Consider the following 49,415-nt stretch of genomic DNA (forward strand, 5'->3'; position numbering starts at 1 on the left):
CGTCGCGTTGCGGGTGAAGATCACTTCTTCCGTACGGGGCGCGTTGATGAACTGCGCCACCTTGGTGCGACCGCCCTCATAGGCTTCGGTCGCGGCATTGGCGAGGTAATGCAGGCCGCGATGCACGTTGGCGTATTCGCTCGTGTAGGCCTGCGTCATGCGATCGAGCACGGCGCTCGGCTTCTGCGCCGAGGCGGCGTTGTCCAGATAGACCAGCTTCTTGCCGTAGACCTGCATGGCGAGCGCCGGAAAATCCTGGCGCACGCGCGCGACGTCATAGGCACCGTTCTTGACTGCCGGATGCGTGCTCATGACCGCCGCTCCAGCCAGCGCTCGGCGATGCCGATCACGTGCTCGCGCAAACCGTCATCGGCGATCTGCTCGATCGCCTCGCCCACGAAAGCCTGGATCAGCAGCGCCTGGGCCTGCTTCTCCGGCAGGCCGCGGGCCTTCAGATAGAACAACAGGCTGTCGTCGAGCGCGCCGGCGGTCGCGCCGTGGCCGCAGGAGACGTCGTCGGCAAAAATCTCGAGCTCGGGCTTGTTGTCGGCCTCGGCCTCATCCGAGAGCAGCAGCGCGCGCGTCATCATCTTGCCGTCGGTCTTCTGCGCATCGGGACGGACGATGATGCGGCCCTGGAACACCGAATGGGCGCGGTCGTCGATCACGGCGCGGAAGATCTCGCGGCTGACGCAGTTCGGCACGGCGTGGTCGACCACCAGCGTGGTGTCGCCGTGCTCGGTCTTCTGCAACAGGTTGACGCCGTTGGCCGAGAGTTCGCTGCCCTCGCCCGCCAGCGTGATGAAGCCCTGGAGGCGGCTGACCGCGGCGCCGGTCGTCATGTTGAAGAAGTTGAGCTTCACGTTGGCGCCGACGGTGACGAAGTGCGACGAGACATTCAGCGCGTCAGGCGCATCATCCATCAGGCGGATATGGGCCACGTCGGAATCGTCGCCGACCGTCACCAACACAGCGTCATGGACCTGGTAAGTCTTGGCGCCAGCCGCGACAAAACTCTCGATGATGGTGGCGCGCACGCCCTTCCCGACCGCGACCTGCGAACGGGTGAAGGCCGACGCCGACGCGGCCGTCGCAATGTGGATGATCTGGACCGGCGCGGACAGCTGCGCGCCGTCGGCAATCGACAGCACCACGCCATCGGTCGCCATCGCCGCGTTCAGCGCGATCACGGCATCGGTGGACGCGGTCTTCAGCAGACCGGCATCCTTCTCCAGCGTTTCCCGCAACGTGCTGAAGCCCGCCTCGGCTGCCAGCGCCTTCACGTCGGAGAGATCGGCCGCGAACACGCCGTCGACCAGCACCAGCTTGCGGGCGCCCGCGATCGCATGCACCTTCACAGCGTCCGCGGCGCGCTTCAGCGCGGCCGCGTCGGGCGCGACCGCAAGCGGCAGCACCTCGCCGACCAGCGCGCGCAGGTCGGTGTATTTCCATTCCTCGATCCGGCGGTGCGGAAGGCCGAGACGCTCATAGGTCTCGAACGCCTCGCGTCGCACGGCGGTGACCGCGGTCGAACCCGGCAGCCGGCCCTCGGCGCTGGTGAAGAGATCGCTCACCGCGCGGCCCTTTCCGGTCTTTGCCACAGCAACGTTCATCGCAAAATTCCTTACGCGGCGTCCTCGAACTGGGCATATCCGGAGGCTTCCAGCTCCAGCGCCAATTCCTTGCCGCCGCTCTTCACGACACGGCCCTTCGACATCACGTGCACGACGTCGGGCACGATGTAGTTCAGCAGCCGCTGATAATGGGTGATGACGACCATCGCGCGCCCCGGCGAACGCAGCGCGTTGACGCCGTCGGCAGCAATGCGCAGCGCGTCGATGTCGAGGCCGGAATCCATCTCGTCGAGGATGCACAGGCTCGGCTCGAACAGCGCCATCTGCAGCACCTCGTTGCGCTTCTTCTCGCCGCCGGAGAAGCCGACATTGACGCCGCGCTTGAGCATGTCCTGCGGGATGTTCAGCGACTTCGAGACCTCACGAACCTTCTTCAGGAAGTCCGGCGTCGAATATTCGCTCTCGCCGCGTGCCTTGCGCTGGGCGTTCAGCGCGGTGCGCAGGAAGTTCATGGTGGCGACGCCGGGGATCTCGACCGGATACTGGAACGCCAGGAACACGCCCTTGGCGGCGCGCTCGTCAGGCGACATCTCCAGGAGATCCTCGCCCCTGAACAGGATCTGGCCGTCGGTGACCTCGTAACCGGGCTTGCCGGCGATCACGTGGGAGAGCGTCGATTTGCCGGAACCGTTCGGCCCCATGATCGCGTGCACCTCGCCCTCGTTCACGGTCAGCGTCAGCCCGTGGAGGATCTCACGCTCCTCGACACGAACCTTGAGGTCTTTCACTTCAAGCAAAGCCATTATGGTGTCCAGTCTATTCAAATGATGCATGGAGCGCTTAAGCGCACCGCGAGGGTCGGTATTAACCGACCGACCCTTCAAGCGAGATCGAGATCAGCTTCTGCGCTTCCACCGCGAATTCCATCGGCAGCTGCTGCAGCACGTCCTTGACGAAGCCGTTGACGACGAGGCCGACCGCCTCCTCCTGCGAAAGGCCGCGCTGGATGCAGTAGAACAGCACGTCCTCGGAGATTTTCGAGGTCGTCGCTTCGTGCTCGAACGTCGCCGAGGAGTTCTTGGCCTCGATGTACGGCACGGTGTGCGCGCCGCATTTATCGCCGATCAACAAGGAGTCACAGGCGGTGAAGTTGCGCGCGCCGGTCGCTTTCCGGTGCGCGGTGACGAGGCCGCGATAGGTGTTCTGCGACTTTCCGGCGGCGATGCCCTTGGAGATGATGCGGCTCGACGTGTTCTTGCCGAGATGGATCATCTTGGTGCCCGAATCGACCTGCTGGAAGCCGTTCGAGATCGCGATCGAGTAGAACTCGCCGCTCGAATTGTCGCCGCGGAGAATGCAGCTCGGATACTTCCAGGTGATCGCCGAACCCGTTTCGACCTGGGTCCAAGAGATCTTCGAACGGTCGCCGCGGCAGTCACCACGCTTGGTGACGAAATTGTAGATGCCGCCCTTGCCTTCCGAATTGCCGGGGTACCAGTTCTGCACCGTCGAATATTTGATCTCGGCATCGTCATGCGCGACGAGCTCGACCACGGCGGCGTGCAGCTGATTCTCGTCGCGCTGCGGCGCGGTGCAGCCTTCGAGATAGGAGACGTAGGAGCCCTTGTCGGCGATGATCAGCGTGCGCTCGAACTGGCCGGTGTTGCGCTCGTTGATGCGGAAATAGGTCGACAGCTCCATCGGGCAACGCACACCCGGCGGCACGTAGACGAACGAGCCGTCAGAGAACACCGCCGAGTTCAGCGTCGCGTAGAAATTGTCCGAGGTCGGAACCACCGAGCCCAGATATTTCTGCACCAGCTCGGGATGCTCGCGGATCGCCTCCGAGATCGGCATGAAGATCACGCCGGCCTTCTTCAGCTCCGCCTTGAACGTGGTCGCAACCGAGACCGAATCGAAGACAGCATCGACCGCGATCTTGCGGCGGGCGGGATCTTCCTCGCCGGGCTTGGGTTCCACGCCCTCGAGCATGGCAACTTCCCGCAAGGGGATGCCGAGCTTCTCGTAGGTCTTCAGGATCTCCGGATCGATCTCGTCCAGTGAGGTGACCGTCTTCTTCGGCTTCGGTGCCGCGTAGTAGTAGAGGTCCTGGAAATCGATCTTGGGATAATCGACGCGCGCCCAGGTCGGCTCGGTCATGGTCAGCCAGCGCCGATAGGCCTCAAGCCGCCACTGGAGCATCCAGGCGGGTTCGTTCTTCTTTTGCGAGATGAATTTTACGATCTCTTCCGACAGCCCCTTGGGGGCCTTCTCGGAGTCGATCAGGGTCTCAAACCCATAACGATACTGGTCGACGTCGATGCGCTTCACGCGCTCGACCGTCTCTTGTACGGCTGGCATTCCATCCTCCGCTCGCGGTTTCAAGGACCGCGGTGGATCAAACTCGAACGATTATTACGGTGTCTATTACGATGTTTTTTGGCGGAAAGCACGCGCTTAGAACCGTTCAAGCCGTGTTTCATCGCTTAGCTCTTAAGTAGGGTATTACCGAGCTTTCGCCAAGCCTCTAACGCCCTATTGATGTCATCCGGTTCCGTGGACCAGCCCAGACTGAGACGCACCGCTCCCTGGGCCACGGCGGGATCGTATCCCATGGCGGACAGCACATGGGACGGCTGGACCTTGCCCGAGGAACAGGCCGAACCCGAGGAGACTGCGATGCCTTCGAGGTCAAAGCCGATCACGGCGGTCTCAGCCTTGAGGCCGGGCGCGGTGAAAAGGACGGTATTAGGCAACCTCTTGACCTCATCCGAGAAGATCGTTGCGCCGGCGATTCCCCGGATGCCATTTTCCAAGCGATTTCTGAGGGTTGCCACCTGCTCCGCATCTTCCGAAAGAGTCTGAAGCGCGGCTTTCACCGCTGCGCCAAAGCCGGCAATCCCCGCAACATTCTCGGTTCCGGCGCGCCGGTTCAACTCCTGGCCGCCTCCCCGCAACAACGGCTCCAATCCCGTCAGTCCCTCCGCCACGACCAGGGCGCCGACGCCCTTGGGGCCGCCGACCTTATGTGCGGAAAAAGTCGCAAGATCCGCGCCCATAGCGTTGATCTCGAATGGGATTTTGCCAAGCGCCTGGATTGCATCGACGTGCAGGAAACCGCCGGCCTCATGGACGATCCGGGCGACCTCCGCGACCGGCTGGAGCGCGCCGGTTTCGTTGTTCGCCGCCATGACGGAAACCAGTGCCGGAGCGCCGTCGCGGAGCAGGCTCCTGAGATGGTCGAGGTCAACCACACCGGAACGCGTCACCGGGATCAGGCCGATCTTGTCCGCCGCGAACCGGCCACCGGCCAGCACCGAAGCGTGCTCCACGGCCGAGACCAGCAGCCGCTCGACCGGGCCGCCGGATGACCGCCGCAGGCCAGGCGACAGCGCCAGCGCGTTGGCTTCCGTGCCAGCGGAGGTGAAGACGACGTTCCGCGGCAGCGCCCCTACCGCCACCGCCAGCGTGGCGCGGGCCTCTTCGATCAGCCGTCGCGCCTCCCGCCCCTCGGCATGGACCGATGACGGGTTGCCGACCAGATCCCAGGCGGCGAGCATTGCGCGTCGCGCTTCCGCACGCAGCGGCGTGGTCGCATTCCAGTCGAGATAAACGCGGTTCCGCATGTAGTATTATCTTACCTTGTCTGGGAAACCTAACCCGTTGGGCCCATCCAGCCCGACATGGCGCCCCGACACGCGCTTGGCAACGGGCGATTCCATGCCCGCGGCAGCTGATGACGCGACCATGACACGCTAACATCTTGAGCCCATTGAGTGATGTTCAAGATGCTTGCTTTTTGACCCTCAGCCTATGTTAGAACCCGCACCGTCAAGTCACCGCACGCCTTCAGCGCATCACCGCAAGGCGCGCCTTCTCACCCTTCATTCGCGCTTCCGTCGGTACCTGCCGATGAGGCCACAATCGGTTGATTGCCGAGGATCGTCTCTCCAGCACATCAATCAAGAGATCATCGATGCCTGAAGTTATTTTCACTGGCCCTGCCGGCCGTCTCGAAGGCCGCTATCACCCGGCCAAGCAGAAGAACGCGCCGATCGCGATGATCCTGCATCCGCATCCGCAGTTTCACGGCACGATGAATCATCAGATCGTGTACCAGTGCTACTATGCGTTCGCGCATCGCGGCTTCTCGGTGCTGCGCTTCAATTTCCGCGGCGTCGGCCGCAGCCAGGGCTCGTTCGACCATGGTACCGGCGAATTGTCGGATGCCGCCGCAGCCCTCGACTGGGCGCAGACCATCAATCCCGAAGCGCGCGCCTGCTGGGTCGCCGGCTTCTCCTTCGGCGCCTGGATCGGCATGCAGCTCCTGATGCGCCGCCCCGAGGTCGAGGGCTTCATCTCGATCGCGCCGCCGGCCAATCTCTACGACTTCTCGTTCCTTGCGCCCTGCCCGTCCTCGGGCCTGATCGTGCATGGCGAGAAGGACGCGGTGGTGCCGCCGAAGGACGTCAACACCCTGGTCGAGAAGTTAAAGACGCAGAAGGGCATCGTGATCGACCAGCAGGTCATCCCCGGCGCCAACCATTTCTTCGACGCCAAGCTCGAGCCGCTGATGGAGACCATCACGGCCTATCTGGACATGCGCCTCGCCAACGTGCGCTAAGCGAGCTTTAGCGCGGCGATCCCCATCAAGACGAGCGCGATGCCCGCAAGCTTCATCGCGCTCAACGTCTCGCCGAACAACACGACGCCCATCACGAAAGTGCCGGCAGCCCCAATGCCGGTCCACACCGAATAGGCGACGCCGACCTCGAGCACCTTCAAGGCCCGCCCGAGCAGGACAACGAAGGCCGCGAGCAGCACCACCGAAACGACGCTCCAGCCTAAGCGCGTGTAGCCCTCCGCATATTTCATCGAGATCGCCCAGCCGACGTCGAGCGCGCCGGCGATCACCAGCATCAGCCAGGCCAGGGATTGCGACATCGGCATCGTCTCAGGCGGCGAGCTTGAGCAGATGCGCGTCGTGCCGCACCAGGAAGGCGCGCAGCAATTGAGAATAGTCCGCGCCGACCGCGGTTCGTACGCTCGGACGCTTCGCAAGCTGCGCGCGCCACGCCCGCACCTTCGGAAGATCGGTGAAGATGCCGTGCTCGGTCAGCTCGTCGAACAGATCGAAATAGCGAAAGATCGGCGCGAACACCGCATCGGCCAGGCTGAACGCATCGCCAGCGAAATAAGGTCCCGCGCCGAGCGCCCCTTCGACACGCGCGAATTTCGCGGCGAGCGCCTGGCGCTTGGTTTCGAAGGTCGCCGGATCCGTCGTCGTCTCCAGTCCCCAGAGATCGCCGAGGATCGCCGAGCCGAACTCCATCCAGGCGCGATGCTCGGCACGCTTCAGCGCATCCGCCGGATGCAGCTTCGCGCCGCCCTGTGTCTCCTCGATGTATTCACAGATCACGTTGCTCTCGAACAGCGCGACCTCGCCGCTATCGGTCGTCACCACCAGCACCGGCACCTTGCCGAGCGGCGAGAGCTTTAGAAACCAGTCGGGCTTGTTGGCGAGATCGATGTCGATCCGCTCGAACGGCACGCCCTTTTCCTTCAACGCGATCACGGCGCGCTGCACGTAGGGGCAAAGCTTGTGACTGATGAGTTTCAGTGACGCGGTCATGGCCAAGATCCCGGCGTTTCGATGCAGCTGCACCCAACATAGATGCATTTGCATGCAACTGTCAAGATCAATGCAATTGCATTAATTTAGGGCCGGCCGATCACCCTGCCCGTCATCGGCATCGGCGCGCGTCGGGCAAAACACCCAAAACCCGTCAATCCCCGTCCGCAAAAATATTCCATTTTCCCGAATTTCGGATTTATGGCATACACACGCCATCCCGGCCCTGCCAGAGGGGCGCTTCGCGATCGTCACGAGATGCGGGCCGGGGTGCGGTGGACGCGGTAGCGCCGGCGCGATGTGCGTGAGGACAGGGCGGGCGACCGTGAGTCCCGGCACAACGCGCATACGACACGGCGCGGTCACAGCGGTTTGGTCGATGCTCTGGGGCGGGCACACGCAAGCCCCGGATGTTGAGGCCAAGCCGTCCGCGGACGGAGAAGTCGTGTGGTCCCGACGCCCGGGGTTCTGGCGTCAAGGCTTGCGGTGATGCGGCGGCCCGACCGGGCACGTGCATCAGCCATCCGCAAGGCGACGGGGGCAATAGTGCAACGCTCCCCGAGGAGAGCACGAAGGACACCGTTAAAACCATCCGCGCAGGGAAGGCCGGGCGACCGGCACACCTGTGGTCCAGCCCGTGTGCGTTCTAATCGCCCACGGACCTGCGGGTGCCGCCGGCGCCCGGCCTTCCCTGCGTCCTCTGGTCCGATTGAGGGCGCCGAACGACGGCAAGGCTCGGGCGAAACCTGCCGCGAGAGTACGAAGGCGTGTCTGCAATCTTGAAAGCCGATTGGAAGGGCGAGGCAGTGCCCCAATTCGGGAAGCCGCCCTCAGGGCCGCGCGATCACCCCGCCCGTCATCGGCATCGGCACGCCCGTGGTGGCCGGATAGGACAGCGGCAGGCCCTTCAGCCCACGCGCGGCGAGGAAGCCGAAGGCCTGGGCTTCGATGGCGTCGGAGGCCCAGCCGAGCGTCTCGGCGGCCTCGACGGTCGCCGATCCCACCCGCTCCCGCAGCATCCGCAGCATGGTGAGATTGCGGGCGCCGCCGCCGCAGACGATCCAGCTCCGCGGCCGACGCGGCAGCAACGGGATGATGCGGGCGATCGCCGCCGCGGTGAAGGCGGTCAGCGTCGCCGCGCCATCGGCCGGGGCGACATCGCCGAGCTTGAGCGCGGCAAAATCGTTGCGGTCGAGCGATTTCGGCGGAGGCAATGCAAAGAATGGCAGCTCGAGCGCGCGCGCGATCCAGGCCTCATCGACCTTCCCGAGCGCTGCGAACTTTCCTTCCGCATCGAACGCCTGGTTCATGGTGCGGTACATGAAATCGTCCAGCAGCGCGTTGCCGGGGCCGGTGTCGCAGGCGATCAGCGTGTCGTTGCCGTCGATATAGGTGATGTTGGAGACGCCGCCGATATTGACCACGACGATCGGCCCCTCGCGATCCAGCGAGTTGGCGAGCGCGCGGTGGTAGACGGGTACGAAGGGCGCCCCCTGCCCGCCAGCCTCGACGTCGGCGGCGCGGAAATCATGCATCACGGGGATATGGATCGCTCTCGCCAGCGCCGGCGCGTCGCCGATCTGCACCGTCAGCCGTTTCTCGGGGCGGTGCAGCACGGTCTGGCCGTGGAAGCCGACGATGTCGATGTCCTCGGGCTTCATGCGGTTCTGGGCAAAGAAGGCGGCAACCGCCTCGGCATGGGCCCGTGTCACCGCGCGCTCGGCCTCGGCCAGGATGCCTGGCCGGGCGTCACGTTGCAGCAGGTGCACAGCCTCGGAGAGCGCCTGGCGCAGCAGATTGCGCTCCGCAGGGCTATAGGCCCGGTAGCCGGACGGCCCGAATGCCTTCACCTGTTTTCCATCGGTTTCGATCAGCGCGACATCCACCCCGTCCAGCGAGGTGCCGCTCATCAAACCGAGTGCCGTCAACATCATGGATCAGCGTCCTCAAGAGACCCCCTCCGGCATGCCGATCTTGTGCCAGAGGGACACATCTTATAATGCCACAGGCCAAAGTGGCGGGCAGCAATCGAGTTCCCACGGAAGACCCTTAAATTGCGCCCAAAACAGTAAACCAAGAATTGTCAGGCACGCCGACAGATGACTGCATTTAAATCGGATTTCCTCAACACCCTGCAGGAACGTGGATTCATTCACCAGTGCTCCGATTTCGAGGGGCTGGACGCGCTCGCCGCCAAGGGCGAGGCGACCGCCTATGTCGGCTACGATTGCACCGCCCGCTCGCTGCATATCGGCAATTACCTCACCATGATGATGCTGCACTGGCTCCAAGAGTCCGGCAACAAGCCGATCACGCTGATGGGCGGCGGCACCACCATGGTGGGCGATCCCTCCGGCAAGGACGAGACGCGCGCGATGCGCACCGTCGCCGAGATCGAGGCCAACAAGGAATCGATCCGCGGCGTGTTCGCCAAGGTATTGCGCTATGGCGAGGGCAAGAGCGACGCCATCATGCTCGACAATGCGGAGTGGCTGACCAAGCTGAACTGGATCGAGATGCTGCGCGACGTCGGGCGGCACTTCTCGGTCAACCGCATGCTGACCATGGACTCCGTGCGGCTGCGCCTCGAGCGCGAGCAGGAGATGAGCTTCATCGAGTTCAACTACATGGTCTGCCAGGCCTACGACTTCGTCGAGCTCGCCAAGCGCACCGGCTGCAAATTGCAGATGGGCGGCTCGGACCAGTGGGGCAACATCATCATGGGCGTCGATCTCGGCCGCCGCATGGGCACCCATCAGCTGTTCGCACTGACGACGCCGCTGCTGACGACGGCATCGGGCGCCAAGATGGGCAAGACGGCGCAAGGCGCGGTCTGGCTCAACGCCGACGCGTTCTCGCCTTATGATTTCTGGCAGTACTGGCGCAACACCGAGGATGCCGACGTCGGCAAATTCCTGAAGCTGTTCACGACGCTGCCGATGGCTGAGATCAGGAAGCTCGAGGCGCTCGGCGGCTCGGAGATCAACGAGGCCAAGAAGGTGCTCGCCACTGAAGCGACCGCGCTGCTGCACGGCCGCGAGGCCGCGAACGAGGCGGCGGAGACCGCGCGCCGCACCTTCGAGGAAGGCGCGCTGGCCGAAACCCTGCCGACGGTGCAAATTCCGCAGGGTGAGATCGACGCCGGCCTCGGCGTGCTCAACGCCTTCGTCAAGGCGGGCCTCGTTGCATCCAACGGCGAAGCCCGGCGCCAGATCAAGGGCGGCGGCCTTCGCGTCAACGACGAGCCGGTCACTGACGAAAAGATGGCACTGTCGGCAAACAATCTGACGCCCGAGGGCGTGATCAAGCTGTCCTTCGGCAAGAAGAAGCACGTCCTCCTTAAGCCTGCATAGGCGTATGAGTTTTTCGCTGCTTGTCAGGGCGCACGGATGCGCGCTCCCTGACGGGCAATGGATCAGAACACGCCCAGGGAGAACGTCGCGAGCGATCAGCGGGACGCTGTTCGCATCGCGCTCGTCGTGCTCGCTCTGTGCTTCACGCTGGCCGTGCTCGGCCGCGGGCTCGGCGACAGCTTTACGGTGTTCCTGAAACCGATTTCGGAAAGTTTTGGCTGGGACCGCGCGCAGATCGTCTCGGTCTATTCACTGACCTGGCTCGCGAGCGGTCTCACCGCGCCCTTCGTCGGACGCCTGTTCGACCATTCCGGACCACGCATCGTCTATGCGCTCGGGCTGCTGCTGCTGGGCGCGGCGTTCCTGGTCGCAGCCCACGCGCAACATCTCTGGCAGTTCCAACTCTCGATCGGCCTCTGCGTCGGCATCGGCGTTGCCTTCATCGGCATCGTGCCGAACTCGATCCTGCTCGGCCGCTGGTTCGGCCCTCGTCTGCCGACGGCAATGTCGGTGGTGTATTCAGCGATGGGCGGCGGCGTGCTGGCGCTGCTGCCGGCTTCGCAGCTCCTGATCGATCACATCGGCTGGCGCGACACCTACCAGCTATTCGGTTTTACGGCACTGGGCCTGTTGCTCCCGCTGATGCTGCTGCCGTGGCGGCTGTTCGCCGCGGGCTCGCCGCATGTCGTGAAGAGGACCGACCCTGATTTCGTCGACAATGGCTGGACCCTGCTCCGTGCCATGCGCCATCACGCCTTCTGGGCGCTGTTCTGGACCTTTTTCTTCACTGCCGTCGGCATGTACTCAATCGCCGCACAGATCGTGGCCTATCTGATCGACGCCGGCTTTCCGCCGCTGCAGGCTGCGACCGCCTGGGGTTTCTCCGGCGTCGTGCTTGTGTTCGGCATGCTCGGCGTCTCCGCGCTCGACGGCCTGATCGGGCGCCGGCCGTCGGTGCTGCTGAGCTACGCGATCTCGATCCTCGGCATCGTCCTGCTCTGGCTGTTGCAGTATTCTCCGAACATCCTGCTGCTCACCGGTTTCGTCGTTTGCTTCGGCAGCATGATGGGCTCGCGCGGCCCGCTGATCAGCGCCACGGCGATGAGGATTTTCCAGGGCAAGCGGGTCGGGACCATCTACGGCACCATCTCGATCGGCAGTGGCCTCGGTTCGGCGTTCGGCTCCTGGAGCGGCGGCCTGATCCATGACGCGACCCACGGGTACAACGCGCTGCTTGCTTTCGCACTTGCGAGCGTGGTGCTCGGGATGATCCCGTTCCTGATCGTGCCCGCCTTGCGGCGGTAGGTGTCCTGGAGGTAACTTGCGCGCATCCGCGTCACCGGGAAATTACGGATGGGCGCGACGCGGAATACGCGCGAAAGCTGCGGTCGTACGCGGCTGAAATCCTGGCCTGCGGTGTTTTGTCCGACATGACGAAAATGTCAGGACGAATCGAGTGCGCACGGCTTGCAGGGCGAAACCGAATGCGGTCCAAGTCGCAGCATTGGATGGAGGGCACAAACCAATGAACTTTCCGTATCTCACTCGCTTTCAACCGGTTCTCTTGAGCCTGTTTCGCTTCGTCACCGGATTGCTGCTGTTCCAGTACGGCATCGCAAAGATCTTCAAGTTTCCGGTGCTCCCCTACTTCGCCAACATCCCGCCGCTGATCTGGACGGCAGGTGCGCTCGAACTCGTGCTCGGCGCGCTTCTGATGCTCGGCCTGTTCACCCGCCTCACCGCTTTCATTCTCTCGGGCGAAATGGCCTTCGCTTACTTCATGGGCCACATGCTCAAAGGCGAAACGCCGGTGCTCTTGCCGCTGCTCAATGGCGGCACCGCAGCAATCCTGTTCTGCTTCGCCTGCCTCTACCTCGCGGCCGCCGGCGGCGGTTCGGTCAGCGTAGATGCGCTGATGGGCAAGGAGAGTGACGCGGCGGGCGATGCCTACGCACGGCGCTGAGGCGCTCGCAAATTAATCTGAACGCAAGACGGCACCGGCGGATCTGCCGGTGCCGACTCAGTGCGCGCCCAGCACGTTCCAGATCAGGACGAGGGCGGCCACGAGCAGCACGGCCATGACGATGCGGTGAACGAATCGGTTCATTGCCGCTCCGGCCGGGCTCGGTCACCACCACATTCCGACATCATCTGTCTCGGCGACCTGACGCGCCACGCACTGGCGAAGCGCGTTTCCGCCTGCATGCGTGCGCATCCGGCTGCGGACGCTGCGCGCGCGGCAGCACGTCGCACGCGTCCATTCATGATTGGTAAGAACTTCATGCTACCGACGCGAGCAATAACAACCATTTTTTTCGAGGCTGCGATGAAGCTGATGAGTCATCTCAAGATCCGGACCAAGCTCGCCAGCATGGTCTGTCTTTCAGCTCTCACAGTCACAGCCATCATCGGCGTATCGTCCGTCCTCAGCAAGAGCCGCATGATGGAGGACCGCGTCCAGCAGATGCGGACTGCGGTAGAGCTGCTCTACAACTACGCGCAATCTCTTCAGGAAGAGGTTACCGCCGGCAAGCTGACGTCGGCCGACGCCAAAGCCCAGTTCCACCAGCGTGGCCGCCGCATGAACTTCAACGGCAACCAGGGCTACCCCGTCGTCTACAACCCCGACACCTCCATCCTGGTGAACGGCGCCAATCAGCAGCTGGAAGGCAAGATCACCGGAGCCAAAGACTCCAACGGCGTCCTGATCGCCGACGCCATCATCAAGGCTGGCGGCGAGACCGCGCAGGGCGGAGTGACCTCCTATCTCTACCCCCGCCCCGGCCAGACCGAGCCCGTGCGCAAGACCGTCTTCGCGCGCAAATTCGCGCCCTGGAACGCGACCATCAGCTACGGCCTCTATGTCGACGACATCGACGCCGACGTGCGCGCCCTGACGCTGGAGCTCGGCGCGATCGGCGTCGGCCTGATGCTGCTGATGGCGACGCTGTCCTGGCTGATCGCTCGCGACGTGCTCGGCGCGCTCGACCGCCAGAAGAACCGCATGCAGGAGATTTCGGAAGGCGCCATCGATAACCCGGTCGAGGAGACCGACCGCGGCGACGAGATCGGCCGCATGGCCGAGACACTCGAAGTGCTCAGGCAGACCGCGCTGACGGCGCGGAACCTGGAAGCCGAGCAGGTCGCCGCCAAGACCCGCAGCGAGCAGGAGAAGCGCGACGCCCTGATCGCCCTCGCCGATCGCTTCGATGCCTCCGTCGGTCAGCTCGTCGGCCTGATGGCCTCCGGCTCCGGCGAGCTCGAGACCACCGCGAAATCGATGTCATCCACGGCTGAGGGCACCAACCGCCGCGCCGCCGTGGTCGGCACGGCCGCCACCGAGGCCAGCCAGCGCGTCCAGACCGTCGCGGCCGCCGCCGAAGAGCTCTCCTCCTCCATCACCGAGATCAGCCGCCAGGTCGCCCAGTCCGCAGAAGTCACGGGACGCGCCGTGGACAGCGCGCGCCGCACCGACACCATCGTGCGCGCGCTCTCGGACGGTGCCCAGCAGATCGAGCATGTCGCCGAGTTGATCTCCAGCATTGCCGCCCAGACCAATCTGCTCGCACTCAACGCCACCATCGAGGCCGCGCGCGCCGGTGAAGCCGGCCGCGGCTTTGCCGTGGTCGCCTCCGAGGTGAAGTCGCTGGCGAGCCAGACCGCCGAAGCCACCCGCGAGATCGGCGACAAGATCGCGCAGATCCAGGGCGCGACCAAGGAGGCCGTGGACGCCATCGGCGGCATCACCGCCACCATCGAGGAGGTCAGCCGCATCGCCACCTCGATCGGTGCCGCCATCGAGGAGCAAGGCGCCGCCACCGCCGAGATCGCCCGCAGCGTCTCGCAGACCGCGGAAGCCACCAAGGAAGTCACCACCAATATCGGCGGCGTCTCTACCGCCGCGAACGAGACCGGCAACGCCGCCGGCATGGTGCTCGCCGCCGCCTCGAACCTCTCCAAGCAGGCCGAGCAGCTCTCCGGCGAAGTCGGGACATTCCTCGCAGGCGTGCGCGCGGCTTAGGCGGCCGACAACACTCCAAGCGATCTCCGTCATGCCCGGGCTTGTCCCGCCTGCGCGGCCGAAGCCGCTTCGGCGAGGCGAAGGCCCGGGCATCCACATTCCTGGTGCCGTGTGGTGAGGCGTGGATGGCCGGGACAGCCCGGCCATGACGCCGGAGACAGCCGCCCCTACTGCCGCCGCGTCAGGCTGCAGCCGCTCGAGAGCTGGCGCGTCGATCCGGTCGAACCGTCGTTTGACTGCGAGGGGAATTCTTCGAACGGCGAGTTCTGCTTGCCGGTGTTGAACTCGAAGATCTTGCGGAACAGGCCCGGGGCCATAGCCGAGATCGGATTGACGCGCATCACGGGCGCAGCCGGCGTGCCGACGACCTCATAAGTCACGCCGATCAACCCTTCATTGTTGCCGCCGCCGAGGAAGATGCCGAACAACGGGATCTGGCCGAAGATGTTGTTGACGCCATACATCGGCACGAAGGTGCCGCTCATGCAGACCTGGTTGCCGGGATAGTCGATCGAGCCCTCGATGGTGGCGCCGATCATGGGACCCTTGACTACGCCGTCACGGACCGTGAGCGCGCCGTTCTGCCGTGTGAACTCGGCGCGGAGCGCGCTGAACGAGACGCCGTTCCCGGTGCCGTTGGGCGCGCCGGCGGCAACGCGCTCGAGCTGCGCCTCGCCCTTCACCGTGAAGTCGCGGACGTTGATGAGGCCCTCGCGCGAGGTGTTCGGCTCGGATGTCGGCGGCTCCATCGCCACCACCATCTGGCCGCCGACCGCCTTGGTATAGGTATCGGTGAAGCGCAGCAGCGCGCCGGCATCGTTGGTCTGGAGGTAGATCACCTCGCGGTTGCCCTGTGCACGCCCGCCGCGCAGATCAGCCGCCACCGGCGTGTCTTTGCCGACCTTGCCGCTCAATGTGAAGGCCTTGATGGCACCATTGCGTTTCGACATCTTGGCATCGACGCTGCGCATGGCCTCGCCGTTGAAACCCGCGACGGCGCCGAGCTTCACGTCGATGTCGAAATCGACGTTCTTCATCTTGTTCTTGTCGTCCTTGGAATTGCCGGAGATCGCCGACTTCAGGAAGCCACGACCGTCGAACACGTCGCCGCGCATCGTGCCCTTGATGACGCCATCCTGGCTGCGCTCCACCTTCAGCGACGCCTTGTCGCCATCGGACGGCGAATAGACCGGGAAGTTCGCGCTCATGAGATCGCCGTTCGCGTCGACCTCGAGCGAGCCCTTGATCGAGGCGCCACCACCTTCGATGACGATGTCTTCCAGACGCGTCGATTGCGCGGTCGGCACGACCTTGAAGCTGGCCTTGCCCGACTTGCCCGGCAGCTTGACCCAGCCGGGCAGGATGTTGTCGAGCTTCACCGAGGTCAGGTCGGCCTCGACGCCGAGCTTCGTCGTCTGGTCGGGGCCGCCGGCGATCTTGCCCGACAGCTTGATCGGCAACGATCCACTGACGGCGGGGCTGAGATCGAATCCCAGGCGCGCCCGGCTCGCATCGTCCAGCGTCGCCTGCAACCTGACATCCGCGTCGCCCTCGGCGGGCTTGCGATAGTCGAGCGAGGCCGCCTGCCCGTTGATCTTGACGTCGCCCTTGACCTGATAGCCCGTGTTGCTCGCGACGATCTTGAGAGTGTTGGCCTCCAGCTTCTGGTTCATCACCAGCTTGTCGGCGGCAAAACCGTTGAGGTCGGCGGTGACGGCGTAGGTCGTGTCCGCCTTGGTCAGCTCGCCCTTGACCGGGAGGCCGAGCTGGATATTCGCCGTGAAAGTCCCCTTGCTGGTGTTGGGATCGACGACCGTCGACGACAGATCGCTCAGGCGATCATTCGAGAGCATCTCGGCGGCCGCCGGCACAGGCCCCTCGACGCGGAACCTGGTCCGCGACGGCGACGGCTTGGGCGCCATATCAGGCACCTCGAAGACGAAATCGGAAATCGTGACCTTGCGGCCGGCTGGCGTATCGGCAATGCCCTGCCCGATGGTCACGGTCGCGGTGCGGCCGGTCACGCGCGCCTTCAGATCGGCATCGTGCACAACAGGCATGCCGTCCACGGGACGGACCGCGACGCCGCTCGCCACGATGTTGACCGAGAGGCCGTCGTCAGGAATGGGCGGCCCCTTGCGCGGAAGGTTTCTCGTGGGCGAATTGACGCCGATCTCGATGCGCTGGAGCGTTCCGCGCTCGATCCGCTCGATCACCCATTCGCGCAACTCGGGAACGACCAGCGTCGGCCACATCCGCTTGAGCGCGGAGGCCGACATCGGCGTTCCCGCAAAGCCCAGCGTCAGCCGCGGCTCGCCGGAATAGTCGATCGCACCCGTGCCGGCGACGCCGATCTCGCCATTGCTGATGTCGGCCTGCGTCAGCAAGAGGCGCTTGTGGTCGGTGTCGAAGCGGAAGCCGATCGCGATGCGGTTGAAGACGAGCGGCGGCTCGTTGTCGATGCCGCCGAGCAGGATCGAACCGCCGCTGAAGCCGAGCTGCCAGTCGTTGATGGTGCCGTTGGGCGGCTCGAGATGGGCCAGAAGCGTCAGGCGGTTCGCGCCCGACAGGATCTTGAACGGTGCCACCAGCACCCGCCGATTGGCGTCCCACTCGACGTTGATCTCGGCCTGGTCGATCGCCATCGGATAGTCTGGCGTGTCGGTGTCGATGATATTGCCGGCGCCGACCGCGAGCTTTCCGCGGAAGAAGGTCGGCACGCCATCGCGGCCGAGCTCGCCCTTGAGCTCGCCCGTCAGCGGCAGGTCGGCCGTGTAGGTGAGATCCTTGACCCGCAACGCCAACAGGATGTTGGAGGTCGAGACCTTGTCGGCCTTGATGTCGACCGAGCGCACGCCGTTCTCGGCCGGCCCGATCGTGGCGCGCAGCATCCATGGGCGCGCGCCCTCTTCGCCCAGGCTGAGCGTGACGCCCCCGCGGCTCGGCCGGCGCAGGCTGAGCGTGATGTTCTCAAACGACCATTTGCTGCCGCGCTGCTGATCGTCGACGATCAGGTTGCCGTTCTTCAGACCGATCTCGTTGAGGTTTTGGCCGTCGAGGCCGGTCATGCTCAGACTGTCGAGCCAGTCGAGGCCCTGAAGGATGCCGCTCTGCGCCGTCGCCTGAGGCGGGCCTTGAGAGGCGGATTGTGATGGATCCTGGCTCGCGGGCCCCGTGGCGAATGGCGGCGGCGGGACGCCATTGCGCGGGAACGTCGGCGGCAGACCCGCGTCCTTCTTCGAGGCGACGCCGGTTGCCAGCGGCTTTGCGGTATCGCCGGCGGACACGGTGACGGTACCGTCGGGCGCGATGCGGATCGCAAGTTCGGCATCGACCAGATTGAGGCTCTCGGCGCGCAGATGCCCCATCAAGAGGCCCGCACCCGATAGCTTCACTTCAGCCTTCGGCGCGCTGGCAACGACGGCGTGATCGCGATCGCGGACGATGATGTCTCGGATGCGGACGGCGATGCGGACCCGGCCGGCGCGCTCGATCTGGGTGCCTCCGATCTCAACCGTGTTGCCGTGACCGATATTGTCCTCGATCGCGGCCGCCAGCCATGGCGTTGCAATGTCGAGATTGATGGGACCGGCACCGAGCCGCCACCACAGCGCGCCGAAGCAGCCGATGAAGATGACGGCGAGAGTCCCTACGACAAGGACAACGCGCTTTAGCCAGCGATCGGCCGCCAGCCAGCGCCGCAACGCGCCAAAACCGTCACCGAAGCGATGAAAGCCCGAATTGGAACGCGACAACAGCCGGCGCGCGCGATGGCCCGCGGCCGCCTCCTGATCCGGATCCCAATCGGCGTCGTCCCATTCCTGCGGCTGTTGCTGAACGCCGCGCCGATCGAAGTCCCGATTGTAATCCTGGGGCGACTTATTCCTTGCCATTGCCTCTCGATACAGGCGCCCGTCAGAGGATTGAGCGCCGCCGGGACCGCAGCCGTCCACGGGAAGCGAAGCTCCCCGCGCCGGCATTGCCGCCATACCTCGAATATTCCTGCTGTTCGTCATTTCGCCCCGGGAGCGCGTTCAACGAGCAGTGGGGTGGTGCGTGGAATTCCTTGTAACCATACTCCGGCGCCGCCAGACTTGCCCAGCCGAGGGCGCGATTCCGGCACACCGGACGAGAGCTGCAATACCGTTTCGGTTGACCCGCCGAAAGCGTCGAAAGGAAGGCGTATGTCCAAGAAATCCCGAACGAAATCGTCCAAAACGCCCTCCGGCAGTCCGACGGCTAAAAAGAAGGCCCTGAAACCGCGGGCCTCTACTCCGACAAAGTCCGCGAAAACACAGCGGACACCGGCGACCAAATCAACCGGGACCTTAGCAAAGGCAGGATCACATAAGGCCGCATCGAAACAGTTAAATTCCTCCAAATCAGTGGCTCCGCCCGCCAAGGCGAAGTCGGGCCTGGTCGAGGGCCAGAAGGCCCCCGCCTTCCGCCTGCCCCGCGACGGCGGCGAGGTGGTCACATTGGCGGACTATGCCGGCCGAAAGCTCGTCCTGTTCTTCTACCCCCGCGCCGACACCCCGGGCTGCACCCGGGAGGCGATCGACTTCACTCGCCTCGCCGGTGCCTTCGCGGCCGCCGATACCGCCGTGCTCGGCGTCTCCGCCGATCCGTTAAAGGCTCAGGAGAAGTTCCGCAACAAGCACAAGCTCGGTATCCCCCTGATCTCGGATGAGACCCACCAGATGCTGGAAGCCTATGGCGCGTGGGGCGAAAAGTCCATGTATGGCAAGAGCTTCCTTGGGATTCTTCGCACTACGATACTGGTCGGGGCGGATGGCAAATTGGCCAGGATCTGGCGCAACGTCCGGGTCGATGGCCATGCCGACGAGGTGCTGGAAGCGGCAAGGAGTCTTTAACCAGTCCTTTCAATTCGCGCGTTCCCATTTCCGGAAAATTAACCATGACCGGCCCAGATTGCTGCGGCAATTAGGCCGTACGGACTCATCCGACCGGCGCGGGAGTGCCGATGTCGAAAAGTTCTGCCCAATACTCGCAGTACGCCCAACATCATCCTCACGACCACGGACGGGCCTTCCAACGCCGTCCTGCCCTCGCGGCAGCCGCAGCGATTCCCCTTCCCGCGACCGACGACGCCTACACCATCGTCCATGCCGGCAAGCAGGTTCGCTTCGGGCCCGTGGTGTTCTGGATCGTGGCCGGCACGGTGGTGCTGCTCGGTCTCTGGTCGGCGGCGACCGCCACCTATTTCGCCTTCCGTGACGACGTCCTGACCCGGCTGATCGCCCGCCAGGCCGAGATGCAATACGCCTATGAGGACCGCATCGCCGAGCTGCGCGCCAGGGTCGACCGCACCACCAGCCGCCAGTTGCTCGACCAGGAACAGTTCGACCAGAAACTCGACCAGATCATGAAGCGCCAGACGGCGCTGGAGTCCCGGGCGACGGCGCTTGGGGCCATGCCTGACGTGACCGGCTCGATCCCCCGCGCGGCCCCGCAGCGCGGCGAGGCGAGCCAGAGCACGCCAAAACCCTCGCCGATCAGCGACACCGTGATTTTCGTGGCACCGCCGGACCGTGAGGCGCGGCTGGAATCGCGCGCGCCGACCGTGGCTGCTCCCCCGACCAGCCAATTCGCCAAGAATCAGGGTTTCGACAACGTCCTGGTTCGGCTCACGACCTCGCTCGACCAGGTTGAACGGCGCCAGATGGCGGCGCTCAGCGCCGTCGAGGAAGGCATGGATTCACGCATGCGCCGGATGCGCGGCGTGGTCAGTGATCTCGGCCTGAATCTCGCCAATCTCGAATCCGCCGTGCCGCGCAGCGCGATGGGCGGGCCGTTCGTACCGGTCAAACTGACGGCCAATGCCGGACCGTTCGAGAAGCAGCTCTCTCGCATCAACACCACGCGCGCCGAGATGGATCGTCTCAACCGCACGCTGGCGCTGGTGCCGTATCGCAAGCCCGTCATCGGCGAGGTCGAATTCACCTCCGGCTTCGGCGTCCGCAGCGATCCCTTCCTCGGCCGGCCCGCGATGCATACCGGGCTCGATTTCCGCGCCGCCACCGGCGATCCGGTTCGCGTCACCGCCAACGGCAAGGTGGTGTCCGCCGGCTGGTCCGGCGGTTACGGCCGCATGGTCGAGGTCGACCACGGCAACGGGCTTTCGACCCGCTACGGCCATCTCTCCGAGATCAACGTCAGGGTCGGCGAGACCGTGAAGATCGGCCAGGTCGTCGGTCTGGTCGGGTCGACCGGTCGCTCCACCGGTCCGCATCTGCATTACGAAACCCGCATCGAGGGCGAAGCGGTCGATCCGCAGAAGTTCCTGCGCGCCGGCGTGCGTCTCAGCGCGGGCTAAGCCCGCGACCAAAGGCGCCTGTACATGATCACTGGCTGCGCTCGTGGCCAACCTCGCCGGTGATGACGTCGCCGAACAGCTCCCAGGCTTGCCCGTTGAAGCGCATCAGCTGCATCTGCTCGATCGGGAAATAATCGTCCGGTGAGGTGTTGACCATGATGCCGGGCAGCATCAGGTCGGTGTGGAAATCCTTCAGGTTCGCGGCCTGCTTCATGACGTTCTCACGGGTGAGATTATCGCCGCACTGCTTCAGCACCTGCGCCATCGCCTCGGCCTGGACATAACCGTAGATGTTGTTGGAATTGGCCTTGTCGCCGTCGGGATAGTATCTGTCCATGAATTCGCGCCATTTTACCACGGCCGGATCCTTGTCCCAGGTCGGATCGGTCGGGTCCTTCAGATAGACCGTCGAAATGATGTCCTTGGAATAGTCGAGCCCGGCAGGCTTGAGCACCGAGGCGACCGAAGTCGCGGTGTTGGCGAGGAAGAATTTCGGTTTCCAGCCGAGCTCGCCGACCTTCCGGATCGCTTGCGCCGAGCCCTTCGGCGCGGCCCATGAGAAGAAGATGTCGGCACCGGAATCGTGCAGGGCGACGATCTGCGAGTCGATCGAGGGATCGCTGACCTCGTAGGACTTGTCGGCGATGATCATGCTGGCCTTGTCGCCGAGCCCGTCCTTCAAACCCTTGAACTGGTCCTTGCCGGCGTCGTCGTTCTGCCAGAAGACGGCGATCTTGCTGCTCGGGAAATGATCGCGGATGTACTTGGCGTAGATCCGTCCCTCGCTCTGGTAGTTGGGCTGGAAGCCCATGGTCCACGGGAAGTTCTTGGGGTCGCCGAACTTGGTGCCGCCGGAGGCGACGAACAGCTGCGGCACCTTCTTGGCGTTCATGTACTTCATGATCGCGGAATTCGAGGGCGTACCGAGCGGCTGGAAGATCAGCAGCACCTCGTCGCTCTCCACCAGCTTGCGCGCCTGTTCGATCGCCTTCGGCGGCGAATAGGCGTCGTCATAGCTGATGAAGTTGATCTTGCGGCCGTTGATCCCGCCCTGGTCGTTGATCATCCTGAAATAGGCGGCCTCGGTCTTGCCGATCACACCGTAGGACGACGCCGGCCCGCTATAGGGCATGATGTTGCCGATCTTGATTTCGGTGTCGCTGGCGCCGGGGTCGTATTTTTTCTGCGCCGAGGCCGGTGTCGTGATGAGCACTCCGGCAGCAATCATGGCGAGGGCAGCAAGGCTTTCGCGACGACCCGGCATCGGTCTCTCCCCTGTTTTGTAGTCTTGTTTTGTAGGGAGTGTCGCAAGGCCGTTGGCGGCTGGCAAGCGCTTCGATTTTCCGCGAGATGAAACGGCGAATCCGGAATTTACTCGCTGCGCCGCGGCAGGTTCAAAACGCGTCCGTCGATCACGAGCAGCGCGCTGCCAATGACGATGGCGCCTGCGATCTCGCGCATCGAGATCGGCTCATCCAGCACCAGCCATCCCAGCAGGATGGCGGTGACGGGAATGAGCAGCGTCACCAGCATGACATTGGTCGCACCGGAGCGCCGTATGATCTGAAAGAAGACGATATAAGCGAGCGCCGTCGAGAGGCCCGCAAGGCCAAGCACCGCGAGCCAGGTCGTCAGGCCCGGCACCGGAAGACGCCAAGGCTGCTCCACCACGCCGGCGACGATCGCCATCATCACCGTCGACGCCATCAGTTGAAACGTCGCGGTGCCGAGCGGTGCTGCGTCCTTCAGCATTCGCCGCGCTGCCAGTGCGGCGAATCCATAGCTGAAGGGGCCGCCAAGGCAGAGCAGGATGCCGAGCCCCTGCCCCGGCCTCGTCTCGAGACCCCATCCGCGCAGGATGATCACGCCGGCAAGGCCGAGCGCCACGCCGGCCACCCGCCGCAGCTGCAAGGCCTCTTCGCCCGCCGCGGCCATCACGACCACCGTGAACAGCGGTGTCGTCGCATTCAGGATCGACGCCAGTCCACTCGGGATGAAAGTCTGTCCGGCCACGATCAGTGAGAACGGGATGACATTGTTCAGCAACCCGATCGCAACGAATGGCTTCCAGCCCACAATGCTCTTGGGCAAGCCGATCCCCTGCATGTGCAGCAGCGGCAGCAGAATGCCCGCCCCGAGCGCGACACGCAAAAACACCAGCGTCAGCGGCGGCAATTCCCGCAACGCCGCGCCGTTGAAGAAGAACGAGCCGCCCCAGAGGACGGAGAGCACCGCGAGTAGCGACCAATCGCGCGCGTCGATCCTGTTGTCGTTTGGGGGCATGCGTTTCACCTCGGCGCAGTTGCTCGCCTAGGACAACGCGGAAAATTTCGCCACCCGGTTTGCGACAAAATTACTCGAGATCATTCCCGTGACCGCCGATCGCCCGCGATATCGGCAACAACCGCCCCAATCACCAACGCGCCGCCAATGAGCGCGTGGACGGCCGGTATCTCGCGGAAGGCAACCCAGATCCAGAACGGCATCAGCGGCGTTTCCAGCGTCGCGATCAGGGAGGCCTGTCCTGACGGCAGCAAGCGCGAGCCGAGCATGTAGAAGGTCAAGCCCAGCGCGACCTGAAGGCAGCCGAACATCGCGAGGACCGCGAGGTTCTGCCCGCCGACATGGGCGATGTCGTGAGCGAAGGGAAGGCTGACGAGGCTCCCGATGAAATTCGACAACGCCGCTGCCGCCACCATCGACGTCTCGCGATGGCGCCGGACCACCACCGTCATGGCGGAAATGGCTAGCACCATCACACAGCTGAGCGCGATGCCACCGAGATCGGCACCGGCTCGCACACCGCCGACCGTGATCACCACGCCGGCAAAGGCAATCAGGCTCGCGATCAGCGTGCGCCACGTCGCGGCCTCGTTGAGCCACAGCCAAGCCAGTGCGGCCGCAACGAACGGCTGTGTTGCGATCAGCACCGCCACGTTCATGACGTCGGTCATCTGCAACGCGGGAATGAACGAGACCATTCCGATCGCGGACAATGACGCGACGAGCAGGCCTGCCTTCCCCGGCACCAGCAACTGCCGCAGCCCGGCGCGGCCTTGCATCACCACGAGAAGCACCGTGATCAGGCTGCCGGCGAACAGGCCGCGCCAGAACAGAATGGTCCAGGGATCAAGCGGCAGAAGGCGTGTGAAGAACGGCGCCGTGCTCCAGGCAATCGCGGCGGCGACGACGAGGGCAATGCCGAGACCGCGTTCCGAACGAGGCTGCCCCATGTGGATGCGACCGGCTAGGACGGCTTCTTCGGCCGCGACACCAGCTCGATCATCTTGCCTTCATCATCATCCGGCATCGCCGCCTTCGCCTGCGCGTAGGCCTCGACCGCGGCCCGCGAGACCAGCGGCTTGTCGGCCAGCAGGCTCTCCGCGAGTTTGACGGCATAGGCGGCATCCTTGTGCCGCAGCGCTGCCGTGAAGGTCGCGCCGCTGAAGTCGCGGGCAACCATGCGCTTGGAGTGGCGCGCTACCTGCGGACTTGCGGCGACGCCCGCCTGAATCGATTCCAGCACGAGGTTCATGTCGAGCCCGGCCTGCTCGGCGATCGCGAGGCCCTCGGCGAGGCCGGCGATCTGGATCGCGCCCATGAGGTTGTTGATGAGCTTGTAGACGGTGCCGGAGCCGACCGCGCCGAAATGGCGGATGGTCGAGCCGATCGGCGTCAGATACGGCCGCGCGCGTTCGAGATCGGCCGCATCGGCGCCAACCAGCAGCGTCAGCTTTCCGCTGGCGGCGGCATCCGGCAATCCGGTCACGGGGCAATCGATATAGATGAGCCCGCGCGCATTCAGCTCGCGGCCCATCTCGCGGGCATGGTCATAGGAGACGGTCGAGCATTCGATCGCGATGGTGCCTGATTTTGCCGTCTTGGCCGCGCCCTTCGGCCCGAGCCAGACCGCGCGCGAGGCTTCGTCATCGGCAACCATGGTCACGACCGCGTCGGCATCGATTGCGGCGTCCTCGGGCGAGGTCGCCCAAAGCGCGCCGCGCGCGATCAAATCTTCAGCCTTGGCCTTGCTGCGATTCCACAGCGTCACCGTGAAGCCGGCATCGAGATAGCGGCCGGCCATGCCATGACCCATCCGCCCAAGCCCGATGAAGGCGACGCGTGTCATCGCTAATCCACGTCCTCGATGTCGGCACCAGTGGTGCCGAAGGCGCGCTGCGCCAAGGTTGCGGCCATGAAGTCGTCGAGATCGCCGCCGAGCACGCCCGAGGTGTCCGAGGTCTGCACCCCCGTGCGCAGATCCTTCACCATCTGATAGGGCTGCAGCACGTAGGAGCGGATCTGGTGACCCCAACCGATGTCGGTCTTGGCGGCCTGGTCGGCGGCGGCCTTCTCCTCGCGCTTCTTCAGCTCGATTTCATACAGGCGCGCGCGCAGCATGTCCCAGGCCTGAGCCCGGTTCTTGTGCTGGGAGCGGCCGGCCTGGCAGACCACGGCGACACCGGTCGGAATGTGCGTCAGCCGCACCGCGGATTCGGTCTTGTTGACGTGCTGGCCGCCGGCGCCGCCCGAGCGCATGGTGTCGACGCGGACGTCGGCTTCCTTGATGTCGATCTTGATGCTGTCGTCGATGACGGGGAATACCTGCACGCTCGAGAACGAGGTGTGCCGCCGCGCGTTGGAATCGAACGGCGAGATGCGCACCAGACGATGCACGCCCGCTTCCGTCTTCAGCCAGCCATAGGCGTTGTGGCCTGAGACCTGGATCGTCGCGGACTTGATGCCGGCCTCTTCGCCCTCGGACTCTTCCAGCACCTCGACCTTGAAGCCGTGGGTGTCGGCCCAGCGCGTGTACATGCGCAGCAGCATCTGCGCCCAGTCCTGGCTCTCGGTTCCGCCGGCGCCGGCATGGACTTCGAGATAGGAATCGAACCGGTCGGCTTCGCCCGACAGCAGCGACTCGAGCTCGCGCCGCGCCACTTCCTTCTTGAGATTCTTGAGAGCCGCTTCGGCTTCCGCGACGACGCCGGCATCGCCCTCGGCCTCGCCGAGCTCGATCATGCCGATGTCGTCTTCGAGCTCCTGCTCGACCTTGCCGATGCCCGAGAGCGAATCCTCCAGCGAGGTCCGCTCCTGCATCAGCTTCTGGGCTTTCTGGGGATCATTCCATAGATTGGGATCTTCTGCGAGCTTGTTCAGCTCAGCGAGGCGCGCCGTCGATTTCTCGACGTCAAAGATGCCTCCTCAGCAGCCCGACTGACTGCTTGATCTCTTCTACCAACCGTTCGATTTCGGCGCGCATGTCGTTCTCTGATGTCGCGGAATTGGTCCGCGTTAGATTGCAACGGGATGTAGCGGCGGCAGCACCAAAGCGCAACCGCCGGAACCGGGATCGTTTGTCTTGTCCTAAGCCTTAGTACAACCCGCCGGTGCCCGGCCGCATGAAGAAGCCGGAATCCGGCTGCTGCTGCTGCGACGCCGGCACGCCGCCGCGCCCGTCGGCATCGGCAACGCCAATGACCGAGTAATTGTCCGGCGGCGCCGTGCCCGGCTTGAAGGCTTCGAGAATGGTTCCGCCAGTCTCGCCCGGACCTGCGCGCATGCCGGTTTTGGAGACGACGCGCACGAGCTTGATGCCGGCAGGCACCTTGAAGGGAACGGCGGGCTTGTCGGCGAGCGCGAGCTTGAGGAAATCGCGCGCGATCGGAGCGGCCAGATGGCCACCGGTTGCGGCATTGCCCTTACCCAGCGGACGCGGCTTGTCGTAACCCATGTAGATGGCGACGGCGACGTCGGGCGAGAAGCCGACGAACCAAGCGTCCTTGGCCTCGTTGGTGGTGCCGGTTTTGCCGGCGACGGGTTTGCCGACTTCCTTGATGACCGTGGCCGTACCGGCCTGCACCACGCCTTCCATCAGCTCTGTGATCTGATAGGCGGTCATGGAGTCCAGCACCTGCTCGCGGCGGTCGATCAGCTGCGGCTCGGCCTGGTTCTTCCAGCCGCCCGGCGCGTCGCAGCCGCGGCATTCACGCTGGTCGTGCTTGAAGATCGTGTGTCCGTAGCGGTCCTGGATGCGATCGATCAGCGTCGGCTTCACGCGGCGGCCGCCATTGGCAAGCATCGAGTAGGCCGTGACCATGCGCATCGCCGTCGTCTCGCCGGCGCCCAGCGCGTAGGACAGATAGTTCGGCAGCTCGTCATAGACACCGAAACGGCGGGCATATTCGCCGATCAAGGGCATGCCGATGTCCTGCGCCAGCCGCACCGTCACGGTGTTGAGCGATTGCCGCAGCGCGTTGCGCAGCGTCACCGGTCCCTGGAATTTGCCCGAGGAGAAGTTTTCCGGCCGCCACACGCCGGCGCCCTGCCCCTGGTCGATTTCGATGGGGGCGTCGAGCACGACGGTCGAGGGCGTATAGCCATTGTCGAGCGCCGCCGAATAGACGATCGGCTTGAACGACGAGCCCGGCTGCCGATAGGCCTGCGTGGCGCGATTGAACTGGCTCTGGTCGAACGAGAAGCCGCCGACCATGGCGAGCACGCGGCCGGTCCAGGGATCCATCGCCACCATCGCACCCGACACCTCGGGGATCTGGCGCAACCGGTACTGGCCCTCGACAGGCTGGCCGTCCTTGTAGAGCGGATCGGCATAGATGACGTCGCCGGGCTGCAGCACCTGCGACACCGCCGTCGGCGTCTTGCCTTTGGTTCCGCCCTGCACGGCTCGCGCCCACCGCACGCCGTCAACCGTGACGATGCCGGTCTCGCGCTGCTTGCTCACGGCGCCGCCAAGCTCACGGCTCGGCTGGAAGCCGATGCGCGCCGACTGGTCGCTGGTCTCCAGCACGACCGCCATACGCCATGGCGAGATGTCGGAGAGCGATTTGATCTCGGCGAGCCTCACGCCCCAATCGCCCGACGTATCGAGCTTGCTCATGGCGCCGCGATAGCCCTGCTGCTCGTCATAGTTCACGAGGCCCGAGACCATGGCCTTGCGCGCCATCACCTGGATCTTCGGATCGAGCGTGGTGCGGACCGAGAGACCGCCCTCATACAGCTTCTTCTCGCCGTAGCGCTCGAAGATGTCGCGGCGGACTTCCTCGGCAAAATATTCGCCGGCGAAGGTGTGGGCGCCGTTGGAGCGGTTGGTGACGGCCAGCGGCTCCTTGCGCGCCTTGTCGGCGTCGGCCTGCTTGATCCAGCCGTTCTCCACCAGACGGTCGATCACGTAATTGCGGCGCTCGATGGCGCGGTCGCGGTTGCGGACCGGATGCAGCGTCGCCGGCATCTTCGGCAGCGCGGCCAGATAGGACGCTTCCGCCACGGTCAGCTCGTTCACCGACTTGTCGAAATAGACCAGCGAAGCGGCCGCGATGCCGTAGGCGCCGAGGCCCAGATAGATTTCGTTCAGATACAGCTCGAGGATCTTGTCCTTCGAGTAGGTCTTCTCGATCCGCATCGCGAGCAAGGCTTCCTTGATCTTGCGGGCGAAGGAGACCTCGTTGGTCAAAAGGAAGTTCTTGGCGACCTGCTGGGTGATCGTGGAGGCACCCTGCGGACGCCGGTTCGAGCCGTAATTCTGGATGTAGACCACGCCCGCGCGCGCCATGCCGGTGTAGTCGATGCCGCCATGCTCGTAGAAATTCTTGTCCTCGGCCGCGAGGAACGCATTGATCACGAGCTTCGGCACCGCCTGGATCGGCAGATACAGCCGCCGCTCCTTGGCGTATTCGCCGAGCAGCGAGCCGTCGACCGCGTGCACGCGGGTCATCACCGGCGGCTCGTAATCCTGAAGCTGAGAGTAGTCCGGCAAGTCCTTGGAGAAATGCCAGATCAGGCCTGCCACGGCCCCGACACCGACAAGGAACACCACCGTTCCCGCGGCGAACAGGAAGCCCATGAACCGCACCAGCAAGCGCATTATGTGTTTATCCGTTCAATCTCTGGATCAGCTCAGTATCAGCCCCTTGGCACCCAAACAGGGGCCAACCTTCACGTCACCAATTCACCGGCTTACGCAATACCATCAGTGCCGGACTTTAGACGCTTGCCGAGCGGGATTCTCTCCGATTCCGGAACCCCCTGCGGCGTTTTTATAAAGCGCCCGCTGTGGCCAAACTAGGGCTTTTGCGGCGGGACGGAAAAACCCTTTCAATTCGACGATCCCCGGGTCGTCAATTTGACGATCCCCGGGTCGTCAATTTGACGATCCCGCCGTGGCCATCCGCTTGGTCAAGAACCCGTCGATGGCCTGCGCCATCGAGCCCACGGCACGCGACCGCCAGCCCTCGGAGACCAGATGCTCGAGGTCGCCCTTATTGGAGACATAACCGATCTCGACCAGCACCGAGGGCACGTCAGGCGCTTTCAGCACCCGGAAGCCCGCCGACTTCAGGGGATGCTTGTGCATCCGCACCGTCGACTTCATCTCGCCCATCAGAAGACGGGCGAAACGGTTTGAAAAGGTGCGGGTTTCCCGCTGCGTGAGGTCGATCAGAATGTCGGCGACGTCGGTCGGCTCCTCGGCGAGGTTGAAGCCGGCGATCGCGTCCGCCCGATTTTCTGCGTCCGCCAGCCGCTGGGCCTCGGCGTCGGATGCCTTGTCCGACAGCGTATAGATGGTCGCGCCCTGCGCATCGCCCTCGGCACGGGGCAGCGCATCGGCATGAATGGAGACGAACAAGGCGGCCTTCAGATTCCGGGCGATCTTGGTGCGGTCATTGAGGGGAATGAAGGTGTCGTCGTTCCGCGTCATGACCACACGGTATTTGCCAGCCTTCTCCAGCTTGTCGCGGAGCGCCAGTCCAAAAGCCAGCACCAGGTTCTTCTCGCTCTCGCCGCTCGACTGCGTGCCGTTGTCGATGCCGCCATGACCGGGATCGATCACGACCACCGGGCGGCCATCGGCCTTCTGCTGCGCCGTGTCCGGGGGTGTCGTCGCGGGAGCGGTTGCGGGCTGCGCCTCGGCGATCGTGGGCCGCAGTTCGGGGCGATTTTCGGGTGCGAGCGACTGCACGAAGGCGGTCCGGTCGACCTCCTCCAGCTCCAGCACGAGCCGAGCCGGCTGGCCGTTGGCCGCCTCCAGCACATAGGAATTGGCGATCCGGGCCGGTCCCGTCAGGTCGAACACGATTCGCGAGCCGCCGGGCATGACGAGCCCGTAGCGGAAGGCCTTCACAAGGCCGCGCCCCCCGACCCCCGTGCCCGCGGGCAGCTGAAAATTGACCTGCGGCACGTCAACGACGACCCGATACGGGTCCGCGAGCGTGACCGCACGGAAGGTAATGGTCTGGTCGATGTCGAGAATGAAGCGAGTCTGCTTGCCATCGCCGGCCAGCCGGGCGGCCGAGGCGACTGGAAAATTCGCTACCGCAACAGTGGGTTGCGGCTGGCTTTCCGCGGCGCTTAAGCGTGATGAATCAGCGCACGGCAACGCTGCGGCGCACAGAAGTGCGCATCCCAGCAAAACCCGTTGATTTGTGCGGCTCGCCACCGATTCCGTGCCTCCGAGCAGCCCTTTTAACGCAATAGAACCACAGGGTTAATCGATCCTTAATGACAGAAACGCGAAACTCGCTGACTGTGACCGCCGTGCGACGCTCCCTTGCACCGATGGCTCATTCCTCGTATGTACGGAATGCTGACGGCCGATATTTCCGGTTGTGTCGCATTCAGCCTCCCGGTGCAGCGCCGGAACTCTCAAGGTTTGGGAATTCCAGCGTTTTCCGTTCCCCTCTAAGACCAGCGCGGTGCGCGGCAGCGAGGTGGAGCGGGTCAAGCGCCGGCGGCGGACGGTCCTGGGTTACCTCTCGCGTTACCGGGACAGTTCTGACAGCGACGTAACCCATTACCCGGTCCCTTGATCCCAGGGGAGCGGTTCGTGATCCCCAAGGCGAGCGCGCTCGCGCCATGCCTGGCCAGCAGCAACTGATTGAAGGGCGGCCTCGCCGCCCAATGTTTCATACGGGCCGACGCTTGATGCGCCAGACTGTGCCGACGAATTCTGAAGGATCATTCGCGACGCTGCGGAGTGAAAATCCCGCGCGCCGCCTTGGTCCTGAAGCTTCCGGTTCGGCAAGGCGCGAGAGACGGCGTTTCGGCCTTCCCCTCACCCCCGAATCAGGTGGACCGTCGCGTCACCCGGCAGCGCAGCTCGCGCCCACGGTGAATCGCGCCCGCCGCCGCCAAGAGTTAAGACATGCCCAACAAGATGTTGATCGATGCCACCCACCCGGAAGAGACCCGGGTCGTCGTGGTCCGCGGCAATCGCGTCGAAGAGTTTGATTTCGAGACCGCGCAACGCAAGCAACTGCGCGGGAATATCTACCTCGCCAAGGTCACAAGGGTCGAACCCTCGCTCCAGGCCGCCTTCGTCGAATATGGCGGCAACCGCCACGGCTTCCTCGCCTTCAGCGAAATCCATCCCGACTACTACCAGATCCCGGTTGCCGACCGGCAGGCGCTGATCGAGGCCGAGGAACAGGCCCATCGCGAGGCCGAGGAAGAGAGCGAGAACCGCTCCCACGGCCGCCGCCGTTCGCGCCACCGCAACGCCCGCCGCCGCGGTCATGGCGAGCGCGTGCGCAGCGACATCGTCGAAGGCGCAGATCCGACGGCCCAGCCGATCGAAGGCGCGGTGCTGCCGGAGCATGCCGAGGGCGCCCTGCACGAAGGCGAGCATCTGCACGCCGACGCGGAGCATCACGGCGAGCACGAAGCTCACGATCACCACGATCATGATCATGGCGAGCATGATCACGACGATCATCATGACCATGATGACGGGCACCATCACGCTCACGATCATGACCATGGTCACGACGGCGAGCATGATCATCACGACCACGATCACGCCGATGAGACGCCCGCGCCTGTCGCAACGATTGGCGCCGAGCCCGTGGTCGCTGCCGAACTGCAGGAGACCGCCGCCCCCGAAGCGCATGCGGAAGCTCTGGCTGAGGCCGTGACCTCCGCCGCCGAGCCGGCCGATGCCGTGTATGCAGCGGGCGAGAGCGCCGAGACGCCGCATGCCGAGGCTGCGGAAACGACCGGCGAAGACGACGAGGACGAAGACGACGACGGCGAGGAAGCCGAAGAGGAAGTCGTTGAATCCGTCGGCGGCGACGACGTGCTGGAGGAAGTGCCGGAGCGCACTTTCCGCCCGCGCCGCCAGTACAAGATCCAGGAAGTCATCAAGCGCCGCCAAGTGATGCTGGTGCAGGTCGTCAAGGAAGAGCGCGGCAACAAGGGCGCGGCGCTGACCACCTACCTCTCGCTCGCCGGCCGCTATGCCGTGTTGATGCCGAACACCGCCCGCGGCGGCGGCATCAGCCGCAAGATCACCAGCGCTCAGGACCGTTCGCGCCTGAAGGAAGTGGTGCAGGATCTGGACGTGCCCGAGGGCATGGGCATCATCCTGCGCACCGCCGGCGCCGCCCGCACCAAGCCCGAGATCAAGCGCGACTTCGAATATCTGATCCGGATGTGGGAGACGGTGCGCGACCTGACGCTGAAGTCGCAGGCCCCCACCCTCGTCTACGAGGAAGGCTCGCTGATCAAGCGCTCGCTGCGCGACCTCTACAACAAGGAGATCGACGAGATCTCGGTTGCCGGTGAAGCCGGTTACCGCGAAGCCCGCGACTTCATGAAGATGCTGATGCCCGCCAATGTCAGCGCGGTGAAGCAGTATCGGGACGGCCAGCCGCTGTTCTCGCGCATGGGCGTCGAGAGCCAGCTCGACGCGATGTTCTCACCGACAGTGCAGCTGCGCTCCGGCGGCTACATCGTGATCAACCAGACCGAGGCGCTGGTCTCGATCGACGTCAACTCGGGACGATCGACCCGCGAGCACCATATCGAGGACACCGCGCTCAAGACCAATCTGGAAGCGGCCGAAGAGGTCGCCCGCCAGCTTCGCCTGCGCGACCTCGCCGGCCTGATCGTCATCGACTTCATCGACATGGACGAGAAGCGCAACAACCGTGCGGTCGAGCGCAAGCTGTCCGATTGCCTGCGGCAGGACCGCGCGCGCATCCAGGTCGGCCGCATCTCGCATTTCGGCCTGCTCGAGATGTCGCGCCAGCGCATCCGCGCCAGCGTGCTCGAGAGCTCGACCGATCCGTGCCCGCATTGCGGCGGCACCGGCCATGTCCGTTCGGTGTCTTCGGTAGCGCTGCAACTGCTGCGCGGCCTCGAAGAGATCCTGATGAAGGGCGCGACCCACAATCTCGTGGTCCGCACCCGCACCGACGTCGCGCTCTATGTGCTGAACCACAAGCGCGGCCATCTGCGCGATCTCGAGAACGGCTTCAAGGTGACGCTGTCGGTCATCGCCGACGCGAGCGTCAGCGGACCGCAGGCCTATCTCATCGACCGCGGCGAGCAGGTGCATACGCTGGAAGCCGCCAAGGCCCTACTGGTGGCGCAGGCGGCAGCAAGCCCGCCGCCGATCGTTGAAGAAGCTTATGACGACGAGGAATTCGATTCCGAACTCGAATCCGAGGTCGAAACCGAGGAGACCGAAGGTCTCACCGAGGAGCAGGCTGCGGGCGAGGCAGCCTCCGACCAGGACGGCCAACGCCGCAAGCGCCGCCGTCGCCGGCGCGGCCGCGGTGGCCAGCGCGACGGCGAGTTGCGTGAGGATAGCCCCGCGACCCTTCCCGAGGCGGCCGTTGCGGCCGGCGAAGGCGAAGAGGATGCCGAGTCCGAGCAGGATGGCGAAGAAGGCGAGGAACAGGCGGCCCGGGGCGAGCAGCAGGGCAGCGGTGATCGCCGCCGCCGGCGTGGTCGCCGCGGCGGACGCCGTCGGCGTGGCGGCAGCGAGGACGGTCTCGCCGGCTCCATCAGCGACGAGCTCGCGGCCAATGCGCCGCCGGAAGCGTCCGACGCAGTCGCCGATTTCGACGGCTTCGGCGGCGAGGCTGCGCCCTCGATTGCCCAGGCCGAACACACCGCTGAGCCTGAGGTCTCGCAGCCCGAGCCGCGCGTCGAGGTGCAGACCGAGGCGGTGCCGGCCCAGCCTCAGCCGATTGCCGCTGAGGAAGAGCCCGCCGACGACAAGGCCGCGCGGCGCCGCTCCACGGTCCGGGAAAAGGTGAGCTTCCTGTCGAGCAGCCCGAGCGAGCCGGCAGCCCCGGTTGCGCAGGCGCCCGAGCCGGCCGTCCCGCCGGCAGCTCAACCCGTGCCGGAACCGGCAAGCGAAACGCCGGCCGCGCCACGCCGCGCCGGTTGGTGGTCGCGCCGCTTCGGCGGCGGTGAATAAAGCCGAACACTCAAGAAAAAACGCCCGGGTCAAGCCGGGCGTTTTTTGATTTGGCGAGGTCAGTTCCAATGCAAAGCGCAATCGTTCTCGGCGGCGGCATGATCGGCGTGAGCGCGGCGCTGCACCTCCAGCAGCGCGGCTGGGCCGTCACGCTCGTCGACCGCAGGGAGCCGGGCCGCGAGACCAGCTACGGCAATGCCGGGATGATCCAGGCAGAAGCGGTCCGCCCCTATCCGATGCCGCGCGACCTTGCGACGCTGCTGAAGATCGCGACCGGCCGCACCAACGACGTGCGCTACAGTCTGTCGTCGCTTCATCTCCATATCGAGCCCCTGCTCCGCTACTGGTGGCATTCGGCGCCGAAGCGTCATCGCGAGGCGGTCGACGCGTGGGCGCGGCTGATCGCTTACGCGACGAGCGAGCACGACATCCTCATTCGCGAGGCCCATGCCGACAATCTCATCCGCCGCGCCGGCTATCGCATGCTGCATCGCGATGCCGCTTCGTTCGATCTGGCGATCAAGACGGCGGAAGAAGACCGGCGCGAGTTCGGCGTGAATTTTCGCGTGCTCTCCGGCAAGGAGCTCGCGAGAGCCGAGCCGGTCCTGCGCGACGATCTTCCCGGCGCGATTCATTGGCTCGACACCTGGACCGTGTCCGATCCCGGCGCGCTGGTCACGGCCTATGCCGAGCTGTTCGAGCGCCGCGGCGGCACCATTGTGCTCGGCGATGCACAATCGCTGCAGCAGACCGCGACCGGCTGGTCGGTCGACACGGACCAGGGGCGTCTCGACGCCGCCCACGCCGTCGTGACCCTCGGGCCGTGGTCGCCCGATCTCCTCCACAAATTCGGCTATCGCATTCCCCTGGTGCGCAAGCGCGGCTACCACATGCATTACAGCGGCGGCGCGTCGCTCGACCTGCCGCTGATCGACAAGGCCGGCGGCTATGCCATGGGGCCGATGGCCAAGGGCATTCGCATCACCACCGGAGCCGAGCTGACGAGCCCGGATGCGCTCGCGACGCCCGTGCAGCTTGCCAGCGCGGAAGCATCCGCACGCGAGCTGATCGACCTCGGCAAGCGCGTCGAGCCGGATCCGTGGTTCGGCACCCGCCCCTGCACGCCCGACATGCTGCCGGTGCTCGGGCAAGCTCCGCAGCATCCCGGCCTCTGGATGAATTTCGGCCACGGCCACCAGGGCTTTACCCTCGGACCCGCGACGGGGCGCCTGCTCGCGGAGATGATGAGCGGCGAGACGCCCGCGATCGATCCGACGCCGTACCGGCCGGAGCGGTTCTAGCCCAAAGAAAAAAGGGCTGATCGAGGATCTCGACCAGCCCTATGACTTCAAAGTCCGACAGCGCAGCTCGCGCCGTCGGATCCTGATCAGTCCGTCGTGATCGCCGTTTCCATGTCGGTCGGATCGATCTGCTTGGAGAGGTTGGCGTTGAGCTTGTCGCGGTCGAGCTCACCCTCCCACCAGGCGACGATCACACAGGCGACGCCGTTGCCGCACAGATTGGTCAGCGCGCGGCACTCGCTCATGAACTTGTCGATGCCGAGCACGATCGCCATGCCCGGCACGAGGCGCGGATCGACCACGGCCAGCGTCGCCGCCAGCGTGATGAAGCCCGCACCGGTGATGCCGGAAGCGCCCTTCGAGGTCAGCATCGCCACGACCAGGATGGTCAATTGCTGGCTGAAGCTGAGATCGTAGCCGAGCGCCTGTGCGATGAAGAGCGTCGCCAGCGTCATGTAGATGTTGGTGCCGTCGAGGTTGAACGAGTACCCCGTGGGCACCACGAGTCCGACCACCGACTTGGAGCAGCCGAGCCGCTCCAGCTTTTCCATAAGGGACGGCAGCGCGCTTTCCGAGGACGAGGTGCCGAGCACGATCAGCAATTCGTCCTTGATGTAGGCCAGGAACTTGAAGATCGAGAAGCCTGCCAGGCGCGCGATGATGCCGAGCACGACGAAAACGAACAGCGCCGCAGTGAGGTAGAAGGTGGCGATCAGCCCGACCAGGTTGAGGATAGCGCCGGTGCCGAACTTGCCGATCGTGTAGGCCATCGCACCGAACGCACCGATCGGCGCCGCGCGCATCACGATGGAGATGACGCCGAACACGGCATGGGCGGCATCATCGATGAAGCTGCGGATGGTGTGGCCGCGCTCGCCGAGGCTCATGATCGCGAAGCCGAACAGCACCGAGAACAGCAGCACCTGGAGGATCTCGCCTTGCGCGAAGGCGCCGACCACGGTGTCCGGAATGATGTGCAGCACGAAGTCGACGGACTTCTGGCCGGCGGCCTGCTTGGCGTAATTTGCAACGGCGGCCTCGTTTGCCGCCGCATTGCCGAAGCCCGCACCCGGCTTGGCGAGATTTCCGACGATGAGACCGATGACCAGCGCGAAGGTCGAGACGACCTCGAAATAGACCAGCGCCTTGACGCCGATGCGGCCGACCTTCTTGGCATCCTGGATGTGGGCGATGCCGGAGACGACGGTGCAGAAGATGATCGGGGCGATCACCATCTTGATCAGCTTGATGAAGCCGTCGCCGAGCGCCTTGATCCATTCGTTGGTGGCAACCGTCGGCCAGAGCCAGCCGACGATGGCGCCGAGCACGATGGCGATCAGCACCTGGACGTAGAGAACCTTGTACCACGGCTTGGCGACGGGCGGCGCGACCGGCGCCCCCGCCATCGTTGTCGTCGTCATCGTTTCACTCCCCCTCAAAACACTGGGCCAGCCAAGATCAACTTGGCCGGCCCTGTCAATTGGAACCGCTTGCTGTTGCGCGTTTTACCGGCGGCGATCGATCAGCCTGCGCGCCGCCGGCATCAACGCCGCGCCAAGCGCGTTCTTGACCAGCGAAGCGGCAATGAACGGCACGATGCCGACCTGCCAGGCCTTCGCAATGCCGAGGCCAAGGCCGAACGCCAACCAGCCGAAGCCGGCGGCCAGAATGACGATATGGCCGACGGCCATCGCTGCGAAAAGCAGCATGACACTGCGATCCCAGCCGCGCTCGGCGAGCCAGCCGGTCACGAAGGCGGCGGCAATGAAACCGAACAGATAGCCCGCAGTCGGGCCAACCAGCGGTGCAATTCCACCCACCGGCCCGGCGAATACCGGCGCGCCAAGCGCGCCTTCGGCGAGGTAGGCGATCATGGTTGCGCTCCCAAGGCGCCAGCCATAGGCGGCGCCGATCATCAGCACCACCAGCGTCTGCAACGTCATGGGCACATAAGGCAGCGGCAGGCTGACCTTGGCTGACAGCGCCATCAACGCAGTGCCAAGCGCAACCAGCACGACGGCGCGCACTGCGCCGACGGTTTCGCCCGGTCGGGTCGGCCACATCAATGCGGCGAGAGGAAAATGCGGTGTGGCAGCGGTCGGGACAGATCGGTCAGACAAGATGAACTCCGGGTGGTCGAAAACTGGCGGCTATTTAAGCCAGTGAGCGATCCGGTCAACTGCCTCTCGCATCTCCCCGGGCGAGCGCGCATAGGAAAGACGAATGAACGAGCGGCCGTGAACGGGATCGAAATCGAGCCCGGGCGTGGCCGCGACACGCGCCTGTTCCAGCATCTGCTTGGCGAACTCGAAACTGTCGGAGGTGAAGCCCGAGACGTCGGCGTAGAGATAAAATGCACCATCGGCCGGCAGGAATTTGGCTAGGCCCGCCTTCGGCAATCCCTCGATCAGAATCCGCCGGTTTTCCTGATAGCCGTGCTTGATCGCCTCCATCTCGGCCGCGCCGTCGAAGGCGGCTTCTGCCGCGATCTGCGACAGCGACGGCACCGAGATCGACAGGTTCTGCTGCAGCCGCTCGATCGGCCGCACCAGAATTTCAGGCACGACCATCCAGCCGACGCGCCAGCCCGTCATGCAGAAATACTTCGAGAACGAGTTGATCACGAGTGCGTGCTCGGACAGCGCGGCCGCGGTGACCGCTGGAAACGCATAATCAAGCCCGTGATAAATCTCGTCCGAGATGAACCGGATGCCGGCATCTTCGGCGGCCGCCATCAAGCCGGCGAGCGCTTCGCGGGACATCATCGTCCCCGTCGGATTGGCGGGGCTGCCGACCAGCACGCCCTTCAGCGGCGCCTTGCGATGCGCCGCGAGCAATGCCTCGCCGGTGAGCGCATGGCGCGTCTCGTTCGTGGTCTCGATCAGCACCGGCTCGCAACCGAGCGCAGTGAGGATATGGCGATAAGGCGGATAGCCCGGCACCGTCACGGCGACGCGGTCGCCAGGCTCGAACATCGACAGGAAGGCCAGGATGAACCCGCCGGAGGAGCCGGTGGTCACCACGATCCTGTCAGGGCTGATGGCACAGCCATAGGCATCGCGATAATGGCGCGCGATGCGCTCGCGCAGACTGGGAATGCCGAGCGCGGAGGTATAATCGATCCGCCCGGCCTCGAGCGCCGCGTGGGCGGCCGCAATCGCGGTGCCGGGCGCCCCCGCCGCGGGCTGGCCGACCTCCATATGGACGACATGGCCGCCGGCGGCCTCGATTCGGGCCGCCGCGGCCATGACGTCCATCACCATGAACGGGGGAACATCGCTGCGGCGGGAGGGCTCGAGCCACTGCCCCAACCGGTTCCTCAATGTCGCATCGTGCATCGATTTCTGCTATTTCGCTGGCGGGCCGGAGCGTCCGGCCCGGGAACGGGGCGCTTGCGCCCCAGACTGGCCGCATTGTACGGCTCATAAGGGTAACGCTCACAAGGGCATATCGCGTATCCGGTCCGCCGCCAATCGCCAAAACCAATCACGAAACTGCTCTCCAGACCGTTTGATGTTTCTCCAGATCGCATTGCGCAAGAAGGCCTCCGCCCTCACCGCCCTCGTTACGGCTGCGGCGATCGCGCTGCTGCCGCTCCCGGCGGCGCGGGCGCAGCAGAAGGGGCCGCCGGTCTTGCGCGACACCGAGACCGAGCAACTGCTGCGCGAATATACGCGCCCGATCCTGCGCGCCGCGGGTCTGGAGAAGCAGAACATCCAGATGGTGATCCTCAACGACGGCTCGTTCAACGCGTTCGTCGCCGACGGCCGCCGCATCTTCGTCAATTACGGCGCGATCCTTCAATCGGAGACCCCGAACCAGATCATCGGCGTGCTCGCGCACGAGACCGGGCATCTGGCCGGTGGCCATCTGTCCAAGCTGCGCGAGCAGCTCGCCGCCGCCCAGACCCAGATGATCATCGCGATGCTGCTCGGCGCAGGCGCGATCGCCGCAGGCAGCACCCAGCGCAGCAGCGCAGGCAACAACGGGCTCGCCAATGCCGGCGCCGCCGCGATCTCGGCTCCCCAGGAGGTGATCCGCCGGACGCTGCTGTCCTATCAGCGCCAGCAAGAGGAGAACGCCGACCGCGCCGGCGTGAAATTCCTGACCGCGACCCAGCAATCGCCGAAGGGCATGTACGAGACCTTCAAGCGCTTCACCAGTGAGAGCCTGTTCGCCGCGCGCGGCGCCGATCCCTATCTCCAGTCGCACCCGATGCCGGCCGAGCGCGTCGCCGCGCTTCAGGAATTCGCCAGCTCCAGCCCCTACTGGAACAAGAAGGACGATCCCGCGCTGCAGCTCCGCCACGACATGGTTCGCGCCAAGATCTCCGCGTTCATGGAGCGGCCGGAGACTGTGTACCGCCGCTATCCCCAGACCAACGACAGCATGCCGGCGCGCTATGCCCGCGCCATCAGCACCTATCTGCACGGCGATCTGCGCAGCGCGCTGGCCCAGATCGACGCGCTGATCCAGGTCCAGCCCAACAATCCGTACTTCTACGAGGTGCGCGGCCAGGCCCTGTTGGAGAGCGGCAAGGCCGCCGAGGCGATCGCTCCGCTGCGCAAGGCCGCACAGCTTTCCAACAACGCGCCCCTCATCGAGATGTTACTTGGGCAGGCTCTGGTTGGAACCGATAATAAGACCTACACCGACGACGCCGTTCGGATTCTCCGCGCCGCGGTGGCGCGAGAACCCGAGGCGGTGCTCGGCTATACCCAGCTCGCGATGGCCTATGGCCGGAAGGGCGACTATGCCGAAGCGGATCTCGCCTCGGCGCAAGCCGCTTACCTGCGCGGCGACAACAAGACCGCCCGCGAGCTCGCTACGCGCGCGAAAACCCGTTTCGCCGTCGGCACGCCCGGATGGGTCAAGGCCGACGACATCGTGGCGGCGAAGCCGCCGCGCAACTGACGCAACTCGAACGACGCCCGATACCACGACGTCACGACACCGAGCTTAAGTCCGCCGGGACGTATTCCGAAACCTGCTTTGGATAAGAGGATTTACCTATGCCTTCGCTGCGCCTGATTGCTCCCGCGTTGTTTGCGCTCGCCCTGTTCGGCGCAGCCGTGCCCGCGTCGGCCGACAGTTTCTCCGACACCCAGCGCACCGACATCGAGAATATCATCAAGAACTATCTCATCAGCCATCCCGAGGTGCTCGAGGAGGCGATGGCCGAGCTCAGCAAGCGGCAGGCCGCGGCCGAGACGCAGAAGCACGAGGCCAGCATCGCGCAGAATGCGGACGCGATCTTCAACTCCCCGCGCCAGGTCGTGCTCGGCAACAAGGACGGCGACGTCACCTTCGTCGAGTTCTTCGATTACAATTGCGGCTACTGCAAGCGCGCGATGGACGACATGCTCACCCTCATGAAGGCCGATCCGAAGCTGAAGGTGGTGCTGAAGGAATTTCCGGTGCTGAGCCAGGGCTCGGTCGAGGCGGCGCAGGTCGCGGTCGCCGTGCGCATGCAGGATCCCTCCGGCAAGAAATATCTCGACTTCCACCAGAAGCTGCTCGGCGGCCGCGGCGCTGCCGACAAGGCGCGCGCGCTTCAAGCCGCCAAGGAAGCCGGCCTCGACACCGCCAAAATCGAAAAGGACCTCGCCAGCCCCGAGGTGCGCGCCACCATCGAGGAGAACTTCAAGCTCGCCGAAGCGATGGGCATGAACGGCACGCCGAGCTATGTCATCGGCAAGCAGATCGTGATCGGCGCCGTCGGCGTCGAAGGCCTCAAGGAAAAGATCGGCATTGCCCGCTGCGGCAAGGCAACCTGCTGATCATACGTTTTACGATCCTGAAACCCCGAAAAGGCCGGCTGACAAGCCGGCCTTTCTCTTGCGCCGAACGTTCGTGCAAAGTCATTCATCTGGCATTCAACAAACAAATGCCGCGGAACAGGCGAAGTTCCGGAACAACTCAAATCTCCTTTCGTTGTCGGCGCACGGGCAATGACGCAAAGAAACACGTGAGGAGAATTCGATGTTGAACCGCTTTATGATTTCTGTCGCCGCAGTCGCCCTGGTCGCGGGCGCCGGTCTGGCGAACGCACAAGACAAGGGCCGTGACAGCGGCGCTGGCTCGCAGCAGATGCAGCACTCGCAGCCCTCCGGCGGCGCCGCCGAGCGCGGCTCGACGGGCCGCGATTCCATGAGCCATGACAAGGGCACCGTCGGCCAGGCCGGTGGCGCTGGCACCATGAAGTCCGATCGGCCTTCCGAGGACAAATCCGGCGCGATGAAGGACGAGCGCCCGGGCGGCGCGATGAACAAGAACGCGGCCGAGGACAAGGCCGGCGCCACCAAGGGCCAGCGCACTGACGAACGCGCGCAGGACAAGTCCCAGCAGGACAAGTCGAAGAGCATGAGCTCGGATTCGACGACGAAGTCTGACCCCGCCAAGTCTGCCAAGGACATGAAGGCCGAGGACAACAGGGCCGGCGGCGCCGCCAAGACCAATAATGCGGCTACGACCGACAAGTCCCAGACCACGACCGGCACCGCCTCCGCGACGGCTTCCGCGCCGCCGGCCGAAAAGCGGACTGAAATTTCGACGGCGATCAAGTCGACCAAGATCGAAGAGACGACGAACGTCAACTTCAACATCTCGGTCGGCACCGCGATCCCGGCCTCCGTTCGAGTCCATCCGCTTCCGCCCCGGATCGTGGAGATCTACCCGGAGTGGCGTGGCTATGAGGTGATTTTCGTCCGCGGTCAGTACGTGATCGTCCGTCCGCAGACGCGCGAAATCGTCTACATCATCGAAGGCTAAGCTGCTTCGCTGAAGCCCAAATGGGCCCTTGCCGAGAGATCGGCAGGGGCCTTTGGCCTATGCGACGCCCTCCCCCTGCGAGCCTCCCTCCGGCAGCCACGATTAGAACTGGTTAACAAGCAATTTCCGTAGCTTCCGCACAGGTTTTTGCACCGGGGATGAGCTACCTGAAGCCCCTTGGGAGGCCCTTCAAGGCTTCCCCTAGGCCGCTTTGTTACCTATAACCCCGCCACGCCGAGCACCTCTTCCCGGGATTGGAATGGCAGAACCTGCAACCGATACGATCCTCGTCCTCAACGGGCCGAACCTCAACATGTTGGGGACCCGCGAGCCCGAGAAGTACGGCCACGCCACGCTGGCCGACGTCGAGGCACTGTGCCGGGAGACCGCTGCAACGTACGGCCTCAAGGCCGATTGCCGGCAGTCAAACCGCGAGGGCGAGTTGATCGACTTCATCCACGAGGCGCATGCGCGCAAGATGAAGGGTATCATCGTCAATGCAGGTGGCTATTCGCACACCTCGATCGCGCTGCACGACGCGCTGCTCGCGGTGCAGATCCCGACGGTCGAAGTGCATGTGACCAACATCCACGCCCGCGAGAGCTTTCGTCACCACTCCTACACCGCACGCGCGGCTTTCGCCTCGCTCTGCGGTTTCGGCATCGAGGGCTATCGCCTCGCCATCCAGGGCCTTGCCGCCAAGCTTGCCATCAAGCCCAAAGCCTGAAGCCCCCTTCATCAAACAGAACATTCGGATCAAAGAACATGGCGCGCCAGCCAGACGACAAAGCAGCCGCAAAGTTTTCCAGCGAGGATTCCGCGCTCATCCGCGAGCTCGCTTTGCTGCTCGATGAGACCAGCCTCACCGAGATCGAGATCGAACGTGCGGGCCTGCGCCTGCGCGTCGCCCGCAACGTCAGCGTTGCTGCGACCATGCCGATGCAGATGGCAGCCGCTCCCGCCGCCCTGCCGGTCGCCTCCGCCGTGCCTGCCGCCGCCGGTCCCGACCTGTCGAAGCATCCTGGCGCTGTCAGCTCGCCGATGGTCGGCACCGCCTATTGGGCACCGGAGCCCGGCGCCAAGCCGTTCATCGAGGTCGGCAGCAAGGTCTCGGTCGGACAGACCCTGCTGATCATCGAAGCCATGAAGACCATGAACCAGATCCCCTCGCCGCGCGCCGGCACGGTGACGCAGATCCTGGTCGAGGACGGTCAGCCGGTCGAGTACGGCGAGCCGCTCGTCATCATTGAGTGAGGGACTGGCGAATAGCGAGGAGCGAATAGTTACTCTTCCCTGTTCGCCAATCGCTATTCCCCGTTCGCCCCCTGAGGCACCATGTTCGACAAGATCCTCATAGCCAATCGCGGCGAGATTGCCCTTCGCATCCTCAGGGCCTGCAAGGAGCTCGGCATCGCCACCGTCGCCGTGCACTCCACCGCCGACGCCGATGCCATGCATGTGCGCCTGTCGGACGAAAGCGTCTGCATCGGACCGCCGGCATCCAAGGACAGCTATCTCAACGTGCCCGCGTTGCTCGCGGCCTGCGAGATCACCGGGGCCGATGCCGTGCATCCCGGTTACGGCTTCCTGTCCGAGAATGCCCGCTTTGCGGAGATCCTCGCCGAGCACAATCTGCATTTCATCGGTCCCAAGGCGGAGCACATCCGCCTGATGGGCGACAAGATCGAGGCGAAGAAGACCGCCAAGAAGCTCGGCATCCCCGTCGTGCCCGGCTCCGACGGTGCGGTCGGTCCCGATGACGACGCGCTGGCGATCGCCAAAAAAATTGGCTTTCCGGTACTGGTGAAGGCGGCGGCCGGCGGCGGTGGCCGCGGCATGAAGGTCGCGCAGAGCGAGGTCGACCTTCAGGTGGCGCTGTCGACGGCGGCCAACGAGGCCAAATCCGCCTTCGGCGATGCCTCGGTCTATCTGGAAAAATACCTCCAGAAGCCGCGTCACATCGAGATCCAGATTCTCGGCGACGGCCGCGGCGGCGCGATCCATCTCGGCGAGCGTGACTGCTCGCTGCAACGCCGCCACCAGAAGGTCTGGGAAGAGGGCCCCTCGCCTGTCCTTGCCGCCGCCGCGCGCGCCAAGATCGGCGAGACCTGCGCCAAGGCGATGCGCGAGATGAAATATCTCGGCGTCGGCACCATCGAGTTCCTGTTCGAGGACGGCGAGTTCTACTTCATCGAGATGAACACCCGCATCCAGGTCGAGCATCCCGTCACCGAGAGCATCACCGACATCGACCTCGTGCTGGAGCAGATCCGCATCGCCGCGGGCGGCGATTTGCCGGCAAGGCAGGAAGAGGTCCAGGTCATCGGCCATGCGATCGAGTGCCGCATCAACGCCGAAAATCCCCAGACCTTCCGGCCCTCGCCCGGCCGCATACTGCAATACCATCCGCCCGGTGGACTCGGCGTCCGCATCGATTCCGCGGTCTACCAGGGCTACACGATCCCGCCCTATTACGATTCCCTGGTCGGCAAGCTGATCGTGCACGGCAAGACCCGCGCCGAATGCCTGATGCGGCTACGCCGGGCGCTGGACGAGATGGTGGTGGAAGGCATCGAGACCACGCTGCCGCTGTTCCGCGCGCTGGTGCGTGAAGACGACATCATCAACGGCGATTATCACATCCACTGGCTGGAACAGTATCTGGCCGGCAAGACGGAACCCGCTCCGCGATAAATCCACTTTCGCCGTGGAACCCTTTGGGCCTTATCGCGTTCTCGACGCGGGGACAGTCCAAGGGGGCGTTTTGACTTCCGCTGAACGTGACAGAGCGAGGCCGTCGTGACGGCCGAGGCCCAACGACGGCGCGCATTTTGGCAGATCCTGCTGATCTCGGCGGGCCTCCTGATTCTGACTGTGATCAGCGCCGGCTCGGTCTACCTCGTCAACAAGGCGCGGGACGACAGCAAATGGGTGGTTCACACCATCGAGGCGGAGAGCCAAATCAACGCCCTGCTGCTCGAAATCCGCCGCGCCGAGAGCAGCGCCCGCGGCTTTCTCCTGACGCAGGGACCGGATTTCCAGTCGGACCACGAGAAGGCCGTCGCAGCGATCATTCCGGCACTCGATAAGCTCACGCGCCAGATCGGCGACAATCCGGCGCAACGCGACAGCATCGAGAAGCTGAGTGCGGCGATTGCGACCCGGCTCGACCAGTTTTCGCGCGAGATGAAGTTCGTGAAGGAGGGCCAACCGGAGAGGGCCACGGCGCTGATCCGCGAGGCCGCGGCCGGCAACACCACGACGACGATCACCAACTTGGCCAACGCGATGATCCGCGAAGAGGAGCGGCTGTTCCGGGTCCGAACCGCCAACTCCGACCGGAGTCAGACCCTGGCTGCATCGATGACCGGCATCGGCTCCGGCCTCGTCGTGCTGCTGGCCCTGATCTCGACCTGGCTGGTGCGGCGCTCGGCCCGCGCCCGTGACGAGGCCGAAGCGCGCCTGCGCGATGCCAACGTCAACCTGGAGTCCGTCGTCGACGAGCGCACCGCGGACCTGCGCGAGGCCAACGCAGAGATCCAGCGCTTTGCCTATATCGTCAGCCACGATCTGCGCTCGCCGCTCGTCAACATCATGGGCTTCACCAGCGAGCTCGAAGAGCTCAGCGGCGATGTCTTCCGCCGCCTCGGCAGCCTCACCCAAGTCCCCGCCGGCGGGCCGCCGCTGGCGCCTGGCGCGCCCGGCGAGATCGTGCTCGAAGGCGCCGACAAGCAGCTCTCGGAGGATTTTTCCGAAGCGCTCGGCTTCATCAAGACGTCGATCGCCAAGATGGACCGGCTGATTTCGGCCATCCTCAACCTCACCCGCGAGGGCCGACGCGAATTCCAGCCGGTGAAGATCGACACCAGCGAGCTGATCGAGGCCATCGTGTCGACGTTGGCGCACCAGGCCGCCGAGGCACAGGCCCAGATTCACCTCGAGCCCCTGCCTGACATCGTCAGCGACCGGCTCGCACTCGAGCAGATCTTCTCCAATCTGATCGACAATGCGATCAAGTACCTGAAGCGCGGGGTGCCCGGCGAAATCAGAATTCGCGGGCGGACCAAACTCGGCTACGCTATCTTCGAGATCAGCGACAATGGCCGCGGCATCGATCCGAAGGATCATCAGCGGATATTCGACCTGTTCCGCCGCGCGGGAACCCAGGACAAGCCCGGCCAGGGCATTGGTCTTGCGCATGTGCGTGCACTTGTGCGTCGCCTCGGCGGCACCATGTCGGTATCATCGGAACTGGACGCGGGCAGCACCTTCACGATCACGCTGCCGATCGCCTGGAATGTGAGCAACCGGAACGCAGATCGATGACCCAGCCTGTCACCATCATCATGATCGAGGACGACGAGGGCCACGCCCGCCTGATCGAGCGCAACATCCGCCGCTCGGGGGTCAATAACGAGATCGTCTCGTTTCCCAACGGCACGGACGCGATGCAGCATCTGTTCGGCGCCGACGGCAGCGGGCTCGTGCAGAAGGGCAACGCGCTGCTGATCCTGCTCGACCTCAACCTGCCCGACATGACCGGGATCGACATCCTGAGGCAGATCAAGGAAAACAAATATCTGAAGGCTTCGCCCGTGGTGGTGCTGACCACCACCGACGATTCCCAGGAAATCAAGCGTTGCTACGAGCTCGGCTGCAACGTCTACATCACCAAGCCCGTCAACTACGAGAATTTCGCCAATGCCATCCGGCAGCTTGGCCTGTTCTTCTCGGTCATCCAGGTCCCTCCCGCCGCCCCATGAGCCAGCGCACGCCAACACTGCTCTACATCGACGACGATAGTGCGCTGGCGCGCCTGGTCGATCGCGGCCTGACGCGGCGCGGCTACAGGGTCGTCCACGCCGCGAGCGGCGAGGAAGGCCTGGAGCGCATCCGCCGCGCCGCGGTCGAGGGCGGCATCGACGTGGTGGCGCTCGACCAGTACATGCCCGGCCTCGACGGGCTGGAGACGCTGGAGCAGATCATGGCGATCCCGGGTGCGCCGCCCGTGGTGTTCGTCACGGCCTCGCAGGATTCCAGCATCGCCGTCACCGCGCTGAAGGCCGGCGCGGCCGATTATCTCGTCAAGGACGTCACGGGCGATTTCATCCCCCTGCTCCACGTCGCAACCGAGGGCGCGCTGCGCCAGGCCGAATTGCAGAAGGCACGCGAGGAAGCCGAGGCCGAGATCCATGCCTCGCGCGACCGCTACGCCGCCCTTGCCGCCGAACGCGAGCTGCTGCTGCGCGAGGTCAACCACCGCGTCGGCAACTCGCTCCAGATCATCGCCTCGCTGCTGCACCTCCAGGCAAGCTCCGCCGCGCAGGACGAGGTCAAGGCGGCACTGACCAATGCGATGGGCCGCGTCGCCGCGGTCGCGCAGGTGCACCGCCGCCTCTACACCTCGCAGGATCTGAAGAGCGTGGTCCTGAACCAGTATCTGGACTCGCTGCTCGAGGATCTCCGCCGCTCGGCCGAAGGCAACCGGATGTCGCGCCTGACGCTGAAGGCCGAGCCGATCGAGATCGATCCCGACCGCGCGGTCGCCGTCGGCATCATCGTCAACGAGCTGGTGATGAACGCGGTGAAATACGCCTATCCCGACGGCGCCGGCCCGATCCATGTCGAGCTGCACGCGCAGGGCGACGATGTCCTGCTGTCGATCACCGACGACGGCGTCGGTGACAACGTCAAGGCCGATCCGCGCTCCACCGGCATGGGCCAGCGCATCGTCGCGGCCATGGCCTCCAAGCTCGACGCCACGGTCGAGCGCGATCCCGCCCATTCCGGAACCCGGATCGTGCTGAAATTCGCGCGCATGCCGGCAGCCCCCGGCAGAACCAGCACCGCCGCCGCGAGCTGATCTCGCTGCCCTGCTCACCCCCATCGCAACCGCGTCGCGATCCTGCTATGGTTGCGAACCATGACTTCGCGCGACTCCGCCCCGCCTGAAATCACACCGGCCGTGCTGCTGCGCGCCTATGCCTGCGGCATCTTTCCGATGGCCGAGAGCGCCGAAGATCCGACCCTGTTCTGGGTCGAGCCGGAGCTGCGTGGCGTCATCCCCCTCGATGGATTTCGTGTCGCCTCGCGGCTCGCGCGCACCGTCCGCTCGGATGTGTTTCGCGTAACCGTCAACACCGCATTCAAGGCGACGATCGCCGGCTGCGCCGCGCCGCAGGCCGGACGCGAGGACACCTGGATCAACAAGCGCATCCGTGACCTCTATGGCGGCCTGTACGAGCTCGGCCATTGCCACAGTGTCGAGGCCTGGCAGGGCGAGGACCTCGTCGGCGGGCTGTACGGCGTCAGCCTCGGACGAGCCTTCTTCGGCGAGAGCATGTTCCACACCGCGCGCGATGCCTCCAAGGTCGCTCTGGTGCATCTCGTCGCGCGGCTCGTCCATGGCGGCTTCGAGCTGCTCGACACCCAATATGTCACCGAACATCTGAAGAGCTTTGGCGCGGCCGAGATCTCGCGGCGGCGCTACACCGCGCTGCTCGACAAGGCGCTTGCGGGCGAGCCCGGCGATTTCCTGAAGCTCTCTGCGGGTGAGGCGATCCCGGGCGCACGCGCGCTCGAGATCATCGCCGCGCGGCAATAATCGATAGCAGGCTTAGCGGCCGAACCCCGGGATACCGAACAGACCCGGCCGCTGCTCCGGCGGCGGAGGCGGCGGCGGTGCCGGTTGCTGCTGCTGGATCGGCGGCAGAGGCTGCGGCGGACGCTGCTGCACCTGCTTCGGCGCGGCCTTCTTCTGCGCGGGCGGCGGCGGAGGTGCGGGCTTGGTCGCGGGATCCGGCGCTGCGGTCGCAATGGTCTGCTGCGGCTCTTTGCAGTCGGTGAGCCAGATGTCGTAGATCGGGTGCTCGACGCCGTGCAGGCCCGGGCTTGCCGCGTACATCCAGCCCGAGAAGATCCGCTTCACCTCGCCCTGCAAGGTGATCTCGTCGACTTCGACGAAGGCGTCGGTGTTGGTGGCCTCGGTCGCCGGCCGCGTGTAGCAGGCGTCGGTCTTGACCCTGAGCGCGCCGAACTGGACGGTCTCGCCGATCTCCTCGTCGAAATTGATGATGCGCCCGGTGATCTTGTCGAGCCCCGAGAAAGTCGCCTTCTTGTTCACGATCTTCTGGGCCGGCGGCTCGGTGACAACCTCGTCGCCCGGCTGCAGGCTTGCCGGGGTCTGCGGCACGGCGCCACCCGG

The 49,415-nt window shown here is 64.8% G+C and carries 39 protein-coding genes (1 of these 39 running past the window's edge); 19 read left to right on the forward strand and 20 right to left on the reverse strand.

The genetic code is table 11. From position 1 onward, the window contains the following. From XI04_RS24910 to XI04_RS24930, 5 genes are all read right to left on the reverse strand, one after another. A protein-coding gene (locus XI04_RS24910) for a cysteine desulfurase (RefSeq protein ID WP_028144820.1) crosses the window boundary here: on the reverse strand, window positions 1–312 show its 5' portion. The gene continues 936 nt to the left of window position 1, outside the view; only the first 312 of its 1,248 coding nucleotides appear in the window; it begins with the start codon at window positions 310–312; its stop codon lies beyond the left edge, outside the window. Beyond that, window positions 309–1,613, reverse strand: a complete 1,305-nt coding sequence (gene sufD / locus XI04_RS24915; RefSeq protein WP_271609138.1) for a Fe-S cluster assembly protein SufD — start codon at window positions 1,611–1,613, stop codon at window positions 309–311. Before sufD ends, XI04_RS24910 begins: the two co-directional genes overlap by 4 nt. A gap of 11 nt (window positions 1,614–1,624) precedes the next feature. After that, complete coding sequence (gene sufC, locus XI04_RS24920; protein ID WP_038946651.1) at window positions 1,625–2,377, reverse strand: Fe-S cluster assembly ATPase SufC; 753 nt, start codon at window positions 2,375–2,377, stop codon at window positions 1,625–1,627. 61 nt (window positions 2,378–2,438) lie between these two features. Then, window positions 2,439–3,935 (reverse strand): Fe-S cluster assembly protein SufB, encoded by a 1,497-nt coding sequence (sufB, locus tag XI04_RS24925; RefSeq protein WP_028144823.1) that lies wholly within the window; start codon window positions 3,933–3,935, stop codon window positions 2,439–2,441. Between the two features lie 125 nt (window positions 3,936–4,060). Next, the gene (locus XI04_RS24930; protein ID WP_038946650.1) at window positions 4,061–5,200 is read right to left on the reverse strand and encodes a cysteine desulfurase family protein; all 1,140 of its coding nucleotides are present in this window, start codon (window positions 5,198–5,200) and stop codon (window positions 4,061–4,063) included. 350 nt (window positions 5,201–5,550) lie between these two features. On the opposite strand from XI04_RS24930, the gene XI04_RS24935 reads away from it, so the two are divergent. Further along, complete coding sequence (locus XI04_RS24935) at window positions 5,551–6,198, forward strand: alpha/beta hydrolase (RefSeq protein ID WP_014495555.1); 648 nt, start codon at window positions 5,551–5,553, stop codon at window positions 6,196–6,198. On the opposite strand, the gene XI04_RS24940 is transcribed toward XI04_RS24935, so the two are convergent. The 3 genes from XI04_RS24940 to XI04_RS24950 form a co-directional block, all read right to left on the reverse strand. Beyond that, the gene (locus XI04_RS24940) at window positions 6,195–6,518 is read right to left on the reverse strand and encodes a DMT family transporter (protein WP_028144825.1); all 324 of its coding nucleotides are present in this window, start codon (window positions 6,516–6,518) and stop codon (window positions 6,195–6,197) included. The two genes, XI04_RS24935 and XI04_RS24940, sit on opposite strands and share 4 nt — an antisense overlap. Before the next feature lie 10 nt (window positions 6,519–6,528). Beyond that, on the reverse strand, window positions 6,529–7,206 hold the full coding sequence (locus XI04_RS24945) for a glutathione S-transferase family protein (protein ID WP_038970202.1): 678 nt from the start codon (window positions 7,204–7,206) through the stop codon (window positions 6,529–6,531). A gap of 830 nt (window positions 7,207–8,036) precedes the next feature. Then, entirely contained in the window at window positions 8,037–9,140 is a 1,104-nt protein-coding gene (locus tag XI04_RS24950) for an anhydro-N-acetylmuramic acid kinase (RefSeq protein ID WP_038970201.1), read from the reverse strand. A 165-nt stretch (window positions 9,141–9,305) separates the two neighbouring features. On the opposite strand from XI04_RS24950, the gene tyrS reads away from it, so the two are divergent. From tyrS to XI04_RS24970, 4 genes are all read left to right on the forward strand, one after another. Next, the gene (tyrS, locus tag XI04_RS24955) at window positions 9,306–10,559 is read left to right on the forward strand and encodes a tyrosine--tRNA ligase (RefSeq protein ID WP_028144828.1); all 1,254 of its coding nucleotides are present in this window, start codon (window positions 9,306–9,308) and stop codon (window positions 10,557–10,559) included. Window positions 10,560–10,616: 57 nt separating this feature from the next. Continuing rightward, window positions 10,617–11,864, forward strand: coding sequence for an MFS transporter (locus XI04_RS24960; RefSeq protein ID WP_212429156.1), 1,248 nt, complete (start codon window positions 10,617–10,619; stop codon window positions 11,862–11,864). A 220-nt stretch (window positions 11,865–12,084) separates the two neighbouring features. Next, window positions 12,085–12,522 (forward strand): DoxX family protein, encoded by a 438-nt coding sequence (locus XI04_RS24965; RefSeq protein ID WP_028144830.1) that lies wholly within the window; start codon window positions 12,085–12,087, stop codon window positions 12,520–12,522. Window positions 12,523–12,885: 363 nt separating this feature from the next. Continuing rightward, window positions 12,886–14,580 (forward strand): methyl-accepting chemotaxis protein, encoded by a 1,695-nt coding sequence (locus XI04_RS24970; protein ID WP_028144831.1) that lies wholly within the window; start codon window positions 12,886–12,888, stop codon window positions 14,578–14,580. A gap of 167 nt (window positions 14,581–14,747) precedes the next feature. Here the strand turns inward: XI04_RS24970 and XI04_RS24975 are convergent, their stop codons facing one another. Then, window positions 14,748–18,560, reverse strand: a complete 3,813-nt coding sequence (locus XI04_RS24975) for a YhdP family protein (RefSeq protein ID WP_271609177.1) — start codon at window positions 18,558–18,560, stop codon at window positions 14,748–14,750. Window positions 18,561–18,764: 204 nt separating this feature from the next. On the opposite strand from XI04_RS24975, the gene XI04_RS24980 reads away from it, so the two are divergent. Then, window positions 18,765–19,454, forward strand: a complete 690-nt coding sequence (locus XI04_RS24980) for a peroxiredoxin (RefSeq protein ID WP_271609135.1) — start codon at window positions 18,765–18,767, stop codon at window positions 19,452–19,454. Window positions 19,455–19,564: 110 nt separating this feature from the next. Next, window positions 19,565–20,917, forward strand: coding sequence for a peptidoglycan DD-metalloendopeptidase family protein (locus XI04_RS24985; RefSeq protein ID WP_271609134.1), 1,353 nt, complete (start codon window positions 19,565–19,567; stop codon window positions 20,915–20,917). 28 nt (window positions 20,918–20,945) lie between these two features. On the opposite strand, the gene XI04_RS24990 is transcribed toward XI04_RS24985, so the two are convergent. From XI04_RS24990 to XI04_RS25020, 7 genes are all read right to left on the reverse strand, one after another. Further along, complete coding sequence (locus XI04_RS24990) at window positions 20,946–22,181, reverse strand: ABC transporter substrate-binding protein (RefSeq protein WP_271609133.1); 1,236 nt, start codon at window positions 22,179–22,181, stop codon at window positions 20,946–20,948. Between the two features lie 107 nt (window positions 22,182–22,288). Continuing rightward, a complete protein-coding gene (locus XI04_RS24995; RefSeq protein WP_271609132.1) occupies window positions 22,289–23,200 on the reverse strand; it encodes a DMT family transporter in 912 nt (303 codons plus the stop codon). A gap of 80 nt (window positions 23,201–23,280) precedes the next feature. Continuing rightward, the gene (locus tag XI04_RS25000) at window positions 23,281–24,150 is read right to left on the reverse strand and encodes a DMT family transporter (protein WP_212429154.1); all 870 of its coding nucleotides are present in this window, start codon (window positions 24,148–24,150) and stop codon (window positions 23,281–23,283) included. 14 nt (window positions 24,151–24,164) lie between these two features. Then, entirely contained in the window at window positions 24,165–25,046 is an 882-nt protein-coding gene (locus XI04_RS25005) for an NAD(P)-dependent oxidoreductase (RefSeq protein ID WP_038970195.1), read from the reverse strand. 2 nt (window positions 25,047–25,048) lie between these two features. After that, window positions 25,049–26,180 (reverse strand): peptide chain release factor 2 gene (prfB, locus tag XI04_RS25010; protein WP_271609131.1). Its coding sequence is split into 2 segments (ribosomal slippage): window positions 25,049–26,110 and window positions 26,112–26,180, totalling 1,131 coding nucleotides; the frame shifts between segments, so codons are not numbered across the junction. A 111-nt stretch (window positions 26,181–26,291) separates the two neighbouring features. Further along, the gene (locus XI04_RS25015; RefSeq protein WP_028144840.1) at window positions 26,292–28,799 is read right to left on the reverse strand and encodes a penicillin-binding protein 1A; all 2,508 of its coding nucleotides are present in this window, start codon (window positions 28,797–28,799) and stop codon (window positions 26,292–26,294) included. A gap of 276 nt (window positions 28,800–29,075) precedes the next feature. After that, window positions 29,076–30,371, reverse strand: coding sequence for an N-acetylmuramoyl-L-alanine amidase (locus XI04_RS25020; RefSeq protein WP_271609130.1), 1,296 nt, complete (start codon window positions 30,369–30,371; stop codon window positions 29,076–29,078). 705 nt (window positions 30,372–31,076) lie between these two features. Here XI04_RS25020 and XI04_RS25025 point away from each other — a divergent pair. Further along, window positions 31,077–34,139 (forward strand): Rne/Rng family ribonuclease, encoded by a 3,063-nt coding sequence (locus XI04_RS25025; protein WP_271609129.1) that lies wholly within the window; start codon window positions 31,077–31,079, stop codon window positions 34,137–34,139. 68 nt (window positions 34,140–34,207) lie between these two features. Beyond that, the gene (locus XI04_RS25030; protein ID WP_028144843.1) at window positions 34,208–35,440 is read left to right on the forward strand and encodes an NAD(P)/FAD-dependent oxidoreductase; all 1,233 of its coding nucleotides are present in this window, start codon (window positions 34,208–34,210) and stop codon (window positions 35,438–35,440) included. Window positions 35,441–35,526: 86 nt separating this feature from the next. Here XI04_RS25030 and XI04_RS25035 read toward each other — a convergent pair whose 3' ends face one another. The 3 genes from XI04_RS25035 to XI04_RS25045 form a co-directional block, all read right to left on the reverse strand. Next, entirely contained in the window at window positions 35,527–36,861 is a 1,335-nt protein-coding gene (locus XI04_RS25035) for a dicarboxylate/amino acid:cation symporter (RefSeq protein WP_028144844.1), read from the reverse strand. A gap of 84 nt (window positions 36,862–36,945) precedes the next feature. Then, entirely contained in the window at window positions 36,946–37,503 is a 558-nt protein-coding gene (locus tag XI04_RS25040) for a biotin transporter BioY (protein WP_028144845.1), read from the reverse strand. Window positions 37,504–37,590: 87 nt separating this feature from the next. Continuing rightward, on the reverse strand, window positions 37,591–38,778 hold the full coding sequence (locus tag XI04_RS25045) for a pyridoxal phosphate-dependent aminotransferase (RefSeq protein ID WP_212476035.1): 1,188 nt from the start codon (window positions 38,776–38,778) through the stop codon (window positions 37,591–37,593). 175 nt (window positions 38,779–38,953) lie between these two features. Between XI04_RS25045 and XI04_RS25050 the strand changes: the two genes are divergently transcribed. The 10 genes from XI04_RS25050 to aat all read left to right on the forward strand — a co-directional run bounded on the left by XI04_RS25050 (window position 38,954) and on the right by aat (window position 48,815). Next, complete coding sequence (locus XI04_RS25050; protein WP_028144847.1) at window positions 38,954–40,354, forward strand: M48 family metalloprotease; 1,401 nt, start codon at window positions 38,954–38,956, stop codon at window positions 40,352–40,354. A 98-nt stretch (window positions 40,355–40,452) separates the two neighbouring features. Beyond that, complete coding sequence (locus XI04_RS25055; RefSeq protein WP_028144848.1) at window positions 40,453–41,220, forward strand: DsbA family protein; 768 nt, start codon at window positions 40,453–40,455, stop codon at window positions 41,218–41,220. A gap of 202 nt (window positions 41,221–41,422) precedes the next feature. Next, window positions 41,423–42,211, forward strand: coding sequence for a DUF1236 domain-containing protein (locus XI04_RS25060; protein WP_212476033.1), 789 nt, complete (start codon window positions 41,423–41,425; stop codon window positions 42,209–42,211). A 259-nt stretch (window positions 42,212–42,470) separates the two neighbouring features. Further along, window positions 42,471–42,938 carry a type II 3-dehydroquinate dehydratase gene (aroQ, locus tag XI04_RS25065; RefSeq protein WP_028144850.1) on the forward strand — a complete coding sequence of 156 codons (468 nt, stop codon included), beginning with the start codon at window positions 42,471–42,473 and terminating at the stop codon, window positions 42,936–42,938. 38 nt (window positions 42,939–42,976) lie between these two features. Then, complete coding sequence (gene accB, locus XI04_RS25070) at window positions 42,977–43,465, forward strand: acetyl-CoA carboxylase biotin carboxyl carrier protein (protein WP_028144851.1); 489 nt, start codon at window positions 42,977–42,979, stop codon at window positions 43,463–43,465. A gap of 81 nt (window positions 43,466–43,546) precedes the next feature. Beyond that, on the forward strand, window positions 43,547–44,905 hold the full coding sequence (gene accC / locus XI04_RS25075) for an acetyl-CoA carboxylase biotin carboxylase subunit (protein WP_028144852.1): 1,359 nt from the start codon (window positions 43,547–43,549) through the stop codon (window positions 44,903–44,905). A gap of 105 nt (window positions 44,906–45,010) precedes the next feature. After that, on the forward strand, window positions 45,011–46,537 hold the full coding sequence (locus tag XI04_RS25080) for a sensor histidine kinase (RefSeq protein ID WP_028144853.1): 1,527 nt from the start codon (window positions 45,011–45,013) through the stop codon (window positions 46,535–46,537). Continuing rightward, entirely contained in the window at window positions 46,534–46,974 is a 441-nt protein-coding gene (locus tag XI04_RS25085) for a response regulator (protein ID WP_018323001.1), read from the forward strand. Before XI04_RS25080 ends, XI04_RS25085 begins: the two co-directional genes overlap by 4 nt. Further along, entirely contained in the window at window positions 46,971–48,074 is a 1,104-nt protein-coding gene (locus XI04_RS25090; RefSeq protein ID WP_028144854.1) for a sensor histidine kinase, read from the forward strand. The genes XI04_RS25085 and XI04_RS25090 overlap by 4 nt, the downstream gene beginning before the upstream one ends. A gap of 60 nt (window positions 48,075–48,134) precedes the next feature. Next, window positions 48,135–48,815 (forward strand): leucyl/phenylalanyl-tRNA--protein transferase, encoded by a 681-nt coding sequence (aat, locus tag XI04_RS25095; protein WP_271623791.1) that lies wholly within the window; start codon window positions 48,135–48,137, stop codon window positions 48,813–48,815. 12 nt (window positions 48,816–48,827) lie between these two features. Here aat and XI04_RS25100 read toward each other — a convergent pair. Further along, window positions 48,828–49,415: DUF2155 domain-containing protein (locus tag XI04_RS25100; protein ID WP_271623792.1), on the reverse strand; the 588-nt coding region annotated here is incomplete at its 5' end.

This window comes from Bradyrhizobium sp. CCBAU 11430 (assembly GCF_028128855.1).
Taxonomy (GTDB): Bacteria; Pseudomonadota; Alphaproteobacteria; order Rhizobiales; family Xanthobacteraceae; genus Bradyrhizobium; species Bradyrhizobium ottawaense.

Coding starts and splice junctions, on each gene's coding strand:
- XI04_RS25025 (WP_271609129.1), top strand. CDS start 31,077: ATGCCCAACAAGATGTTGATCGATGCCACCCACCCGGAAGAGACCCGG.
- XI04_RS24960 (WP_212429156.1), top strand. CDS start 10,617: ATGGATCAGAACACGCCCAGGGAGAACGTCGCGAGCGATCAGCGGGAC.
- XI04_RS25045 (WP_212476035.1), bottom strand. CDS start 38,778: ATGCACGATGCGACATTGAGGAACCGGTTGGGGCAGTGGCTCGAGCCC.
- XI04_RS24940 (WP_028144825.1), bottom strand. CDS start 6,518: ATGTCGCAATCCCTGGCCTGGCTGATGCTGGTGATCGCCGGCGCGCTC.
- sufC (WP_038946651.1), bottom strand. CDS start 2,377: ATGGCTTTGCTTGAAGTGAAAGACCTCAAGGTTCGTGTCGAGGAGCGT.
- XI04_RS24935 (WP_014495555.1), top strand. CDS start 5,551: ATGCCTGAAGTTATTTTCACTGGCCCTGCCGGCCGTCTCGAAGGCCGC.
- XI04_RS24975 (WP_271609177.1), bottom strand. CDS start 18,560: ATGCCGGCGCGGGGAGCTTCGCTTCCCGTGGACGGCTGCGGTCCCGGC.
- XI04_RS25035 (WP_028144844.1), bottom strand. CDS start 36,861: ATGACGACGACAACGATGGCGGGGGCGCCGGTCGCGCCGCCCGTCGCC.
- XI04_RS25000 (WP_212429154.1), bottom strand. CDS start 24,150: ATGGGGCAGCCTCGTTCGGAACGCGGTCTCGGCATTGCCCTCGTCGTC.
- XI04_RS25050 (WP_028144847.1), top strand. CDS start 38,954: ATGTTTCTCCAGATCGCATTGCGCAAGAAGGCCTCCGCCCTCACCGCC.
- XI04_RS24930 (WP_038946650.1), bottom strand. CDS start 5,200: ATGCGGAACCGCGTTTATCTCGACTGGAATGCGACCACGCCGCTGCGT.
- XI04_RS25030 (WP_028144843.1), top strand. CDS start 34,208: ATGCAAAGCGCAATCGTTCTCGGCGGCGGCATGATCGGCGTGAGCGCG.
- accB (WP_028144851.1), top strand. CDS start 42,977: ATGGCGCGCCAGCCAGACGACAAAGCAGCCGCAAAGTTTTCCAGCGAG.
- XI04_RS25060 (WP_212476033.1), top strand. CDS start 41,423: ATGTTGAACCGCTTTATGATTTCTGTCGCCGCAGTCGCCCTGGTCGCG.
- sufB (WP_028144823.1), bottom strand. CDS start 3,935: ATGCCAGCCGTACAAGAGACGGTCGAGCGCGTGAAGCGCATCGACGTC.
- XI04_RS25085 (WP_018323001.1), top strand. CDS start 46,534: ATGACCCAGCCTGTCACCATCATCATGATCGAGGACGACGAGGGCCAC.
- tyrS (WP_028144828.1), top strand. CDS start 9,306: ATGACTGCATTTAAATCGGATTTCCTCAACACCCTGCAGGAACGTGGA.
- aroQ (WP_028144850.1), top strand. CDS start 42,471: ATGGCAGAACCTGCAACCGATACGATCCTCGTCCTCAACGGGCCGAAC.
- XI04_RS24950 (WP_038970201.1), bottom strand. CDS start 9,140: ATGATGTTGACGGCACTCGGTTTGATGAGCGGCACCTCGCTGGACGGG.
- XI04_RS24970 (WP_028144831.1), top strand. CDS start 12,886: ATGAAGCTGATGAGTCATCTCAAGATCCGGACCAAGCTCGCCAGCATG.
- accC (WP_028144852.1), top strand. CDS start 43,547: ATGTTCGACAAGATCCTCATAGCCAATCGCGGCGAGATTGCCCTTCGC.
- XI04_RS25090 (WP_028144854.1), top strand. CDS start 46,971: ATGAGCCAGCGCACGCCAACACTGCTCTACATCGACGACGATAGTGCG.
- XI04_RS24985 (WP_271609134.1), top strand. CDS start 19,565: ATGTCGAAAAGTTCTGCCCAATACTCGCAGTACGCCCAACATCATCCT.
- XI04_RS25005 (WP_038970195.1), bottom strand. CDS start 25,046: ATGACACGCGTCGCCTTCATCGGGCTTGGGCGGATGGGTCATGGCATG.
- aat (WP_271623791.1), top strand. CDS start 48,135: ATGACTTCGCGCGACTCCGCCCCGCCTGAAATCACACCGGCCGTGCTG.
- XI04_RS24995 (WP_271609132.1), bottom strand. CDS start 23,200: ATGCCCCCAAACGACAACAGGATCGACGCGCGCGATTGGTCGCTACTC.
- XI04_RS24990 (WP_271609133.1), bottom strand. CDS start 22,181: ATGCCGGGTCGTCGCGAAAGCCTTGCTGCCCTCGCCATGATTGCTGCC.
- sufD (WP_271609138.1), bottom strand. CDS start 1,613: ATGAACGTTGCTGTGGCAAAGACCGGAAAGGGCCGCGCGGTGAGCGAT.
- XI04_RS24980 (WP_271609135.1), top strand. CDS start 18,765: ATGTCCAAGAAATCCCGAACGAAATCGTCCAAAACGCCCTCCGGCAGT.
- XI04_RS24965 (WP_028144830.1), top strand. CDS start 12,085: ATGAACTTTCCGTATCTCACTCGCTTTCAACCGGTTCTCTTGAGCCTG.
- XI04_RS24945 (WP_038970202.1), bottom strand. CDS start 7,206: ATGACCGCGTCACTGAAACTCATCAGTCACAAGCTTTGCCCCTACGTG.
- XI04_RS25055 (WP_028144848.1), top strand. CDS start 40,453: ATGCCTTCGCTGCGCCTGATTGCTCCCGCGTTGTTTGCGCTCGCCCTG.
- XI04_RS25015 (WP_028144840.1), bottom strand. CDS start 28,799: ATGCGCTTGCTGGTGCGGTTCATGGGCTTCCTGTTCGCCGCGGGAACG.
- XI04_RS25040 (WP_028144845.1), bottom strand. CDS start 37,503: ATGTGGCCGACCCGACCGGGCGAAACCGTCGGCGCAGTGCGCGCCGTC.